Below are 56,795 nucleotides of genomic sequence, written 5' to 3'. Positions count from 1 at the left end.
GCCGTTCGGCCTGTCCCCCATCGTGATCGGCGCCCTGATCCTGGCGCTGACGCTGCTGATCGCGCTCAAGCTGGGCCTGCACTGAACGGGTGGGCCGCCCCGGCCCGCCGAGCGTTGGATCACCACGGACCGCTGAGCGGTGGGTCGCCCCGGCCCGCCGCCCGGCCGCCGGTCACCGACGGGCCGAGCGCGCGGTCGGTCAGTCCTGCTCGCCGGCCTCGCGGCGGCGCATCCAGCGGATCTCGGCCTCGATGAACTCGTCGATGTCGCCGTCGAGGACCGCCGTGGGGTTGCCCGCCTCGACGCCCGTGCGCAGGTCCTTGACGATCTGGTACGGGTGCAGCACGTAGTTACGGATCTGCGTACCCCAGGAGCTCGTCGTCTCGCCGCGCAGCTCGTTCATCCGCTCGGCCTCCTCCTGCCGCTTGCGCTCCAGGAGCTTGGCCTGCAGCACCGACATCGCGGTCGCGCGGTTCTGCAGCTGGCTGCGTTCGTTCTGGCAGGAGACGACGATGCCGGTCGGCAGGTGGGTGATCCGCACCGCCGAGTCGGTGGTGTTGACGCCCTGTCCGCCGGGGCCGCTCGACCGGTAGACGTCGATGCGCAGCTCGTCCTCGGGAATGTCGACGTGGTCGGTCTGCTCCACCACCGGCACCACGTCCACGCCGGCGAACGAGGTCTGCCGGCGGCCCTGGTTGTCGTACGGGGAGATCCGGACCATGCGGTGGGTGCCGTGCTCGCCGCGCAGCGTGCCGTAGGCGTACGGCGACTTGACCGTGAAGGTCGTCGACTTGATGCCGGCCTCTTCGGCGTAGGAGGTCTCGTAGACCTCGGTGGGGTAGCCGTGGCGCTCGGCCCACCGGATGTACATCCGCTGCACCATCTGCGCGAAGTCGGCGGCGTCCACGCCGCCGGCCTGCGAGTTGATCGTGATCAGCGCCTCACGGGCGTCGTACTCCCCGGACATGAGGGTGCGGACCTCAAGCTGCTCGATCTCCTTGCGGAGCGTGCCGAGCTCCCGCTCCGCCTCGCCGCGGGTGTCGTCGTCGCCCTCCTCCGAGGCCAGCTCGAACAGCACGGCGGCGTCGTCGAGCCGGCTGCGCAGCCCCTCGACCTTGCCGAGCTCACCCTCGAGGTAGGACAGCCGCCGGGTCACCTGCTGGGCGCGGTCCTGGTCGTTCCACAGGTCGGGGTCGGCAGCCTGGTCGCGTAGCTCAGCGATGTCACGACGCATCGTGTCGAGGTCGAGGACGGTCTCGATGCCGGTGAGCATCGAGCCGAGCTCCTTCATCTCTTCAGAGGGATCCATGGCTGCCACGTTCGAAAGCCTACCCGTGCCCGTACTCTCCGCGTACGCGCTCCGTCGGTCTTCCCGACCCCGGAACCGGACCGCGCCAAGAGGCGGTCAGAGATCCCTGGCATACTCTGCCCGATAGCTGTAGCGAAGGCACGGGGTACATGAACAAGGCGGTTACGTCCACGCTCGTGGCGGTGCTCACCATCACCGCCGCCGCGGGGTGCTCGGGCAAGCCACACCGCACCGTACGGACGACCCCGGTCGCCGCCGAGAGCAGTCCCGCTCCCGAGCCGCTGACGCCGGACGTCGCGGCCAAGGCGTTCCACTCGTTCGTGAACAACGACGACGTGGCCCGGGCCAGCGGAGACGAGCGGCTCGCCCTGTGGTGGACCAGTGAGGGGCAGTCGCAGCTCACGGCCGCGGCGTTCCGCCGGGCGGTGGCCGCGGGCGACCCGGTCCCCCGCTACCGCTACGAGTCACCGGTCTTCTACGTGCCGCGCCTGTTGCTGACGGGCCCGCAGTGGTTCGTGGTGAGCGCGCGCCGGACGACCGCGGACGGCAAGGACCCCCATGCCGTGTACATGGGCTTCCTGCGGTCCAAGGCGGTCAAGCGCTGGCGGCTGAGCCTGCTCGCCGTGCTGGACGACAAGCAGAAGCAGCCGAAGATCACGGTGGACTCCGAGGGCTACGCCAAGGCTTTGGCCACCTTCGACAACGCCCTGCTGATCCCGCCACGGCTGGTGCCGTCGATCCAGGCGACGCTCGCCGAGGAGGGCCCGCAGAACGTCGCCGCCCAGGTCATGCGCGCCGGGAAGTACACCACCGGCTACTACACCGCGGACCAGAAGGCGATGAAGAACAAGAAGCAGAAGAAGGCCGGGGTGCGCGGCAGCTCCGTGTACTCCGCGACCTCCTTCCCGATCTTCCCGCTGGCGACCGCGGACGGCGGCGGGCTGGTGCTGTACGCCCTCAGCCGCGACACGGTCATCACCAAGAGCAAGAGCAAGCCCGGTCGCCTGCCGGTCCCCGATGACGCCGTGCCGTTCCTGAACTCCGGCCCCGTCAAGAACGAGATCGACGTCAGCCAGACGATGCAGTACGTCGCGGTGGTCCCGGCCAAGCCCAAGAAGGATGACGGCACCGTCAAGGCACAGATCATCGGCGCCGACGGCGGCACCGTCAAGGCGGCCGTCCCGGCCAAGTAGTCCTAGGACGCCTGGGCCGAGGACAGGTCGAACGCCTCGATCAGCGTGGTCGCGCGGCCGCGTACCGGCAGATAGGCGACGGCCCGCCAGAACCAGGCGGCCGTCACCCGGTGCCCGGTCCTGCCGTGGAGGTAGGCGCGGACGTCCGCGGGCAGCACCGTGACGTCACCGCTGCCGGTCGCCGTGTAGGTCGTCGTCCGCCGCAGCGAGTAGCTCACGATGGCCCCGCCGTCGCTGGTCCGCAGCGCGTAGACCGGATATCCGGTGGGTGACGACCGGCCCGTGACGGCCACGTCGTGGTCGCGCAGTTGCTTCTCCTGGCGGGCCGCGGCGGCCCGCCACCCGCGGGCGGTGTCACCCGGTCTGATCGTGTCGTCGTCACCGCGGTCGAGGTACGCGCCGTGCGCCGCCGGCAGCGCGGCCGGCGTGGTCGCCAGCGTGCTGGTGTCCGGGTCGACCGCGACGGCGTAGCCCTGCTCGTCCGTGGCGATCCGGGGCGGCGGGCCGTGGAAGTAGAGCCGGCTCGACAGCCGCCACGCGGATTTCGCGCTCTGCTGCGAGAACACCGCGAAGATCGGCCGTTCGGCGCCGCCGCGCCGCTCCAGCGCCGACACCGCGAACCACCGGGGCAGGCCGCGCAGCCGCGGGACGTACATCACGGGATTGCGCAGGGAGATCGCTCCGGTGCGCGGCGGCCGTCCGCCGCCGAGGCGCAGGGTGGCCTCGGCGGTGGCACCGAGCGCGTCGGTGCCCACCGCGCGCCACTCCTTCGCGTCGCCCGCCGTGACCGCCCGGTTGTAGTGGCGGACGTAGGCGGCGAGGACCTGCGCGGCCGCGTCGGCCGAGACGGCGGGGGCGGCGGTGTCACCGGCGGCGTCGCCGGCGTCGCCGTGACCGTCCTGGCACCCGGCGAGCAGGAGGATCGCCAGCACGGCCGGCGCGACACGGCGGTGACGCATGCCCGAATTCTGACATCACGGACGTACCGCCGCACGGTGGGCGGCTCCGCTAGGAGGCGGTCGCCTGGATCGCCTTGCGGTAGCTTCCGACGACCTGGGCGGCGCCCTGCGGGGGCACCACGGCGAGGTACTGGGTCAGCGCGGTCGTGTCCAGGTGCCGGCGGACCTTGCCGTTGATCAGACCGGCCAGGTCGCCGCCGTTCCCGATCAGCCCCGGCTTGGCCAGGTCGTAGCTCTCGCTCTGCCGCACGACGTACCAGACGAGGGCGCCGCCGTCGGTGGTGCGCAGCGCGAACGCCTGCTGCCGGTCCGGCCGGAAGTCGGAGGTGAGCGTCACGCCGCGGCGCTTGAGCGCGGACTCCGCCTTGACCAGCGCGTCGTGCGCCTGGGTGGTGTACGGCCCGGGCGCCATGCCGGACGTGCCGCGGGTCAGCGTGGCGGCGTGCACCGCGGCGACCTTCCCGGGCGCGGGCGCCGTCTTGCCGTCGTCGGGCGCGACCGCGGTGGCGTAGCCGTCCTTGTCCAGCGCGACGCCGGTGATCGTCGCGGCGGGGAACGGGTCGGCGGTGAGGAGCCAGGGGCCACCGGGCCGCTCCTGGGTGAAGACCAGGGCGTGCCGGGTCCTGCCGGCCGTGGCGACGACCGCGAACCACTTGGGGAACCCCGTCTCCCGGGGGATGTAGTAGGCCGGGGCGCTGTAGACGAAGGGCGCGTACTTCTCCCCGGCCGCCGTGCGCCGCCGGTACTCGGCGCGGTCCATGTCGAGCTGGGCGCCGGTCTCGACGGTGGCCAGCAGCTTCTCGTCGGACGAGCCGTTGGCCCGGTTGTTGACGGACTGATAGTGGGCGAGCAGCTGCGCGGCCCGGTCCTTGGGCACGGCGGGCGCGGCGATCGCCGGCGAGCCGCCGCACGCGGCCAAGGGCAGCAGGACGACCGTCAGGGCGGTGAGGTGTCGAAGCATGCGGACCAGATTCGCACAGTGATCATTCGGTCACTGTACGAATCCGTAAAGAATCTCCGGCTGGGGAGGACGCCCCGGCGGTCGCCCGGGGCGTCCTCCCGGGCGTCCTCCGCCGCCGGGTCAGCCGGGCAGCGTGCTGGCCGTCACGAGCGTGCGGATCGCGCGCAGCGCCACCGACAGGGTCGCGATGCCGAAGCTGTCGCTCTCCCAGATCTCCCCGAGGGTCTGTGCCGCGCGTGAGACGGCGGCGCTGTTCTTCTCGGCCCAGATCGCCAGGCGTTCCTCCGGATCCGCGCCGGGCTCGCTGGTGACCAGCACGTCGCGGGCGAGGGCCGCGTGCGCGGCGTACAGGTCGTCGCGCAGCGCCGATCGGGCCATCGACTGCCAGCGGTCGTCGCGCGGCAGCGCGATGACGCGCTCGCGCAGCCGGGCGATCTGCAGGCGGTCGGCCAGGTCGAAGTAGACCTCGGCGGCCTCCTCGAGCGAACGTCCCGTGCTGGTCGCGATCTCCACCAGGTCGAAGGTGGAGTAGGCGGGCACCATGATCGCGACCTGCTCGGCCAGTTCGCCCGGCACCCCGTCCTCGGCGAAGCGGTCGCGCCGCTCCTCGAAGCCCTCCAGGTCCCGGCCGATGAGCAGCTTCGGCAACTGCGGCGCGAGGATGGCCGCGCCCCCGGCGAAGAAGTCGACCGTCTCCTTCAGGTCGAACGGCATCCGCCGGTTGTGCAGCAGCCAGCGGGCGCCGCGTTCGGTCAGCTTGCGCGCCTCGAGGCGCATCCGGATCTGCGTGGCGGTGTCGACCTGGGATTCCAGGGCGTCCACCGAGCCCCAGAACCGCGGCATGTCGAACACCGCGCGCGCCACCAGGTAGGCGCGGGCGATGTCGGAGGAGGAGGCGCCGGTCTCCTCGTTCATCCGGAACGCGAACGTCGTGCCGCTGTTGTTGACCAGGCTGTTCACGACGGACGTGGAGATGATCTCCCGGCGCAGCGGGTGCCGGTCCATGTAGTCCCGGAACCGCTCCCGCAGCGGCGTGGGGAAGTACTCCACGAGCCGGGTGGCCAGGTGCGGGTCGTCCGGCAGGTCGGAGGCCCGGATCTCCTCCTCCAGCGTCAGCTTGCTGTAGGCGAGGAGCGTGGCGAACTCCGGGCCGGTGAGGCCGAGGCCCGCCTGCCGCCGCTCGGCGAGGGCCTTGTCGTCGGGCAGGTCCTCCAGCCGCCGCTTCAGCTTGCCGTCCCGCTCGAGCTTGCGCATGTGGCGCGCGTGCACGTGCAGCATGGACGAGGCCTGCCTGCGGGCGGCGGCGAGCACGACGTTCTGCTGGTAGTTGTCGCGCAGCACCAGGTCGGCGACCTCGTCGGTCATCTGGAGGAACAGCGCGTCCCGCTGCTTGCGGGTCAGCTCGCCGTCGCGGACGACCTGGTCGAGCAGGATCTTGATGTTGACCTCGTGGTCGGAGGTGTCCACCCCGGCGGAGTTGTCGATGAAGTCGGTGTTCACCAGTCCGCCGCCGAGGGAGAACTCGATCCGGGCGCGCTGGGTGAGACCCAGGTTGCCGCCCTCGCCGATCACCTTGCAGCGCAGCTCGGTGGCGTCGGCGCGCAGCCCGTCGTTGGCCCGGTCGCCGACGTCGGCGTTGTTCTCGGCCGTGGCCTTGACGTACGTGCCGATGCCGCCGTTCCAGAGCAGGTCGACGGGGGCGCACAGGATCGCGTGGATCAGCTCGTGCGGGGTCATCGCCACGATGCCGTCGTCGATGCCGAGCGCCTCGCGCACTTGCGGGGTGATCGAGATCTTCTTGGCGGTGCGCGGGTGCACGCCGCCGCCCTTGGAGATCAGCGAGGTGTCGTAGTCGGCCCAGGAGCTGCGCGGCAGCGCGAACATCCGCGTGCGCTCCTGGAACGACGTCGCCGGGTCGGGGTCCGGGTCGAGGAAGATGTGCCGGTGGTCGAACGCGGCGACCAGCTTGATGTGCTCGGACAGCAGCATGCCGTTGCCGAACACGTCACCGGACATGTCGCCGATGCCGACGACGGTGAAGTCCTCGTTCTGGACGTCCACGCCGAGGCCGCGGAAGTGGTACTTCACCGACTCCCACGCGCCGCGCGCGGTGATGCCCATCGCCTTGTGGTCGTAGCCGACCGAGCCGCCGGAGGCGAACGCGTCGCCCAGCCAGAAGCCGTATGACGCGGCGACCTGGTTGGCGATGTCGGAGAACGTCGCGGTGCCCTTGTCGGCGGCCACGACGAGGTAGGTGTCGTCCCCGTCGTGCCGGACGACGTCCGGCGCCGGAACGACGTGCATCTGGCCGGCCCCCTTACGGGCGCCCGCCCCCGCCTCTCCCCCGACGAGGTTGTCGGTGATGTCCAGCAGGCCGCTGATGAACTGCTTGTACGACGCGACGCCCTCGGCGAGGAACGCCTCACGGTCGCTCGGGTCCGGCAGTTGCTTGCAGACGAACCCGCCCTTGGCGCCCGCCGGGACGATGACGGTGTTCTTCACCGCCTGCGCCTTGACCAGGCCGAGGATCTCGGTGCGGAAGTCCTCCTTGCGGTCGGACCAGCGCAGCCCGCCGCGGGCCACCGACCCGAACCGCAGGTGCACGCCCTCCAGGCGCGGCGAGTACACGAAGATCTCGAACTTCGGCCGCGGCTGCGGCAGATCCGGGATCGCCGCGGGGTCGAACTTCAGCGACAGGTACGGCTTCGGCCTGCCGTCGGCGGTCCGCTGGTAGTGGTTGGTGCGCAGCGTGGCGCGGATCATCGCCAGGTAGCTGCGGAGGATGCGGTCCTCATCCAGGCTGGAGACCGCGTCGAGCGCGCCCTCGATCTCCTCGGTGATGGCCGCGGCGAGCTCCTCGTGGGCGGCGCGGGACCGGTCGTCGCCGGCGTGGTTGAGCCGCGGGTCCAGCCGCGCCTCGAACAGCCGGACCAGGAGGCGGGCGACGCGCGGGTTGGCGACGAGCACCTCCTCGATGTACCGCTCGCTGAAGGTGGTCCGGGTCTGCCGCAGGTAGCGGGCGTACGCGCGCAGCACCATGGCGGACCGCCAGTCCAGCCCCGCGCGCAGCACCAGCGCGTTGAACCGGTCGCTCTCCACCTTGCCGTCCCAGAGCGCCTGGAAGGCCTCTTGGAAGAGTTCCTTGACCTCGGTCTCGTGCACGTCGGGCGACGGGTCGTACCGCAGGCCCAGGTCGTAGATCCACGACTCCCGCCCGTCGGCCCGGGCGATCTCGTACGGCCGCTCGTCGATGACCTCGACGCCCATCTCCTGCAGCAGCGGCAGGATCTGGGACAGCGAGATCGGCGGGCCGAGCCGGTAGATCTTCAGGCGGCGCTCGCCGGCCTGCGCGTCGTACGGCTCGTACAGGTTGATCGAGATCTCACCGGGCTCGGAGAGCGCCTCCAGCCGGGTGAGGTCGGCGCACGCCGTCCGGGCGGGGAAGTCGGCCTTGTAGCCCTCCGGGAACGCCTCGGTGTAGCGCCGGGTGAGCGCGCTCGCCTGCTCCTCGCCGCACTGCTGGACGATCGCCTCGGCGAGGTCGTCGGTCCACGACCGGGTCGCGGCGATCAGGCGCCGCTCCAGCTCGGCCGGGTCCACCTGGGGCAGCGGGCGGCCCCGCTCCCCGCGGACGACGACGTGCAGCCGGGCGAGGATCGAGTCGCCGACCATCGCGCTGTAGTCGACGGAGACGCCGTCGTACGCCCGCAGCAGGATCTCCTGGATGCGCAGCCGGATCTGCGTGGTGTACCGGTCGCGGGGCAGGAAGACCAGGCACGACATGTACCGGCCGTACTCGTCCTTGCGGACGAACAGCTTGAGCTGCTTGCGCTCCCGCAGCCGCAGCACGCCGAGCGCGATCGGCAGCAGCTCGTCGACGGAGATCTGGAAGAGGTCGTCGCGGGGGTAGGTCTCGAGGATCTCGATGAGGTCCTTGCCGTCGTAGCTGTCGGCGGCGAGCCCGGCGCGGTACAGGACCTCCTCCACCTTGTGCCGCAGCACCGGGATGTGCTCGATGCTCTCGCTGTAGGCGGTGTGGGTGAACAGCCCGAGGAAGCGCCGCTCGCCGACGACCTCCCCGCCGTCGCCGAACTTCTTGACCCCCACGTAGTCCAGGTACGCGGAGCGGTGCACGGTCGCGCGGGAGTTCGCCTTGGTGAGGATCAGCAGCTGCGGCTCCCGCGCCTTCGACCGCACCTGCTGCGGCAGGGACGCGAAGCTCGTCGACTCCGCCTGGTCGGACCGCAGGATGCCCAGGCCGGTGCCGGGGATCGCGCGCAACTGCTCGCCGTCCGGGCCGTCCTCCAGCTTGTACTCGCGGTAGCCGAGGAAGGTGAAGTGGTCGTCGGCCAGCCAGTCCAGCAGCTCGACGCCGTCGATGATCTCCCGGTCCGGCAGCGGCGGCCGCTTCTCGTTCACCTCGACCGCGATCGCGCCCGCCAGCGCGCGCATCTTCTGCTCGTCCTCGACGGCGGCGCGTACGTCGCCCAGCACCCGCCGCAGGTCGGCCTCGAGCTCGTCCAGCAGCACGCGATCACTCTGCCGGTCGATCTCGATGTGGATCCAGGACTCCTCCAGCACGAGGCCGTCGCCCTCGCCGACCGTCTGGAGGCTCCCGGTCACGTCACGGGTGACCTTCAACTGCGGGTGAACGATCAGGTGCGTCGCGAGCCGGTGCCGGTTGAGCTCCATGACCACCGAGTCGACGAGGTAGGGCATGTCGTCGGTGACCACCTGCACGACGCTGTGCCCGGGATCCCAGCCGTACTCCTCGATCGTCGGCGTGAACGCGCGCACCATGGCGCGTCCCTGCGGCCGCTCCTCGCCGAGGTGCCGGTGCACCATCGCCGGGCCGCACACGTCCACCGGGTCGCGGTCCAGCAGGTCCTCCGGCGCGACATGACGGTAGTACAGCCGGAGATAGCCGAGGGTGTCCCCGGCGTCCTGCCGCACCCCCGGCGTGTGCGTGCACGCCTGCGCCGCACGGACCAGCAGTTCGTCCTTGGCGTCGTCGAGTCCACCGGTGCCGTTGACGTTGGCACTCGCGCTCATGCGCCCTCGCCCCTCATCTCAAGTCTCCCTCAGTACCTTCAAGAATCCAGTGCTTCACGCGGTCTCGGACGGCGACCGTTGTTCCCGCCATGGCCTGTCGAGAACTTTTCGGCCACAGCGGCGGTGATCCCGTGGGTCGGTCCGCCGTGCGCGCCGCAGCGCCACCGATCTCGTCGGATTCGAGAAGATCTTCGGCGAGTCGCCAGAGGTCGTCACGACGATCACGATCGTGCGTCGTCACCGGAGAGCGCCTGCGTCCGGCGTCCCCGGTGGGCGGACTCTGCTTTCGCGGAAGGATTACGAAACTACGCCCGGGCATGCGGGATCGGTGTCCGGACACGCCGGAACCGAACGCGGCCGCACCACGCCGTTGTGGTGTTGTGCTCACGGCGGCCAGGTTAACGCGAAAACGAGGATTGTCCGACCCGAATGAGACCCGGTCACTCGCCTCCGGTGCTGGTGGCGGCCCCGGAGTGGGCACCGGGCGCGGTCTGGGCGTTCGTGCCCTGATCGGTCGATCCGGTCCCCGTGCCGCTGCCGCCCGTCCCGGTACCGGTGCCGGTGCCGGACCCCGTGCCCGTGCCCGTTCCGGTGCCGGTCCCGGTACCCGGGCTGCTCGAGCCGGTCGAGTGCGTCGGGCTGGCCGAATGCGTCGGGGTGCTGGAGGTGTGGGTCGGGGTGGGCGAGTACGTCGGCGTCGGCGAGTACGTCGGCGTGGGCGAGTAGGTCGGGGTCGGCGAGTACGTCGGCGTGGGCGACCGGTCCGACCGGGTCGAGGAGGGCGTGTCGACCGGCACGCCGGCGTTGCCCTGCCTGGTCGCGGAGGGGGACACGTGGCTCTGCGTGCCGTTCGGGTTGTACCCGGTGTTCTGCCCGGAGCGGTCGGCCGCGTTGGAGGTCAGGACCAGACCGATCACGACCGCCGCGGCCGCGACGACCGCGGCTCCGGCGGCGGCGAGCCGCCGGCGGCCCCGGGACATCGTCGACCATCCGCCGGGACCGGCCGGTTCGGCGCCGGCCACGGGCGGGAGGAGCGACGAGATCCCCTCGCTGTGGACGGGCGGGACCGGCGAGGTCGGCTGCCCCGATACGGGCGGCAGGGCCGGCGACGTGGCCTCGTCCGCGTGATGGGACCCGGACTGCGCCGCGCGGTAGGACGCGGGCTCCTCCGCGCGGTGGGCGGGCGGCCGGACCGCCGTGACGGGGTACTTGTGGGCGGCGGCGCCCAGGCGCGGCGTCCCGGCGAGGGCCGTGCCGCCGGGCGGGGTCCGCTGGGCGGCGACCGTGGCCGCGTGCTCCAGCAGGTCGGCGGGGACCGTCAGGGGGCCCGCGTCGACGGCGACCGGCGGCAGCACCTCGGTCGGGGAGGGCTGCTGCCGCTGGGCCTCGCCACCGCCGCCGAGCAGGCGCAGCAGGAGGGCGTTGGCGGTGAGCCGCCGGTCGGGGTCCTTCTCCAGGGCGCCGGTCACGAGCGCGCGCAGCCCGTCGGGCAGGTCGCCGATCCGGGGCTCCTCGGACAGGATCCGGCTGACCACCGCGGAGATCGAGTCGCTGCCGAACGGCGGAGTCCCGGTGGCCGCGAAGACCATCGTGGCGGCCCACGCGAAGATGTCGACGGCCGGCCCGACCGTCTCGCCGCGGATCTGCTCCGGAGCCATGTAGGCGGGGGTGCCGACGACCCGGCTGGAGACCGTCGAGGCCCCGTCCAGCGCCCGCGCGATACCGAAGTCGATCACCCGTGGGCCGTCGGGCCCGAGCAGCACGTTGTGCGGCTTCAGATCACGGTGCACGACGCCCGCCTGGTGGATCGCGACGAGCGCGGTGACCGTGCCGATCGCGAGCCGCTCCAGCGCGGCGCCGCCGATCGGCCCGCTCTCCTTGATCACGTCGTACAGCGAACGCCCGGGGACGTACTCGCTGACGATGTAGGGGCGGTCCCCCGCGACGTCGGCGTCGAGCACCTGCGCGGTGCAGAACCGCGCCACCCGCTTGGCGGCGGTCACCTCGCGCTCGAAGCGGACCCGCGCCTTGGCGTCCTCGGCCAGCTCGGCGTGCAGCAGCTTGATCGCGACCCGCGCGCCCTCCGGAGATCTGCCCAGGAAGACGGCGCCCTGGCCGCCTCTCCCCAGCCGACCGACGACCTCGTAGTCCCCCAGCCGCCTCGGATCACCTGGCTGCAGGGGATTCCCGTTCTGGTCCACCGCAGTCCGGTCCATTGCCGACCGCATCCCTTCCGTCGCTCCCCGCCGACCGTCCCCACGGTCGGGCATATCGGTTGAGACGCGGTCGAAGTCCCGCTGGTTCGGTCGGCCGGCCAGGGCGTCGATCAATCCCCTGCCGGCGCGCCGATCGGAGCATGGGCGACGAACCGCATCTGCCGAACATATCCCCACCGACTCCGCGTTCCCAGAGCGCGTCGCGCCAGGTGACGGACATGTCCCGTATGAGAGACGCGTCCGGCCCCGGATCAGGAATCCGGGGTGAAGTGGCGCAGTACCTCGGGGTTGGCCATCGCGTCCGGATTCGCCGCCTTGTCGATGGGCGTGCCAAGCAAGATCTTACGGACTGGAACCTCGAGCTTCTTACCGGACAGGGTGCGCGGCACGCCCGGCACCACCCGGATCTCGTCGGGGACGTGCCGGGGGGACAGCGTCGACCGCAGGGCGGCGCGGATCCGGCCGACCAGGTCGTCGGACAGGGCGACCCCCTCGGCGAGCTGGACGTACAGCAGCAGCCGGCCCTCCGCGCCGAGCTGCCCGGTGTCGACGACCAGGGAGTCGGCGATCTCGTCGAACCCCTCGACGACGCGGTAGAAGTCGGCGGTGCCCATGCGGACGCCCCCACGGTTGAGGGTCGAGTCGGACCGCCCGTAGATCACGCAGCCGCCGTCGGGCAGCACCTTGATCCAGTCGCCGTGCCGCCAGATGCCGGGGTACACCCCGAAGTAGGAGTCGCGGTAGCGCTCGCCGCCCTCGTCGTTCCAGAAGTAGATCGGCATGGACGGCATCGGCTCGGTGAGCACCAGCTCCCCGACCTCGCCGATGACCGGCTCGCCCTTCTCGTCGTACGCCTCGATCTTGGCGCCGAGCCCGCGGCACTGGATGACGCCCGCGCGCAGCGGCAGCAGCACGCACGGCCCGACGAACCCGGTGGCCACGTCGGTGCCGCCGGAGAACGAGCCGACCAGCAGGTCCCGGCCGACGTGGTCGTACAGCCAGCCGAAGCCCTCCGGGGGCAGCGGCGAACCGGTCGAGCCGATGCCGCGGATCCGGGACAGGTCGTACGCCCGGCCGGGGTCGAGACCCGCCTTCATCGACGCGAGGACGTACGGCGCGCCGACCCCGAAGTAGGTCACCCCGGCCTCGGCGGCCAGCCGCCACAGCGTGTCGCCGCCGGGCGCGCCGTCGTACAGCACGATCGTCGCGCCGACGAGCAGGCCGCCGATGAGGTAGTTCCACATCATCCAGCCGGTGGTCGTGTACCAGAAGAACACGTCACCGGGGCCGAGGTCCTGGTGGAAACTGAGGGCCTTGAGGTGCTCCAGCACGATTCCGCCGTGGCCGTGCACGATCGGCTTGGGCAGGCCCGTGGTGCCCGAGGAGTACAGGATCCACAGCGGATGGTCGAAGGGCACCTCCTCGAAGGCGAGCGGCTCTCCGGAGCGCCGCAGCTCGGCGTACCGGAGCGCGCGCCTCTCCCCGCTCGCGGAAGCGTCGCGCCCCTCCCCGATCGCGGAAGCGTCGCGGCCCTCCCCGATCGCGGGGGCGTCGAGGTCGAGGTACGGGATCGTGACCGTGGCCGTCAGCGTGGGCAGGGCCGCCTGGATGTCCCGGACCACCTCGGACCGGTCGAACCGCTTGCCGTTGTAGGCGTAGCCGTCCACCGCGATCAGCACCTTGGGCTCGATCTGGGTGAACCGGTCGATCACGCTCGGCGCGCCGAAGTCCGGCGAGCACGACGACCAGATCGCGCCCAGGGACGCGGTCGCCAGGAAGGCGACCAGGGCCTCGGGGATGTTCGGGACGTACGCCGCGACGCGATCTCCGCGGCCGACGCCGAGCGCCCGCAGCCCGGCGCGCACCTCGGCGACCTCGGCGGCGAGCTCCCGGTAGGTCAGCGTCCGCGAGCGGGACGGGCCGGAGCCGTCGTCGGCCTCCGTCCGGAAGATCACCGCGGTGGCGTCAGGGTCCTCCTCGGCCCGCCGCAGCATGTTCCGGGCGTGGTTGAGCGTCGCGCCGGGGAACCAGCGGGCGTCCGGCATCTCGGCGCGCTCCAGCGCGGGTCCGTCGCCCCGGTCGCCCAGCACGCCGAAGTAGGACCAGATCGCGTCCCAGAAGGCGCCGACCTCGGTTACGGACCAGTGCCACAGCTCGTCATGGGAGCCGAACCCCCGCTCTTCCATGAACCGGGCGACACGGGCGGTCCGGCGGACCTCCTCGGACGGCTCCCACAACAGGTCACCCTCGGCAACGGGCACGGCACGGCCTCCTCACGTTCTTGAGGAACCCAGCATTCACGGGGGCGGCCACCGATCGCAATGCCGGGTCCCCACCCGGCTCGTCCGTCACTCGTGTGGCGTCGCGGTGAGCTCCTCGATCGCGGCGACGACCGCGTCGGTCTCGGCGAGGCTCGGCAGCACGGCGTCCGCGCCCGCGCCGCGCAGCTCCGCCTGGGTGGCCGTGCCCGTCGCGACCGCGATCGACTTCGCGCGGGCGATCTTCGCCGCCTGCACGTCGCGCGGGGAGTCGGCCACGAGCACGGTCGCGGCCTCGGCGATCACGCCGCGGTACCGCTCCCCCGCACGGGTGCGGGCCAGCTCGACCAGTGCCGCCTTGGGATAGGTCTCCGAGCCGTACCCGCCGACCTCGAAGTCGAGGTACTTGGCCAGGCCGAGCGCCTTGAGCTTGGTGACGGCGTTCGGCCGGATGGAGCCGGTCAGCACCGACTGGACGACGTCGCGTCGCCGGGCCACCGCCGCGAGGACCTCACGGGCGCCGGGCAGCACCCGCCCCTCCTTGCGGACCGCCCCTTTGCGCGCGGAGAAGGCGTCGGCCAGGGCGGCCGTGAACTCCGGCAGGTGCTCCTCGGTCGGGGCGACGTCGTTGAACGCCAGGGTCTCGAAGATGATCTCCGACTCGGTGCGCCCGGCGGTCGGCGCGAGCCGGACGAGCGGCCGCCCGGTGACGCGTTCGAACGCCTCGGCGTACGCCTCCCGGGTCACCTTGCCGACGTCGACCAGCGTGTGATCGACGTTCCACAGCACCAGACGAGGCATCACGGTCTCCTGCACGGAGTGAACACGGGGGCCGGTCAATCGTGGAGGGTCCCGGCCCGTCCGCGCAAACCCGGCCGCTCGGGGTGCCGGAAGACGTCAGGGCGTCAGGGCGTCAGGGCGTCAGGGCGTCAGGAGAAGCGGCCCGTGGTGGCCCGGATCTCGCCGATCACCTCGAGCGGGATCGTCCCGCCGATCGGCTCGGTGAACCGGCCCAGGAACGTGTGGATGGTCATCCGGCCGCGCGGCGGCCGGTCCGCCGGGGTCTCCACGACGACGCGCACGGTCCGGGTCTCGCCGGGGTCCAGCCGCTGGAAGATGCACTCGACCCGCCCGACTCCCGAGCACGCCGGGTCGCTGACGGACACGACGGAGAGCCGGTCGTCCATGCCGGGCGCGGCGACCTTGACGCTGCGCGCGACGACGTGCCGGATGGTCTCCGGGCCGGCGTTGGTCACGCTGAAGCCGTAGACGGCGCGGTGGCCCGGGACGAGCCGGTGGCCGGCCTCGGGCGCCAGCGACGGGTCGGCGCGGACGGAGAGGTGCGAAAGGTCGGCGTCGCCCTCCGCGTCGACGACGCGGGCGGGCCGCGGTTCGGGCACGGTGAGCGCCTTGACCGCGAATCCGGCCGCCGCCGCGCAGCCGACGACGGCGGCCAATGACGTCAGACGCCGCACACAGCCCCCCGGTCCGTCCTCGGCGCGTCAGGCATCCTGCCTGGTCACAGGCAAGATTACTCGCCAGGGGACGCGAAGGCGATCACCCCATGTGCGGGTACCGGTGGTCGGTCGGCGGCGCGAAGGTCTCCTTGACCGCGCGGGTGCTCACCCACCGGGTCAGGTTGAAGATCGAGCCGGCCTTGTCGTTGGTGCCGCTGGCCCGCGAGCCGCCGAAGGGCTGCTGCCCGACGACCGCGCCCGTCGGCTTGTCGTTGACGTAGAAGTTGCCCGCGGCGAACCGCAGCTTCTCCGACGCCTCCGCGATGGCCCGGCGGTCCTGGGCGATGATCGATCCGGTGAGGGCGTACGGCGCGGCGCTCTCCATCTGGGTGAGCACCCGGTCGTAGTCGGCGTCGTCGTAGACGTGCACGCCGAGGATCGGGCCGAAGTACTCCGTGGTGAAGATCTCGTCCTCCGGGTCGGCGCTCCGCAGCACCGTGGGCTGGACGAAGTAGCCCTCGGAGTCGGCGAGGCCGCCGCCGACGAGGACGTCGATGGCGTCGTGGGAGCGGGCGCGCTCGATCGCGGCCCGGTGCTTGGCGAACGCCCGGTCGTCGATCACGGCGCCCATGAAGACCGACAGGTCCTCGGCGACGTCGCCCATGGTCAGGGACTCGACCGTGCCGAGGAAGTCGTCCCGCATGGTGTTCCACACCGAGCGCGGGACGTACGCCCGGGAGGCGGCGGAGCACTTCTGGCCCTGGTACTCGAACGCGCCGCGGATCAGCGCGGTGGCGAGCACCCGCGGGTCTGCCGACGCGTGGGCGACGACGAAGTCCTTGCCGCCGGTCTCGCCGACGAGCCGGGGGTAGGTGCGGTAGCCGGCGATGTTCTCGCCGACGGTGCGCCACAGGTGCTGGAAGGTCGCGGTCGAGCCGGTGAAGTGGATGCCGGCCAGGTCCGGGTGCCGCAGCGCGACGTTCGAGACCGCCTCGCCGTTGCCGGTGACCAGGTTGATCACGCCGGGCGGCAGGCCGGCCGCCTCGAGCAGGCGCATCGTGAAGTGCGCGGCGAACGCCTGCGTCGGCGAGGGCTTCCAGACGACGACGTTGCCCATGAGGGCGGCGGAGGTGGGGAGGTTCCCGGCGATCGCCGTGAAGTTGAACGGCGTGATCGCGAGGACGAAGCCCTCCAGCGGCCGGTACTCCGAGCGGTTCCACACACCGGGCGAGCTGATCGGCTGCTGGGCGAGGAGCTCCCGGGCGAAGGAGACGTTGAAGCGGAGGAAGTCGATGAACTCGCAGGCCGCGTCGATCTCCGCCTGCTGCACGGACTTGGACTGGCCGAGGATGGTGGCGGCGTTGAGGGTGTTACGCCACGGGCCGGACAGCAGGTCGGCGGCCTTGAGGAAGATCGCAGCACGGTCGTCGAACGACAGCGCCCGCCAGCCCGGCGCGGCCTGCCGCGCGGCGTCGATGGCCGCGCGCACGTCGTCGTCGGTCGCCTCCCGGGCCTGGCCGAGGACGTGCCGGTGCTTGTGCGGCTGCACCGTGTCGATCGGCCGCCCGCCGCCGAGCCGCTGCTCGCCTCCGATGGTCATCGTGAGGTCGATCCGCTCGCCGGCGAGCTCCTTGATCTTCGCCTCGAGGCCGGTCCGGTCCTGGCCGCCGGGGGCGTACGCCTTGACCGGCTCGTTCACGGGGGCCGGTACGTTCGTGACAGCGTCCATGAGAGATCTCCCCGCAGTTCGTGACAGCGTCGTCATGATGATCCGGGTGAGGATCGTGGTCGCGTCCCCTCGTGAGGACCGCGCAGGTCAAATGTATGCGGAGATCTCGGCGAGCCGATCCACCACCGGGACCCCGAAACGGGCCAGATCCGCCCGCGCCTGCGTTCCCCCGGCGTACAGGATCGCGCGCGCCCCCGCGTGCCGCGCCGCCGCCGCGTCGTCGACGTTGTCCCCGACCGCCACGACCTCGGCCGGGTCGACCCCCAGCCGGGACAGGTGCCGGACCATGAACTCCGCCTTCGACCCGCCGGACTGCCCCGGCCGCAGGCCGTCGACCAGGCGGAAGATCTCGCCGATGCCGTGCTCGCGGACCGCGACGGTCAGCCGGTCGTGGTGCCACATCGACAGCAGGGACTGGGTGTGCCCGGCGTCGGCCAGCGCGTCCATCGCGTGCCGGGCGTCCGCCGCGAGCCGGCAGCGCTCCATCAGCCGGTGGTAGGAGTCGTGGAACGCCGCGTCGAGCCGCTCCCACTCGCCCTCTTCCAGCGCGCGGCCCAGGAGACGCTCGTAGCAGGCCCAGATCGGACGCGCGTAGATCGCCTGGAACCCCGCCACATCCATCACCGGCAGGCCGTACGACGCGAAGACCTCGTTGGTCGCCTCCACGGTCGCGTCGATATCGTCGAAGAGCGTGCCGTTCCAGTCCCACACGATGTGCGTCATAGCCAATCGAGCATAGGTCAGAACGCTCGTCGGCTGAAAGCGTCACGGGGACAGGTCGCGCAACTCCTGGGTGGCGTACCACATGAGGTCGTGCCCGGCGGCGCCGTCGACGGTGAACTTCGCGTCGTCGTCACCGGCGTCCGCGGCCTCGATCGCGCCGCGCGCCGCGCGGACGTCGGGCTCGGCCTCGGCGTCGTCGACGTGCCCGGACACGATCCGGTTGAACGGGATCGGCTCCGACACGCGGACGAGGGCCCGCTCGTCGGCGTCGACGAGGTCGCCGACGGCGAAGGTCACGGCCTTGTCGGGCACCTCGGCGGCGATGACGACCCGGCGGGACGGCGCCTCCGGATCGGCGGCGAGCAGCCGGAGGGACGCCTTCGCGGCGTCCGACATCGCGGCGTACTCGAGCTCCTCCAGGTCCGCGGAGGCGTACCACTCGCGCAGCGCCGGCGTCACGGCGTAGGCGGTCAGCGGCACCGGCCCGGCCTCGCGGTCACGCAGGATCCGGGCCAGGCCGCCGAGTGTGGACGGTAGATAAACGCGCATGGTCCTGGAGAGTGTGCCAGTCCCGGAGCGCCGACGCGCGCCCTATCCGCACCGACACCCCGATCGGCCCGCCGTCAGGCGAGCTGGACGCCCAGCAGTGCCTCCAGGCGGGCGACCGTGCTCGTGCTGTCGACGTAGTGCACACCGGTGATGCCGAGCTCCTCGGCGGCGCGCACGTTGTGCTCGATGTCGTCGACGAACGCGCACTCCTCCGGCGACAGCCCGATCAGCTCCAGGGCGTGGTGGAAGATCGCCGGGTCCGGCTTGCGCAGCCTGACCTCGGAGGAGATCACGACCGCGTCGAACAGCTCGGCGAACAGCTCCCGCGGATAGGTGTTGCCCCAGGAGTTGGACAGCAGGCACGTACGGACGCCGGCGCCCTTCGCCCGGCGCAGCGCGTCGTACATCGGCTCGACCGGCTCGAACGCGTGGAACATCCTGGTCAGCAGCCCGTCGGCGGCCACCGGAGTGCCGGTCCGGGTGCGCAGCCGCTCGGCCAGCAGGCGTTCGAACTCCGCCGGGCTCAGCGACCCGTCCTCCAGCCCGTGGATCGGGTTGACGCCGTCACCGGCGTACGCCTGGCTCACCCACTCCTTCATCACCAGCTTGTAGACCTCGGCGTCGATGTCGTCCACCTCGATCCACGCCGTGATCGCTTCCTTCAGCGGCGTGGTGAGCACGCCGCCCCAGTCGGTGATGAGCCCGCGAACCGTCACGAAGCCGATCGTAAGCCACCACCCCCCCGAGAACCGAACGCCGTTCTACGCGACGGCACCACCGGCCACGCACCTGTCAGCGGGGTGGCACCCCACTCGATGACCGCCGCAGGCACGGCGACGACCGCCACGCTTCGGCCACCGATGAGCCCCTGCACCTGCCGACCACGGGATCAGGTCCTGCCGGCGACCGCAGCGTACGGAATGCTCGGCAATGGCCTGCCCAAAAGGGATCGGAGCGCACATACCGGCACCGCAGAGAGCGCTTTTCCGAGCAGGTGACGATGCTCACGGCCACCCACGGCCCGGTGGTCGAGACGGCGTTCCGGCGCTGGCGGAGGCAGTCGCCGCCGGGCATCGAGGCCGAGACCCTCGCCCACGTGCTCCCCCGGTACGGCTGGGACTTCGAGGCCGATGGACGGGCCCGCGAGAAGATCCGCGGGGCGGCGGCGTACGCGCTGGTTCCCGAGGAGAGTCCCGCGTCGACCGAGGAGGACTGCCCGTGGTGCGGCGGCCCGCTGTGGGTGCTCCTCGACGTCCACACCGCCGGCCCACGCGTCGCCGCCGCGCTCGCGCACACCGGTTGGCAAGGTCGGCTGCGGATCGTCGCCTGCTTCCTCTGCTGCATCTACCCGAGGGCCTCCTTCGCGGAGGTGACCCCGGACGGCGGCACCGCCTGGTCCGCGCACACCGTCCGGCCCGGTTACCTGGACGGCCAGAAGCTGGAGAAGGCGAACCCGCCCCCGGTACGCCTGACGGTCGGGGAACGGCGACCCGACCGGTACCTGGGCGACCCGACCCTCGGCGGGGAACCCGACTGGGTCCAGGACCCGGACTACCCGGCCTGCCCCGCCTGCGGAAAGGTCATGAACTACGTCGGCGGCGTCGTCGGAACGGTCATCCGCGAATACGTCGACTGCAGCTTCTGCCTCTTCCTGCACGCCCCCTGCGGCCTGTCCGCCGTAGTCACCCAGACCACCTGAAGTCCCGCTCTAGCCCTCGCGAGCAGCGGCGGCCTGAGGTACGGCGGCGACCTCAACGCACTGGCCGCCTGTGGTGCCACTGTGGCTGCTCTTGCGCCACACCGCAGCGATTTCGACACACTGTCCACCCGTGGGGCCGCTGTGGCTGCTCTTGCGCCATGAACCGGTGGGCAGATCCAGGATTTTCATAGGTCCTCCCAGATAGTGCGAAGTAAAGTCAGTGAGTCTTCTACCGATATGGCTCCACCTCTGATCATATTGAAGCTTAGTTCGTGATCCCGAACTTTGTCGGGCGTATCGATCACTTGGCCTTCAGCGTGGCCCTCGACGTACACGAGATCCGGGCCGTCGTCGAAGCTCAACATGGTGAACGACCCCATGAATCCGAGGTATGCACCCGTCTTGCTAGGTACGACCTGGACAGTGATGTTCGGCTCCTGGGCATATTCGATCAAGCGGCTGATCTGCTCTTTGCGAGTCTCCTCGTCCCCCCCGGTCGACGCAGAGCCCACTCGTCGAGAATGAAGATGATCTGGGGCGGGTTCTCGCGGGCGAGGATCTGCTGCCGCTCCATGCGTGTGCCGACCAGCCGTTCGACGACCTCGGATTTCCGGCCCGCCTTAAGCACCTCATAGGCGTACCGGGGCGTCTGGAGGAGGCCCGTGATGGCCATGTTCTCGAAGATGTACATGATGGTTGCCTTGGCTTCCAGCTCGATGAACCCGGAGAAGCCCGGGGGGAGCGCGGCGTGCTTGCCAGCGCGCCGGACCTCGACCCACATGCGGTGGAAGGTCTCGGGGGTCTTGAAGTAGGTGTCGAGGTCTTCGGAGGTCGCCTCCGATGGTGCGCGGAGGCCGGTCTCGAGCTTCTCGATCCACTGCGGTGTGCAGCCCAGTGCATTGGCCAGAGCCTGACGGGAGAGTTTCGCCGCTTCGCGGTGGCCGCGTAGCACCGCGCCGAACGCTCGAACGAGGGGGTCTCGGGTCAGCGCGCCGTTCGCCATGGCGAGTCCTTTCGGGGGGCCACGTGTGACGTGGGGTGATGCCGGCCTGTAGCTCAAAGTAACTCAGCGTGTGAGCCTGGTCACTGGAAAACGGCAGGCGATTAAAAGGGAATAAGTCGTGAAACCGTACACAGCGGAAGACATTTACGCGTACGCGAAGTGGCTGACCCAGGAATGCCAGGCGGCGGGGCTCAACGCCGAACAGTACGGGGCGGAAATCCTCATCCACGGGGCGAACAATCACCTCAGCGAGAGGATCATCTGTAGACCCGATGACCAGAACCACATCCGCTGGCACTGGTCCTGGGGCGTCCCCATCGGCCACGTCAACGACTCGGCCCGGCTCCTCGCCGTCGACGACATCGAGGAACTGATCCGGGTGATCAGCAAGGTCGTCTGCGTCCCACTGCGGCGAGGCGAGTGACGATGACGCCCGAAGAACGGCTCCTGCGCTCGCTCCCGGCGCTGCGCGCCCTCGTCGACTCGCTCGCGGCACAACCGCCGTCCGAGGCCAGGGCGTTACTGCATCTGGACTTCCTCGTCCGCAAGTACCCGGCCGCCGCGCGCGTGAGCCTGCAACGCCGGCAACGGGCCGACACCGACCCGCCGACTCCGCCACCGCCGGAATGGTCGCCGGTACTGGACACCGGCGGACTGCCGCTGTGGCGATGGTCCGGCGGCCCGGTCTGCGTGGCCACCACCGACACCGACCAACTCCGCTACCTCGCCGTGGCCCTGCGGCGGTTCGACGAGATGACCACCGAGGAACTCCACGCCTACCTATGCGGCTGACCGGATCAGGTGCGGCGGCGACCGCGCCGTACCGAATGCTCGACAACGGCTCGCGCGAAAGGGACCAGGGCCCACATCTCGGCACTCTAAGGAGTGCTTTCCCGAGCGTTGGGTACGCCTGCGCGCCGCCGCCCCGCGAACAACACGGACGACCGGGACGAATCGCATGCCCGGCCAAGCCCCTCGCACCCGAAGCCGTCTACACAGAGAAGAATTTTCTCCTCTGTGTAGACGCCCCAGAACGCGACCGGACCGCCCGACAGACGGATTTCCGGTAATGCGGCTGTTACGCCGATCGCGGCCCCAAGGGGAGCCGCGGCGGTGGCCGCTTCGTGCCGGTCGCCGTCGTCACGCCCCACCCCACAGCGACGAGCGAGCGAACCCGCCCGAGCCGGGCCACCGAAGCGGCCACGGTCAGTCGTGGGCCGCTCTCAGCTCGGCCGCGCGGGCCCGGCGTTCCCGCTGTTCCACCGGGTCGGGCACGGGCGCGGAGCTGATCAGGCGGCGGGTGTAGTTCTCGCGCGGGTCGAACAGGACCTGGTCGCGCGGGCCCTCCTCGACCAACCTGCCCTGGTTCAGCACCGCGACCCGGTCGGAGACCAGGCCGACGACGGCCAGGTCGTGCGTGATGAACAGGCAGGCGAAGCCGAGGCGGGCCTGCAGCTCCAGGAACACGTCCAGGACGGCGGCCTGCACCGAGACGTCCAGCGCGCTGGTCGGCTCGTCGGCGATCACGAGGTCGGGGTCGAGGGCGAGCGCCCGCGCGATGCCGATCCGCTGTCGCTGCCCGCCGGACAGCTCGTGCGGGTAGCGGAACCGTACGGCGGGGTCGAGGCGGACGCTCTCCAGCAGGGCGACGACCCGCTCGTCCCGGCCGCCGACCTTGTTGATCACCAGCGGCTCGGCGATGCAGTCGCCGACGGTCATCCGGGGGTCCAGGGAGGACGCGGGGTCCTGGAAGACGATGCCGCACCGTCGCCGCAGCCGTCGCAGCGCGCTCCCCCGCGCGCCGGTCAGCGAGTCGCCGAGCAGCCGTACGCTGCCCGAGGCCGGGCTGATCAGCCCGATCGCCGCGCGGCCGAGGGTCGACTTGCCAGAGCCGGACTCCCCCACCAGGCCGAGGACCTCGCCCTTGGCGACCGTGAGGGACACGTCGTCGACCGCGCGGACCTTGGCACCGCCCTTGCCGCGGAACTGCACGACGAGGTTCTCGATGGCGAGCGCCGGTTCGCCCGCGCTCGTGTCCGGTCCGTTCCGGTGCTCGGAGACCCCGCCGTCCCGGGATGTGATCTGGGCGGCCCGCCCCCGCGAGGCGCCCTCGCCGTCCGGCTCCGTCTTCGGCGCGTCGCCGCGGGGCTTGAGGCGGGGGACGGCGCTGAGCAGACGCTTGGTGTAGTCCGCGCGCGGGTCGGCGAACAGCTCCTCGACCGGAGCCTCCTCGACGACCTTGCCCTGGTACATGACGACGACCCGGTCGGCGATGTCGGCGACGACGCCCATGTTGTGGGTGATGACCAGCATCGCGGTGCCGAACCGGGCCCGGAGGTCGCGCAGGAGGTCGAGGATCTCCGCCTGCACGGTGACGTCAAGGGCGGTGGTGGCCTCGTCGGCGATCAGCACCTTCGGCTCGCACGCGATCGCGATCGCGATCATGACGCGCTGGCGGAGGCCGCCGGACAGTTCGTGCGGGTACTGCCCGAGCCGGCGGCGCGCGTCCCGGATGCCCACCGTCTCCAGGAGTTCGGCGGCGCGGTCCAGGGCCTGCTTCCGGGACAGGCCGTCGATGTGGAGGCGGAGCGCCTCGGCGACCTGCCAGCCGACGGTGAACGCGGGGTTCAGCGCGGTCATCGGCTCCTGGAAGACCATGGCGATCTCCGAGCCGCGTACGGCGCGGAGCGCGGGGCCGTCCAGCGTCGTGACGTCGACCCCGCCGACCCGGACGCTGCCGCGCACGGTGGCCGTGGGCGGCAGCAGGCCCAGGGTGGACATGGACGTGACGCTCTTGCCGGACCCGGACTCGCCGACGACCGCGACGATCTCCCCCGGGTTCACGCGGATGCTGACGCCGTCGACCGCGCGGACCTTCTCGGAGCTTCCCGCGAAGGAGACGCTCAGGTCCTCGATGGCCAGGGCCGGGGAGTCGCTCACCGTCTCACCTTTCGTCTGGTTCCGCATCAGCGCCCCTGGAGCCGTACTTCGAAGGCGTCGCGCAGGCCGTCACCGATGCAGTTGAACGCGCACACGACCAGCACGATCGCCAGGCCCGCCGGGAAGATCAGCCACCAGTAGCCCTCCGAGGTGTAGGAGATGCCCTTGCTGAGCATGCCGCCCCAGTCGGTCTTCGGCGGGGCCACGCCCAGGCCCAGGAAGCTGACGTAGGCGATGAGCAGGATCGCGTCGGCCACCTGGAAGGTCGCGTTCACCACCACCGTGCCGATGGCGTTCGGGATGACGTGCCGGAACACCGCGCGGCGGTGGCCGCCGCCCATCGCCTTCATCGCCTGCACGTAGTCGCGGCTGCGCAGGGACAGCGCCTCGGCGCGTACGAGCCGGGCCGGCACGAGCCACGAGACGCAGCCGATGATCAGGATCTGCACCGGCACCGTGGGGCGGAGGATCGTCGCGGTCACGAGGAGCAGGAACAGGGCGGGGATCGCGATGCCCGCGTCGACCACGCGCATCATGATCGAGTCGATCCAGCCGCCGGCGTACCCGGAGATGGCGCCCCAGACCGTGCCGATCAGCGTCGCCAGCAGCCCGGCCGCGATGCCGATCTCCAGGGACGTCTGGCCGCCGACCATCAGGCGGCCGAGCACGTCCCGGCCGACGTCGTCGGTGCCCAGGAGGTGTCCGCGGGTGCCGGGCGAGAGGGTGGCGTCGGCCAGCCGCGTGTGCGTCTGGTCGGTGTGGTGGATCAGCGGGCCGATGAAGCAGAAGACGAGCAGCAGGCCGAGGATGACCAGGCCCGTGAGGGCCAGCCGGTTGGCGAGGAACGACTTCAGCATCCGGCGGTACGGCCCGGCCGCCGTGGCCGCGGGCGCCTGCTCGGTCATGAGCGGGGCGGAGACAGTCATGATCCCTCCTTGATGACCGTACGGGACGCGCGCGTCATCGGATCGCTCCGCGGACGCGGGGGTCGACGAGCGCCTGGATGATGTCGGCGAGCAGCGAGCCGATGACGGTGGCGAGCGCGATCACCATGACGGTGCCGAGCAGGATCGGGTAGTCGGACGTCTGCGCGGCGTTCCAGAACAGCAGCCCCATGCCGGGGTAGTTGAACACCGACTCGATGACCAGCGCGCCGGAGAACAGCACCGGCAGGTAGTAGCCGAGCATCGCGATGATCGGGGTCAGCGAGTTGCGCATGATGTGCAGCCACACGACCCGGCGTTCGGAGGCGCCCTTGGCCCGCGCGGTCCGTACGTAGTCCTCGGCGAGGTTGTCGAGCACCGCCGACCGCATGTACCGGCTGAACGCCGCGACCGTGGCGATCGCCCCGGCGAGGACGGGCAGGATCAGCGCGCGGGAGTCGGCGAACAGCGCGCCGAGCGACTGGCCCTGGGGCGCCTGCGGGGGCAGGATCGGGATCTTCTCGGTGAAGACGATGACGAGGATGAGCGCCAGGAAGAAGACCGGCGTCGCGTACCCGATGAACACCACGGTCGTGACCGCGTAGTCGGTCAGGCCGCGGCGCCGCCGTCCCTGCCACACGCCCAGCGGGATCGCGACGAGCAGCGCCACCAGCGTCGACAGCCCGGTCAGGACGAGCGTCTTGGGCAGCCGTTGGGAGATGAGCGAGCCCACGGACTGGTTCAGCGTGTACGAGTCGCCGAGGTCGCCGTGCAGCAGGCGGCTGAGGAACGCCCAGTACTGCTGGACCAGCGACTTGTCGAAGCCGTGCTCGTGGTTGAACGCCGCGATGGCCTGCGGGCTGGCCTGGGGGCCGAGGATGCCCCGGGCGGGCCCGCCGGGGACCGAGTGCAGCAGCAGGAAGACGATCACGGTCACCAGCAGGATGACGACGATCGACTGCCCGAGGCGCTTTGCCAGGAAGCGAATCAACGGGGTTCCTCCGGCCAGAGTGAGGCCCGGGACGGCCGGCGGCCGTCCCGGGCGCGTCGGTTACTTCGCGAGGTACCAGCGCTGCGGCTGCATGGCGGCCAGGGGGTCCTGGACGACGCCGCGCAGGTTGTTGCGGATCGCCGACACCTGGTACGCGGGGTTCGGCATCCAGATCACCGGGAGCTGCTTGGCGAGGTAGGAGCTGTACTGCTGCATCGCCTGGGGGTCCGAGGAGCTCGTCGACTCCTTGACCAGCTTGTCGGCCGTGGGGTCGCTGTAGCTGCCGAGGTTGGTGCCCGCGTCGGTGGAGAAGATCTGTTCACCGCTCGGGTACGCCGGGAAGTACCAGCTGCCCTGGGTGCCGAAGAAGGAGAGCTGCCAGGAGCAGGTCGACTGGTTCGGCTTGCACTCCGGGCTGTGGTCCAGGACGGAGTTGAGCGGCTCCGACTTGATCGACAGCGCGATGCCGATCTTCGACAGGGAGGACTGCAGCTCCTGCATCGTGTTGTCGGTCTCGGTGCTGCCGCTCTCGGTCAGCAGCGAGAACTTCAGCTGCGTGCCCGCCTTGATCCCGGCCCCGCACTGGTCGGCCCCGGTGCCCGGCTTCGTGCAGGAGGCGACGTTGCCGGTGATCGTCCAGCCGTGCGACGTGATCAGCGCCTTGGCCTTGTTCACGTCGTAGGGGTACGGGTTGTTCTTCTGGTCCTGGGACAGGTACTTCGACACCGGCTGCTGGGGCACCGGCCCGTACCCGGGGGCGGCCTGGTCGTGCCAGATCACCCGCGAGATGGTCGCCTGGTCGATCGACATCTGCACGGCCTGCCGGATGTAGAGCTGCTTGAAGACCGCGCCCATCTCCGGGTTGTTGAAGTTGTACGGGATGTAGGTGATCGCCCAGCCGTTCCAGGGCTTCACCTGGTAGCCGCTGTTCTCGATGGTCTTCTGCTGCGAGGTCGCGAGCGCCGGCAGGTAGCCGTAGTCGACGCCGCCGGCGCGCAGGACGTTCAGCTCCGCCTGGGCGGAGGTGAACGGCTTGAACGTGACGGTGTCCAGGTGGGCGGCGTCGTCACCGGTGTACTTCGCGTTCTTGGCGAGCGTCACCTGGCCGGTGGTGGTGAACTCCTTCACCGTGAACGGCCCGTCCGCGACCTTCCACAGCGGGTTGCTCGCGTACGCCGACAGCTTGCCGGCCTCGCCGATGAGGTACTTGAACACCTTCTTGGCGCCGTCGGTCGTGCGGTCGTAGTCGCCGACCTTGCCGCCGGCGGTCTCGACGTCCCACGCCGACTGCGGCATCGGCGTGACGTAGGTGAGCTGGTTCGCGGTGAACCAGTCCGGGTTGTACGCCTTGTTCAGGTCGAGCTTGAACGTCTTGTCGTCCACCGTCGTGAACTTCGCGACGTTGTCCGGCAGGTCGCCCTTGCTGTAGTTGCCCCACTGGTCCTTGTTGGCCTTGGCCAGGTTGAACCAGAACTCCACATCACGGGTGGTGACCTTCTGGCCGTTCGCCCAGGTCAGGTCCTTCAGCGTGATCGTGACCGTCTTGCCGCCGCCTGAGTAGACCGGGGTCTTGGCCGCGCCGGCCTTCTCGTCGAGTGCCACGGTGCCGCTGGACCCGTTGTAGGAGTACAGCGGCAGGAAGACGTTCTGCCGGATCGCGCTGTTGTACCCGGCCAGGTGGCCGGGGGTGCCCAGCGGGAAGATCCAGTTCGGCGTGGCGTTGGGCGGCAGCGCGAACGTCACCGACCCGCCCTGCTGCGGCGTGCCGCCGGTCGCCGACGACCCCTGCCCACTGCCGGAGGAACATCCGGCCACCAGCAGTGCGGCGCCCACGCCGAGCACCGCCAGCGGGGTGCGCGCGGCCGTCGGGAACGAAGGCCATGGTCTCTTCATCGGTGCTCCTGATGGGAGGAACGGACGTCGTCCGCAGGTTTCAGCGAGTCGTTCGGCCGACCGACCGGGGGCTTCGTTCGAGTGGCCGGTCCGGCGGGGGTCGGTGGCGATGTGGCGGTGACGATACAGCGCCCTGTCGAACCAAGACAAGACCAAATCGAAACAAGTGACGCACCTAGCTCCCCGAAACCGCCTGGTCACGGTCGCATAACGAGGTCACCCGGTGGACTGCCGTCACATCGGTTGCTATTGTCCGACCGAATCAACCGAAGTAACGTTCGGATCCGAAGCAAGTCTCCTGAACATTCGATTAAGGGAGCCGCCGTGTCGGCCGCGCACATCATCGGGCTCGTCGCGTCGGGCCAGGCCACGTCGCGGGCCGAGCTGGCCCGGTTGCTCGGCTGGGCTCCGTCGACGGTCTCCGCCCATGTGCAGGAGCTGCTCGACGCCGGCCTGCTCCTGGAGTCCGGTGAGGGCCGCTCGCGCGGCGGCCGGCGACCGCGGTTGCTCAGCGTCCCCGCCGGTGAGGGCGTGATGCTCGCCGCCGACCTGGGCGGCCATCACGCGCGCCTGGCAGCGTTGGACGGGACGGGCCGGCCCCAGAAGATCCGTGATCAGGAGATGGACGTCAGCGCCGGGCCGGAAGCCGTCCTGGACCAGATCATGGACGCGCTCGAGGAGCTCGGCGACGGCCGCCCGGTGCTCGGCGTCGGGATCGGGCTGCCCGGACCGGTCGACCTCGACGGCGTCATGGTCGGGCCCTCGCGGATGCCCGGCTGGCACGGCTACTCCGTGCGCGAGCGGATGAGCAGGCGGTTCCAGGCCCCCCTCGTCGTGGAGAACGACGCCAACCTCATGGCGATGGGCGAGACCGTCGCGCGCGGGCCGGACCTCCGCGACTTCGTCTTCGTCAAGGCTGGCACGGGCGTCGGCGCGGCCGTCGTGAGCGACGGCCGGCTGCACCGGGGCGCCCGCGGCTTCGCCGGCGACATCACCCACAACCGCGTCCCGGCGGGCGGCGACCGGCCGTGCAGCTGCGGCAACTTCGGCTGCCTGGAGACGATCGCCAGCGGTGCCGCGCTGGTCGCCGCCGTGAACGGCGACGGCGTCGACGTCAAGAGCACCGCCGACCTCGTACGCCTGGCCCGCGACCGGCACCCGACCGTCACGACCAACGTCAGGTTCGCCGGCCGGCAGCTCGGCGAGGTCCTCACCACGATCGTGAACTTCCTGAACCCCCAGGCGGTCGTCCTCAGCGGCGCGCTGGCCGGCTGCGACCTGTTCGTGGCGGCGGCGCGTGGCGTCCTGTACGAGCGATGCCTGCCCCCGACCACCCAGGACCTGGAGATCGCGGAGAGCGTCGCCGGGCCCGACGCCGGCCTGCTGGGCATCGGCCGCCTCATCCTCGACCAGGGCGTGGCCCTGGCCTCCTCCTGACCCCGCCGCCCTGAACGAAGGGACACCCCGTGACAGCACTCCGCGTCGGCATCGCCGGCATCGCGATCGAGTCGAGCACTTTCTCCCCGCACCTGACCCGCCTGGACGACTTCACCGTCACCCGGGACGACGCCCTGCTCGCGCGCTACGCCTGGATCCGGGAGCCGCGACCGTGGTGCGCGGAAGTGGAGTGGGTGCCGCTGCTGCACGCGGTCTCACTGCCGGGCGGCGCCGTCGACCCCGACGTGTACGACGCCCTCGAGGCCGAGATCGTGGAACGTGCCAAAGCCGCAGGTCCGCTGGACGGCCTGTTCTTCGACATCCACGGCGCCATGAGCGTCACCGGGCGCACCGACGCGGAGGCCGGCCTGGCCGCCGCCGTACGGGCGGCCGTCGGCCCGGACACGCTGATCTCGGCGTCCATGGACCTGCACGGGAACGTCTCCCGCGAGCTCGCCTCGACGGTCGACCTGATCACCTGTTACCGGATGGCGCCGCACGAGGACGCCTGGGAGTCCCGCGAGCGGGCGGCACGCAACCTCGTGACCCGGCTGCGCGACGGCGGCCGGCCGCGCAAGGCCTGGGTGCAGGTGCCGGTCCTGCTGCCCGGAGAGAAGACGAGCACCCGCATCGAGCCCGCCAAGAGCCTGTACGCCCGCGTGCCGGAGGTCGAGGCGATGCCCGGCGTGCTGGACGCCGCGATCTGGGTCGGGTACGCCTGGGCCGACGAGCCCCGCTGCCGCGCCGCCATCGTCGTCACCGGCGACGACGAGACGACGATCACCGAGCAGGCGCGCGGGCTGGCCGAGGCGTACTGGAAGGCCCGCGCGGACTTCGCCTTCGTCGCCCCCACCGGCACCCTGCGGGACTGCCTCCGGTCCGCCATCGACAGCGACGCCCGCCCGTTCCTGATCAGCGACTCCGGCGACAACCCGACCGCGGGCGGCGCCGGTGACGTCTCCGCCACGCTGGAGTACCTGCTCGGGGTCGAGGAGCTCCGCCTCGGGAAGGTCAGCGCGATCTACGCGAGCATCCAGGACCCCGAGGCGGTGGCCGCCGCGTTCGCCGCCGGCGAGGGCGCCGAGGTCGTGCTCCGGGTCGGCGGGAAGATCGACCCGAACCCGGCCGGGCCGGTCGCCCTTGCGGGCACCGTTCAGGCCCTGCGCCGCGACGACCCGGTCGGCGGCGACGTCGCCGTGATCCAGACCGGCGGGCTGCAGGTCATCGTGACCGCCCGCCGCAAGCCGTACCACGAGATCCGCGACTTCACCTTCCTCGGCCTCGACCCCGCGGCGACCGACCTGGTGATCGTCAAGATCGGTTACCTGGAGCCGGAACTGTACGACCTCGCCGCCGACTGGCTGCTCGCGCTCACCCCCGGCGGCGTCGACCAGGACCTGCTCCGCCTCGGCCACCACGGCGTACGGCGGCCGCTGTTCCCATTCGACACCGACATGCCCGACCCGGATCTGACGCCCGAACTGCTCTGATCCACCCTCCTCGCGAAAGGAACCGAAAAGTGCGTTACGAGATCTGCCTGGAGTCGGCCGACGGCGTCGCCGCCGCGGCGGAGGCCGGCGCGGACCGGGTCGAGCTCTGCGCCGCCCTGCTCGAGGGCGGGATCACGCCGAGCATCGGGATGGTCGAACAGGCCGTCGCCCTCGCCGCCGGCCGCATCAAGGTCCATGTGATCATCCGCCCGCGCGGCGGCGACTTCGTGTACGGCCCCGCCGAGGTCGCGGCGATGCTCCGCGACATCGAGGCGGTCAAGGCCGCGGGCGCGGACGGCGTCGTCATCGGCGCGCTGACCCCGGACGCGCAGATCGACACGGAGCTGTGCGCGCGGCTCGTCGAGGCCGCCCGACCGCTCAGCGTCACCTTCCACCGGGCGTTCGACGTCACCCGCGACCCCGAGGCGGCGTTCGAGGACGTCGTCGGGCTCGGCGTGGACCGGCTGCTCACCTCCGGCGCGGCCCCCTCGGCCCTGGAGGGCACGGATCTGATCGCCCGCCTCGTCGAGAAGGCCGCCGGGCGGATCACCATCCTCCCGGCCGCCGGCATCAACGAGCGCACCGCCGCCCGCGTCGTCGAGGCGACCGGTGCCCAGGAGCTGCACTTCACCGCCTCGGAGGAGCTGCCGTCGTCGTCCCGCTTCACCCGGCCGGGCATCTACATGGGCGGCGCGCTTTACCCGCCGGAGACCGTCCGCCCCGTCACCACGACGGCCCGGGTCCAGAGCATCATCGCCTCGGCCCCCTGATTCCGCCGAAATCATGCAAACTTCGGAGGGTGAAGATCTCCGACGGCGAACTACGGCGTATCCGATCCGGCCCAACCGAGGATGACGAGGAAGGCCTGTTCCTCGTACGGGTGTTCTTCACGGCGGCCGACCCGGCCGCCGTGATCGCCCGTGCGCGCGAGGTGCTCGAATGCGTCATCGAGCGGGTGGACTCATGGCCGGCGGAGAAAGAGTGGCCGGAGATCCTCCCCTCGTGGTTCGTCGAACGGTTCGCACCGGAGGTCGAGCGGCCGGTGCCGGGGCCGGTCTTCGATCCCGCTGCCAGGGCCGCCGCCTGGCTGGAACGCTGGCAGGCCATGACCCCCGCGGATCCGCCGGATGAGGCCGCCACGGACGAGGCGTGGCGCCTTTCGAACTGGCTCTACTCCTTCGACCCGAACGAAGAGGAGGGCGGCGGCGACCGGAGCTGGTGGTGGTGGGATGCCGGAACAGACGTGCCGGGCACGGGCTGGATCGACGTCGCCACGACCAGGCTGCCCTTCGGCACCGGAACGCTGTACTGGCTGATCGAGGCGAGCGGCGGAGCGAATCCCGGCTACTGATCGCGCCCGCCGCCTTATCGACGCACGAATGTCCACCTGAGGCGGCTCGCGTAGCATGTGACGATGCAGTCCACCGGGCGCAAACGTGGCGTTACGGCTTTATGGGACGTCGCACACCCCGCACGGCCCAGCCGGCTGGCCGGTGTCACCATGGCCGGCTTCGGTGTCCGTAACCTGGCAGCGGTTCGGATGGTCCCGCACCCGGCCGCGACGCTGGTCGTGGAGTTCGGCGCCGGCTCGCCCATCATGGACCATTCCGCCGGGCGGCAGCAGCGGGGAAGCCTCGTCGCCGGGATCGGGTTCGGCGTCGGAGGCGCGACGTGGGCGCGAGGAGAGAACGTCGAGTGCGTGCAGGTGCGACTGTCCCCGGTGATCGTGCACGCGGTTCTGGGCGTCTCCCCGGCCGACCTGGAGGGCGCCGTGGTGCCCCTCAACGACCTGTGGGGCCGGGAGGCGTCACGGATCCGCGAGCGACTGAGCGAAGTGTCCTCCTGGGAGGACCGGTTCGCCCTGACGGACACGTTGCTCGCCCGCCGGTACGAGGCGCGGTCGTCCCTGGATCCGGAGGTGGCCTGGGCCTGGAGGCGGATCGTCGCCGGCCACGGCCGGATCCGGATCGACCGGCTGGCGGCCGAGGTCGGCTGGAGCCGCAAGCGCCTGTGGTCCCGGTTCCACGCGCAGATCGGCCTGCCGCCCAAGCGCGCCGCGCGGCTGGTCCGCTTCGACCACGCCGCCGACCGTCTGTCCGCGGGTGAAGGCGCGGCCCGAGTCGCGGCCGACGGCGGCTACGCCGACCAGTCCCACCTGCACCGAGACGTCGTGGCCTTCAGCGGCGCGACCCCGTCGACCCTGACCAACGAGCCGTTCCTGGCCGTCGACGACGTCGCCTGGCCCGACCTCCGAACACCCGCCCGAGCCCCCATCCGCCGCGATAACGGATTCGGATACCTATGGGAGTAAGACGCAGGGCGGTCACAGGAATTCTGTGCGCGCTCACGCTGATGGCGTCATCCGGCGCGTGCGGCGATCGGAGCCGCCCGTCGCTCCCGGACAACACGACCGTGACCGGAGACGCGGATCGCGGTGTGCGATCGACGGTGGCGGAGTTCCTGACGCGGATCAGGGCGCACGACATCGACGGCGTGGCACGCCTTGAGGTGAAGCCGCAGGACGAGGACTGGAGAACCGCATACGCCGGATCCGGCTGGCTCGCCGGTAACTACGCCGACGCGCTACGTGGCGCCGTACATGTGGAGGTCAGGGACGACACTGAGCTAGAGCAGCAGTGGCACGTGTGCCTGCGGTTCGGATCCCCGGAGCGGAGTCTCCGGCTGACCGTGCTGGAGAGCGGGCAGAACGGCCATTTCTCCGCTGACGGTGGCCATCGTAAGTTGCTGCTCTCCGGCTTCGCCGAGGTCATAGGGGCACCGAAACCGAATCCAAGCGTCAAGCCCGGCACCTTTTGCGCCGCCGGCATCGTCGGCCCGCAGTGGGGTTAAGGGTTGTCAGGAGTCGGTGTGTGACCACACGCCGACTCCTGACACTCTTCTCGTCCAGCCGCTCACTTGGACATTCCGGCGGTCAGGCCGGCGACGATCTGTTTGGTGGCCACGAGGAAGAGGACGACTAGTGGGATCGTCGTGATGACCAGGCCGGCGGACAGTTGCGCGTGGGCGGCCTCGAACTCGCCGAAGAAGCGCGTCAGGCCGGTCGGCAGGGTCCACTGGTCGTCCTTCAACAGCACCAGCGGGAAGAAGAAGTCGTTCCAGAGTGGGATGAACTGGAACAGCGCCACGGTGGTCAGCGCCGGACGGACCATGGGGACCATGATCCGGGCGAAGATCCGCAGCTCGCCGGCGCCGTCGATGCGGGCCGCCTCCTCCAGCTCCATCGGCAACTGCCGGAAGAACGCCGTCAGCACGAAGACCGAGAACGGCACGCCGCTCCCCGCGTACACGCAGATCAACCAGAACCGGGCATCGACCCCGGGCAGCGACTGCGTGAGCGAGTTCACCAGGTAGAACACGGGGACGGCGCCGAGCCGGATCGGCAGCATGAGGCCGGCCAGGAAGTAGGACGACAGCACGCCGCGGCCGCGGAAGCGGTAGCGCCCCAGCGGGTAGGCGGCGAGCACCGAGACCCCCGTGCCGAGCACCACCGCGCTCACCGTGATCACGACGGAGTTGACGAAGTAGGTGCTGAAGTTGCCCGCCGACCAGGCGTGGGAGTAGTTCTCGAACACCGGGTGCAGGGGCAGGCCGAGCGGCTGGTTCGCCAGGTCCTTCTCGGTGCGCAGCGAGTTGAACGCCATGATGATGAGCGGGGCCAGCGCCGCCAGGGCGTACACCCAGAGCAGGATGGCCGAGGCCGCTCCGCCGACCCGGATCCGCCGCCGGGGCGGACGCGGGCGCGCGGCGACGGTGGACCGCTCGTTGACCGTGAGAGTGGTACTGGTCATGTGAGGCGTTCCTCCATCCGGCGGAAGACCTTGTTGGCCGCCAGCGACACCCCGAAGATCAGGACGAACATGCACACCGCGAGCGCGCACGACTGGCCGATGGCGTTCGGGTCCGGGTTCTCGAAGGCCGTCCGGTAGAACAGCAACCCGAGCGTGTCGGTGGCGAACCCGGGATTGCCCTGGGAACCCTGCAACGCGTAGATCAGGTCGAGCACGTTGAACGTGCCGATGAAGGTCAGCACGGTGACGATGCCCAGCACCGGCGTGAGCAGCGGCAGCGTGATCCGCCGGAACACCTGCCACGACGACGCGCCGTCGACGCGGGCGGCCTGCTCGTACTCGTCGGGGATGCCCGCCAGGGCGGCGCCGAACAGCAGCATCGGGAAGCCGACCCACTGCCAGGCGTTCACGACGATCGCCACGGGCAGCGCCAGGTGCGGGTCACCGCGCCAGGGCTGCGCCAGCGAGCCGAGACCGACGCCGCGCAGCGCGGCGTTCACCGCGCCGAACTGCGGGTTGAGCATGATCGACCAGAGGTAGCCGACCACGACGGGGCTGACCAGGTGCGGCAGCGTGTAGGCGGTCTGCAGGAACCGCTTGCCGCGCCGGGACTTGTGCAGCAGCACGGCGAACGCCAGGCCGAGGGTGGTCTGGATCAGCATCGTGCCGATGAAGAACAGGCAGTTGTGGCCGAGGGCGCGCCACACCTGCTCGCTCAGCGGGTACTTGGTGAACAGCTGGTGGAAGTTGGACAGGCCGGTGAAGCCGTCCTGCTTGTTCCCCGACCAGGAGTACAGGCTGTACTGCGCGGCGGAGACCAGCGGATAGATGATGAACACCGTGTACAGCGCCAGAGCGGGCAGCAGGAAGGTCAGCAGGACCCGGCGGCGGGGTCGCCCGCCGCCGGTGCCGACCGGACGCTTCAGCCTCCGCTGGGCTTGAACCACGCCGAGATGCCCTTCTGGACGAGCTTGCCCGCGTCCGCGGCCGAGGTGCCGCCCAGCATCTTCTGCAGGGCCTGCCCCTCCTGGTCACGGCCGAGCGGGTTCCCGTAGCCGAAGTCGACGACCATGATGTACGTCGCCCCGTGCTGCTGGTAGCCCTGGTAGGCCTGGGTGAGCAGCGGGTCGCCGGGGGTCGTGCCGGGCACGGCCGAGATCTGCTTCAGCGAATTGGCGTACAGCTGCCCGAACTCCGGCGTCGCCATCCACTTGACCAGCTCGAGCGCCTCGGTCTTGTGCTCCGAGTGCGCGTTCACGCCGAACGACCCGTCGACGTAACCGGAGGTCAGCGGCTGGTTCACCTTGGCGCCCGGCGCCGGCGGGGCGTCGAAGAAGCCGATCTGCAGGTCCGGCGTCGTCTTGGTGAACGGCCCGATCTCGTACGAGCCGCCCGGGTACATCGCGGCCTTGCCGCTGGTGAACAGCGTCTGCGCGTCGGGGTAGTCGACGGCGGTGACCTGGTTCGGGAAGTACGGCTTCAGGTCCACGACGGTCTGCAGCGAGGCCGTGTAGTCCGGGTCGGTGAAGTCCTTCTTGCCGGTGAGAACGGCCTGCTCGAAGTCGTTGCCGCCCTCGCGCGTCGCGCCGAAGATCTGGTGGTCGATGGCCAGCACCCACGGCTGCAGGCCGCTCGTGGCCATCGGGGTGATGCCGGCCTTCTTGAGCTTGTCGCAGGCGGCGGTGAAGTCGGCCCACGTCGTCGGCGGCTGGATGCCCTGGTCGGCGAAGATCTTCTTGTTGTAGAGGATCCCGAGCGTCTGCAGGGCGTACGGGACGCCGTACAGCTTGCCGTCCTCCTTGCCCTTGGCCGCCTGCAGCACCTTGTCCTGCCAGCCGCTGACATTCACCTGGCCGTCGAGCGGCACCAGGTTGCCCGCCTTGATGTAGGACTGCAGCGGCCCGTACGGCTTGAGCTGGACGACGTCCGGCCCGCCCGTCGCCTTCTTCAAGTCGTTCGGCAGCACCGTCAGGTAGTCGGTGCTCTTGATCGGCTTGTAGTCGAGGATGACCTTCGGGTGCTTCTTCTCGTACGCGTCGAAGATCTTCTGGTATCCCGCGGTGTCCTCGGGACGCCAGGTCTCGACCGTGAGATGGATCTTGCCGCCGCCACTATTCGTGCTCGGTGCGCACGCCGGGAGGGCGAGGGCTGCGCCCAACGCCGCGACGAGCGCGCAGAATTTCCGCATGAGGAGGTGGACCCCTTTCTGAGCTGCCCCCGACGTCTTACTACTGGCCCTCGGGCCGGATCCTGCGCATCGCTTCCCGCACCGAGCCTCCGGTCGCCTCCAGCGCTCCGGCGGCGCGGTCGGAAGGCACGTCGCACAACAGGGCGAGCAACGCGATGCGCGTGTCACCGCCGGCCTCCGCCAGCGCCGCCGCGCACGTCTCGGCGTCCAGACCGGTCGCCTCGACCAGGATCTTGATCACGCGACCGCGCAGCTTCGAGTTGAGCGCGTTGACGCTGACCATGAGGTTGGAGTAGGTGCGGCCGAGCCGCACCATGACAGCGGTGGACATGGCGTTCAGCACCAGCTTGGTGGCGGTGCCCGCCTTCATCCGGGTCGAGCCGGTGACGGCCTCCGGCCCGGTCTCCACGGCGATGTTGACGTCGACCTCCGCGCCGAAAACCGCCTGCGGATTCGAGCTGATCAACGCGGTGTGCGCACCCTGCTTGGCCGCGGCGCGCAGCGCGCCGACGACGTACGGCGTGCGGCCGCTCGCGGTGATGCCGACGGCCAGCTCGCCGAGGCGCACGTCCGCGGCGTCGCGGGCCCCGAGGTCCTCGTCGTCCTCGACGCCCTCCGTCGCCTGGTAGAGCGCGTCGGTCCCGCCCGCGTGGTGGGCGACGAAGAGGTCCGGACTGACACCGAACGTCGGCGGGAGCTCGGCGGCGTCCAGCACCGCGAGCCGCCCGGAGGTGCCGGCGCCGAAGTAGTGCACCCGCCCGCCGCCGCGCAGCGCGTCGACGGCGAGGTCGGCGGCCCTGGCGAGCTGCGGCAGCACCTTCGCCACCGCGCCGGGGACCTGCTCGTCCTCGGCGTTGATCAAACGAAGCACGTCCAGGGTGGGCAGCAGGTCGATGTCGACGGTGCGCGGATTGCGACCCTCGGTGGGGACCCCCTGCAGAACCCCGACGGAGAGGCGATCGGTCACCTGCGTCTCCGATCTGATCCGACGCGGCGGACCCGGACCGCTTCGCGGGTCGCCTCCAGGGCCTGACGGGTCGGTTCGTACGTGCGCTGCGCGACGCCGACGAAGACGCAGTCGACGACGGTCAGCTGGGCCAGTCGGCTCGCCGTGGCGCCCGACCGGAAGGTGGTCTCGCGGGCCGCCGTGGTCAGGACGTAGTCGGCGACCTCGGCGATCGGCGAGCGCGGGAAGTTGGTCAGCGCGACCGTGGTCGCACCGCGCCGCTTGGCGACGTTGAGCGCGTCGATGGTGTCGACCGTGGTGCCGGTGTGGGAGATGCCGACCGCGACGTCCCCGGGCTCCAGTACGGCCGCGCTGGTGAGCATGATGTGCGCGTCGGACCAGCCGTAGGAGGTGCGCCCGATGCGGTGCAGCTTCTGCTGGAAGTCCAGGGCGACGAACGCGCTGGCCCCCACGCCGTAGATGTCGACCCGGCGCGCGTCGACGATGGCCGCGACCACCCGTTCGAGCGCTTCGATGTCGAGCTGGTTGGCGGTCTCCTCGACCGCCCGCGCGTCGGCGAAGGAGATCTTCTCCACGACCTGCTGGAGCGTGTCATCGGTGCTGATGTCGCTGCCGACGACCCGCCCGCCGGTCACCCCCTGGGCGCGCCCGGCCTCGGTGGCCAGGGTCAGCCGCAGCTCCGGGTAGCCGGCGAAGCCGATCGCCCGGCAGAACCGGATGACCGTCGTCTCGGAGGTCCCGCACGCCTGGGCGAGCTCGGTGATGGTGGAGTTGGCCACCGCCTCGGGGTCGTCGATGACGCGCTGGGCGACGCGCGCCTCCGCGGGGGGCAGCGAGGGCAACAGGGAACGGACGCGAACGACCGTGCTGAGCGACGCGCTCGCACTGTCGGCCGCGGACCCGGGGTCGGGCCCGACCTTGCTCATGCAGGAAATTTTCCGACGAAAACCGTTCCCTGTCAATATGCCATGTTCTACGGTCACAGTGTGTGTTCCAATTTGAGAGGCCCGTATGTCGTGGGAGTGGATGCCGGCGGCACCAACACTCGTGCCACGATCGTCACTCTCGACGGTGTTGTCGCTGGTCGTGGCCGTGGTCCTGGCGCCAATCCTAACTCCAGCGCCGATCCGGCCGACGCCCTGACCAGGGCCGTCGGATCCGCTCTGGGGGACCTGGACCCGCTACGGGTGGTAGGCGGCGTTTTCGGGATCGCCGGGGCCGGCGCGGCCGGACGACCGAAAGCGGTCGCCGCCGCGAACGCCGCGTGGCGGGCGCTGGGCCTTCCCGGCACGCCGGAAGTGGTCACCGACATCGCAGTGGCGTTCGCCGCCGGGAGTCCCGCGCCCGCCGGGCTCGTGGTCTTCGCCGGCACCGGAGCGGGCGCCGCCGTGGTCGACGACGGCGAGGTGGTACGCCGCGCCGACGGCTACGGGTGGCTGGTCGGCGACGAGGGCTCCGGCGTGTGGATCGGCGCCGAGGCGGTCCGCGCGGCGCTGCGCGCCTACGACGGGCGCGGTGCGCCCACCACCCTGGCCGAGAGCGTGCCGAGGCTGCTGCTCGGCGAGGCCGCCGGCCCGCTCCTCGCCGACGTCGACCTGAAGGCCCTGACCCTCGGCTCCGGCGACACCGGCGCGGCCGCGATGTCCTCCGGCGCCGCGCTGCCCCAGGCGGTGCTGAAGGAGGTGTACGGCGGGCCGCCCGCCGGGCTCGGCCGCGCTGCTCCCCTGGTGACCGCCGCGGCCGCCGCGGGCGACGAGGTGGCGCTGCGAATCGTCACGGAGGCCGCGCGGTGGCTGCTCGCCGACGTCGACGCCGTACGCCCGACGCTGGAGGAGATCATCGGCGCCGCCCGCGCGTCCGGGGACGAGGAGTCCGGGCCGGGCGTCGTGGTCGCCGGTTCGCTGCTCGAGAAGGGACCGGTCGCCGAGGCCGTACGCGCCGGGCTGTGCGAGCGGTTCGGCGTCGAGGCGTCCGTGGCCGCTGACGGCACCCTCGGCGCCACCCGGCTGGCCCTGCGCCGGGCCCGGTCCCGGGCGTCGGAGGAGTGATCGCCGAGGGCCCGGGGCCGGTGCCCCCCGACCCTCGGCGATCAGTCGATGAGGCCTCTGGTCAGCGGATGGCGTAGGCGCGGATCACCGTCTGGTCCACCGCGCCGTCGATCTTCGTCCGCAATGAGACGAATCCCTTGGCCGGGTTACGGAAGGACGCCACCCACCGTTCACCGTCGGCGCGCACGGGGACCGCAGTCCACGACTTGCCGTCGTCGAAGGACGTCCACAGCGACGGCTTCGCGCCCGCCTTCGCCTGCTGCGGGGTCAGCGTCAGCGTCTGCGTGGCGTTCGCCGGCGCCCGGTTCTCATCGTCGAGGGCCGTCCGGTACTGCACGGTCGGCAGCTTGATGACGTTGTCCTGGCCCACCGTGACGTCCCAGACCACGTGCTGGCTCGTCGCCAGGTCCGACCACGGCGCCGACCGGGTGGCGTTCGTGGTCAGGGTGTACCGGCCCGGCTCCGGACGCGCCCAGATCCGGCCGTAGCCCGCGACGAGGCTCTGGCCGATGGACTCGCCGGTCGAACTCACGAATGACGAATCACCCTTCATGAAGGAGTAGCCCCCGACGTTGCTCAGCCCGTCGGGCCCGGACAGCATCGCCGCCGAGTACCCGGCACCGTCACCCGTGTCGAGGACCAGTTCACCGCCGGCCGGGCCGAGCGGGCCCTTGTTCCAGCTCCGCGTGTACGTCCCCGCCTTTGGGAACCGCTCGTTGCGGAACAGAACGTCGTATTGCTCGAACGCGCAGTCCTCGGTGCCGATCTCCCCGGTGAAATCCCAGTCGAACCCCGGGGTGTAGTACTCGGTCCGCCTCGCCGGCAGATCTCTCGTGATCGTGCGGAAGACGGCGATGGCGCTGCTTCCGAAGTCGACACCCGTGTACTGCTGGGCGCAGGCGGGTCTGCCCTCGCCGGCGTACTCGACCTTCACGGCCGCCAGGTCCTTCGTGCGGACGCTCAGATTCGGGTCCGTGGGGATGCCCGCCGCCTTCCGCGCGACGTTGTACGCGTACGGGCTGCCCTCTTCCTTGCCTCCCTGGGTCAGCAGCGACTGCAACTCGTACTCGACACCGCCCTCCGCGGCGGCCGGGGTGACGTAGAGGTGGTCGCCGTCGATCTCGCCGACGTCCCGGAACGCGCCGCCGATCCGCTGGGAGATCCAGATGACGGTCCCCGCCGGTATCGCCCCTTCCTTGTCCACCTCCACGTGGACGGGATTGGCCTTCCGTGCGTCCAGCGTGAGCGACAGATCGCCGGTCACGCTCACCTTCGGCAGGTAGATGAGCGACTTGGAGGTCGTCCGGCCCGCCTCCGGCGTCTTCACGACCACATAGATGGCGTAGTCACCGGGGGGCAGCGACCCCCCGGCGTGCCCATTGACCACTTCGGTGAGGAACGGGTCGCTACCGTCAAGCGGCCAGATGCTGAGCCGGCTCACCTCATCCGACGTGGCGACCGCACCGTTGCGGTCGAGCACCGTGACCTCCACCCGGTGCTCACCCGCCGCCATGGTCCGCGACAACCGCCGGAAAGACGGCGTCTTCTTCTTGTGTTTGATCTCCATCTCGCGGTGGAACGTCCCGTGCCCGCCTTGCGCCGGTTCCGCCTTGACCGGCGAGGCTGGTGCCGTCGCCAGCGCGTGCGGGACGGGACCCGCCGCGACCAGGGCCAGGGCTCCCAGCCCGACCAGCGTCCTCTTGACCATTCCGTCTCCTTGCCACTCGAGCGCATTCGCGGCGCCGGGGAACGGACGTTGTTGATCAACGTCTCCCCCCACCTGTCCGGAGAGAGGCAGGGAGTTCCCGAAGATCGGCGTCCTTCCATGCTTCGCCGATGGCGGGAGAAGTCTTCCGAGGACCGAGGGATGATCGCCTTTACGCGGCGGCGGGTTCGGGTGAGGATTCTCTAAGAGCGTGGGACGGCGACCGGCGGGGTCTCGCCGTCCCACGCTCCGTATCGGGGAGTCGGCCGGTTCAGGTGCCGCCTCATCGATCCGGACATCGATGAGGCGCGCACACCGGCGAGCGGGCCTACTTGTGGTTACGGAAGGTCAGCCCGGTTCCGAAGGGGTAGAGGGGCGTGTTCGGGTCGCCCGCGACGGGGATCATGACGGGCAGCTTCCCCTTGGGGCTGATCTCGCCGAACAGTACCTTGGTCAGCGACTCCAGCGTCGCCGGCGTGTAGCCGTAGGTGACCAGGTAGTTCTTCGCCTCGGGGAAGTAGCCGATGTCGTACGCGTCGCGCACCGCCGCCACGATGACCGGCTTGCCGGTGGCCACGAGCGCCTTGACGAGGTTGGCCTGACCCGGACCGTTATGTCCCGACTCGGTCGAGACGTCCCAGGCGCGGTTGGTGGTGACGATGACGAGATCGTTGTCCTTCGCCTTGGCCACGGCCTGGTCGATCGTCGCCTGCGACGGGCTCGTGCCGGTCTGGTAGACGGTCGTGGCCGGGCCCCGCTTGGTGATGTCGGCGGCGAGCGTCTGGGTCGTCGCGACGCCGTAGCCGGTCACGAGGACCTTGCGGCCGTCCTTGTTCAGCGGCAGTGCGTCGTTCTTGACCAGTGTGATGGTGCGGTCGGTGACCCGCTGCTCGGTGGCGAGGTGCGCCGGCGTGCCGACCTTCTGGGCGACCTTGCTCTCGTCGACGTACGGGTTGCTGAACAGGCCGTGCGTCTTCTTCACCTCGAGGAGCCGGTACACCGACTCGTCGATCCGGGACTCGGTCAGCTCGCCGCTCTTCACCGCGTTGATCACGGAGCCCAGCTGCAGGTCGAACAGGCCGTTGCCCTTCGCGTCCGTCGGCGGCTTCTCCAGCTCGTCCGCGCCCGCCTTGATGGCGAGCACCGGCACGCGGTCGTCGCCGTACTTGTCGCGGACGCCCTGCATGCCGAGGGCGTCGGTGGCGATGACGCCCTTGAAGTGCAGCTCGCCCCGCAGGATGCCGGTGAGAATCGGCTTGGACAGCGTCGCCGGGTCACCGGACGGGTCCAGCGCCGGGACGACGATGTGCGCCGTCATGATCGAGTCGACGCCGTGCGCGATGGCCGCCTTGAAGGGCGGCATGTCGAGCTTCTCCCACTGCTCGCGCGTGTGGTTGATGACCGGCACGCCGGTGTGGCTGTCGGTGGCGGCGTCGCCGTGGCCCGGGAAGTGCTTGGCCGTCGGGATGACGCCCGCGGCCTGGTAGCCGTCGACCTCGGCCGCCACGAACTTCGAGACGAGCTGCGGGTCGGAGCCGAAGGACCGGACGCCGATCACGGGGTTGGCCGGGTTGGTGTTGACGTCGGCGTCGGGGGCGTAGTCGGTGTTGATGCCGATCGCCCGCAGCTCCTGCCCGGTGATCTTCGAGGTCTCGTACGCGTCCTTGGGCCGGCGTCCGGCCCCGAGGGCCTGGCTGCCGGGGAACTGGGTGAACGGCGCCGGGACGCGGGTCACCACGCTGCCCTGCTCCTGGTCCGTGACGATCGTCATCGGAATGGGCACCCGCTGGCGCATCGCGGCCTGCTGGATCCCGTTGGACAGGTGCGCGACCTGCTGCGGGCTCGCGAGGTTGGGCGGATCCACGGAGTAGTAGATGATCCCGCCCGGGTGGTACTTGTCGATGAGCTGCGCGGCGTTGTCCACCCCGTACAGCTTCCGGTTGGCCGCGACGGCGGCCGGGTCCGTGGTGTCGGCACTGGTGCCGTACACCTGCAGGACGAACATCTGGGCGACCTTCTCCGCAAGGGTCATCTTGTGGAGGATCCGCAGGACGCTCTGGTCCTTGCCGGGCGATGACGCGGCCTGGGCGGTTCCCGCACCCAGACCCGCGATCGCCACCAATGACGCCGTGCTGATCGCGGCGAGCCGTCGGCGACGGGACATCCAGACTCCTTCCGTCCGCCCCCGAATACGAATTCGTAAGAAAATGACCAGTCGAAACCGGCAGAGCGAAACTTAGTCACGGAAATGGACGCGCGTCAACGGTCGGCTGCCGAGCCGCTGGTCAGCGGCCCGCGCGGACGTGCGCGGCGACCTTCCGCGCGGCCGACCGGTGCTCCGCCGAGCCGACGACGTCGGCGGCGCGGGACGCGTCGACGTACGGCGAGCGGAGGATCCCCCGGTCCTGTTTCATCCGCAGGATGCGGGTGACCGCCTGGTCGAGGCGGCTCTGCGGGATCCGGCCCGACCGCACCGCCGTGAGCACGGCGCGGTAGGCGCTGTCCAGCCGCGGCGGCATCAGGAGCATGTCCGCGCCGGCCCGGACGGCCCGCACCGCCGCCTCCGGCGCGCCGTACTTCATCGTCGCGCCCGCCATGCTCAGCGAGTCGGTCACCACGACCCCGTCGTAACCGAGCTTGTCGCGGAGCAGGCCCGTCAGCACCGTCTTGGACATGGTCGCCGGGTCGCCGGACCCGTCCAGTCCGGGGACGACGATGTGCGCGGTCATGATCATGTCGATGTGGTGGGCGATGGCGGTCTGGAACGGCGGCGCGTCGAGGCGCTCCCACGTCGCCATGGAGTGCTTGATCACCGGCAGCCCGGTGTGGCTGTCGGTCGCGGTGTCACCGTGCCCGGGGAAGTGCTTGGCCGTCGCCACGATCCCGGCCGCCCGGTAGGCGTCGACCGCGACGCCGACGAGATGGGCGACCTCCTTGGGGTCGGCGCCGAACGACCGTACGCCGATCACCGGGTTGCGCGGGTTGACGTTGACGTCGGCGACCGGCGCGAAGTCCTGGTTGATGCCGACCGCGCGCAGCTCCTCGCCGGTGACCCGCGCCGCCGTGCGCACGTCGTCGTCGGGGTTCTTGGTCGACGCGAGCGCCTTGTTGGTGGGGAACCGGGTGATGTACGGCAGGCGGGACACGACGCCCTGCTCCTCGTCGGTGCCGACGAGCAGCGGGACGCCGCCGTCCTTCGCCGCCGCGCGCTGCAGGCCGTTGGACAGCGTCGCCGTCTGCCGCGCCGTGCGCAGGTTGTTCGGGAAGTAGATGACGCCGCCGGGGTGGTACTTCGCGATCATCGCGGCGCCGGTGGCCGCGGTGGTGCCCTGGACGGTCGGGATGAACAGCTGGCCGACCTTGTCCGCCGTGCTCATCCGCGCGACGAGCGACGCGACCGGGTCGGGGGTCGGGGTGGCGCTCGGGGTGCTCCGGCCGCTCGCCGCGGTGCGCCGCGCGTGCCCGTCGTCGGAGCGGGCCGCCGATCCGCCGCACGCCGCCGCGGAGGCCACCGCCGTGATCGCGGCCACTGCGGACAGGAGCCGCAGGCCACCGGTCCGCCTCATCGCCGCCCTCCCCGAGCCGTCATCGCACCCGCACGACGCTAACGGCCGGATCGGCCCGCGGCAAACGGCCCGGTCGACGGCCGGTCACGACGAGCGGTAGCCGGGGTGCGCTCCCGGGCGGGGGTTCTTGCGCCGCTCGATTGACCCCGCGCCGCGGGCGGCCGGGTCACCGGCTGACGACGCCCGGAGTGGGCGCGTCGGCCGGTGGCCGGTCGGGCGAGCGGGTCGTCAGGCGGACGGGCTCTGGAAGTAGTGGCCCTTGTCGAGGTCGTCGAGGAGTCCCGGCTGGGTCGGCTGCCATCCCAGCAGCTCGCGGGTCAGCGCGCTGGAGGCCGGAGCGTCGGCCCCGATGAAGCCCGCCAGCCAGCCGAAGTGCTCCCCCGCGTCCTCGGGAGAGACGGAGACCACCGGGAGATCGAGGTGGCGGCCGATCACCTCGGCGACCTCGCGGATCGGCACTCCTTCGTCGGTCACCGCGTGCAGCGCCGATCCCGCCGGGGCGTTCTCCAGCGCCAGGCGGAACAGGTGGGCGGCGTCGAGCCGGTGGGTCGCGGGCCAGCGGTTGGAACCGTCGCCGATGTAGCCGGAGACACCCTTGTCGCGGGCGACGCCGATCAGGGCCGCCATGAACCCGTGATCTCCGTCGCCGTACACCGTCGGGGGCAGGCGCAGCACCGAGGAGCGGACGCCGCGGGAGGCGAGGGAGAGCGTCAGGAGCCCGGTCCCGTACCGGGTCCGCGGACCGGCCGGCACGGACTCCGGAGCCGGCTCACGCCCGTCCTCCTCGGTCGCCACCCGCCCCTGCACGAGCCCGACCAGCCCGGAGGCGAGGACGAACGGCCGGTCGGAGCCCGCGAGCACCTCGCCGAACGTCTCGACGGCGCGGCGATCCGCGTCGGCGGCGTCCTCGAAGCCCCCCGAGAAGGCGATGTCGTGCTTGAAAGCGAGGTGGATCACGCCGTCCGACGCGGCGGCCGCGTCCCGCAGGACGGCCAGATCGTCGAGAGTGCCGCGAAGCGCCTCCGCTCCGGCCGCGGTGAGGGCGGCGGCCGACGTGTCCGAGCGCGCGAGCCCGATGACCTGATGGCCGGCGCCGATGAGCTCCGGAACGACGGCGGAGCCGATCCAGCCGGACGCGCCGGTGACGAATACGCGCATGAGAAGACCTCCGAATGGTCGGCCGGCCTCGGCACGGACGTGTCCCGGGAACCGACCGATGTCAGTGACTGTCGTCAGCATAGCAAGCGATGTCAGCGGCTGTCATCGCGCTACGATCAGGGCATGGGTCGATGGGAGCCGAACGCTCGCGGCCGGCTCGCGCAGGCGGCCTTCGAGCTCTATGGCGAACGCGGGTACGAACAGACGACGGTGGCGGAGATCGCCAAGCGGGCGGGGCTGACGGAGCGCACCTTCTTCCGGCACTTCGCCGACAAGCGGGAGGTCCTGTTCGCGGGCTCGGAGATCCTGCAGGACTCCCTCGTGCGCGCCGTCGCCGACGCGCACGAGTCCGCGGCGCCGATCGACGCGGTGACCGCCGCCCTGGAGTCCGTCGGCTCCGTCCTCATGGACCGCGAGTTCTCCCGGCGGCGCCAGAAGGTCATCGACTCGACCGCGGAGCTGCGCGAGCGCGAGCTGATCAAGCTCGCGTCACTCGCCTCCGCCGTCGCCGACGCACTGCGCCGGCGCGGTGTTCCGGACCTGGCCGCCAGCCTGGCCGCGGAGGCGGGAGTCGCCGTCTTCAAGGTCGCGTTCGAGCGGTGGATCGTCGGAACCGACGAGAAGGACCTGTCGGAGCTCATCCGAGAGGCGATCGACGAGCTGAAGGCCGTGACCACCGGCCAGGACCTGCCTCAAATGGGTTGAGACAGGCCCTAAAGGCCGAGAGGCTCCAGGCCCGGGAGTTCCGCCCGGGCGGCCGTGCGGGCGCCGTCGGCGTCGGTGGCGCGGCGGGCGGCCTCGGCGGCCCGGCGGCACTGGTCCAGGGTGTGCGCGGCCACCGCGGCGCGTACCAGGGGCAGCGACCGGGCGCTCATGGAGAGCGAGGTCACGCCGAGACCGGTGAGCACGCAGGCGAGCGCCGGGTCGCCGGCCGCCTCGCCGCAGACGCCGCAGTCCTTGCCCGCGGCGGTGGCGGCTCCGGCGGCCAGCGCGACGAGGTCGAGCAGTGCCGGCTGCCAGGGATCCTGGAAGCGGGCGAGCCCGCCGAGCTGCCGGTCGGCGGCGAAGGCGTACTGGGCGAGGTCGTTGGTGCCGAGGCTGAAGAAGTCCGCCTCGGCGGCCAGGTCGGCGGCCCGCAGCGCCGCCGCCGGAATCTCGATCATGATGCCGGCGCGGGTCAGCCCGGCCGCGCGGCAGGCCGCGACGAACGACCGGGTCTCCGCGGCGTCGGCGACCATCGGCGCCATCACCCGCAGCTCGGCGTCCAGTCCGTCGGCGGCGCGGGCGAGGGCGCGCAGCTGCCCCGTCAGCACGCCGGGATGGCTGTCGAACAGGCGCAGGCCGCGTTCGCCGAGCGCCGGGTTCGGCTCGTCGTCCGGGGGCGGCAGGAAGGCCAGGGGCTTGTCGGCGCCCGCGTCCAGTGTCCGGACGACGACGCTCGGGAACGCCTCCAGCACGGCACGGTAGGCCGACTCCTGCTCCTCCTCCGAAGGGGCGGTCGTACGGTCGAGGAAGAGGAACTCGGTGCGGAACAGGCCGACGCCCTCCGCGCCGCAGGCCAGGGCCGCCTCGACGTCCTTCGGGCCGCCGATGTTGGCCAGCAGCGGCATCCGGTGCCCGTCGGCGGTGGCGCCCGGCCCGGTCGTGAGGTCGAGCGCGGCCGCCCATGCCCCGGCCGCCGCGTGGGCGGCCGCCATCTCCTGCTCGGTGGGGTCGGGGCGCACCTCGCCGGAGGCGCCGTCCACCAGCACGAGCGTGCCGTCGGTGAGGTCCGTGCAGTCGCCGCAGGCGACGACGGCGGGCACGCCCAGCGCGCGGGCGAGGATGGCGGTGTGGCTGGTCGGACCGCCGTCCCGGGTGACGAAGGCGAGGACCTTCGCCGGGTCCAGCAGGGCGGTGTCGGCCGGGGCCAGATCCCGCGCGACCAGCACGAACGGCTCGTCGGAGTCGGGGACGCCCGGCGCCCCCACGCCCAGGAGGACGGCGACGGCACGGTCCCGCACGTCGTCCAGGTCCGCGACCCGCGCGGCCATGTACTCCCCCGCGCGGGACAGCGCCGCGCGGAAGACGCCGAATGCCTCGTACACCGCGCGCGGCGCCGACAGACCGCCGTCGATCCGGTCGGTCACGAGGCCGGCCAGCCCGGGGTCCCGGGCCATCATCGCCTGGGCGCCCAGGACGTCCTGTGCCTCGCCGCCCGCCTGCGCGCCGCGCTCCTCCAGGTCCGCGCCGACGGCGTCCAGCGCGGCCAGCGCACGCGCGCGTTCGGCGTGGGCGTCACCCTCGTGACGCTGGCCGGCGGGTGGTTCGGGCACCGCCCCGGACATGGACCGCACCGGCCCGGCCGCGACTCCGGGGCTGACCCCGGTACCGCGCAGGACCTCAGGCACTCGGCTCGGTGACCAGTCCCGCCAGCTCCTCCAGCACGGCGTCGGCACCGTCGCCCTCCGCCCTGATCACGATCTCCTCGCCCTGCTGGGCGTCGAGGGCGAGAACGGACAGAATGCTCTTGGCGTTGACCGGGTCCTTGCCCGGCTTGGCCACGGTGACGTCCAGAGACGTCCTCGTGGCCGCCTGAACGAAGAGCGCGGCCGGGCGGGCGTGCAGCCCTACCTTCGTTTCCACCCTGACACGGCGCTCGGCCATGTAGTCCTCCTGCGTCATTGATCTGTCTGGGTCACCTTGTCGAGGCCGCGTGGGACGTCGGGGTCGATGCCGAGCCCACGGGCCAGCGCCTCGGTCAGCAGCTGGCCTGGCACGATCAAGGCGAGCGGCGATACCCACTCTGGCAGATCCGGACCAGGCAGTGCACACGAGGTCGCTTCGGACAGTGCCCGGCCACCGCCGATACCGTACGCCGGGGCACCCGCCGCCACCACCCGCTCGGCCAGTGCCACCGTGCCGGACAGCGTGGGCCCCGAGTCGGCGGCGACGAGGACCGCTGGCGTCTCCTCGTCGACGACGGCGATCGGGCCGTGCAGCAGATCAGCGTAGGACAGGCCCATGGCGTGCAGGTAACACGCTTCTTTCAGCTTGAGGGCCAGTTCGAGGGCGGTGCCGTACGCGATGCCGCGCCCGGACACCACCACGCCCTTCACGCCCGCGAGGCCGTCGACGATCGGTCCCAGCGCGCCGGACTCCTCGGTCGCCGTGATCAGGCGCTCCACCTCGTCGGGTGCGCGGCGCAGGTCCGCGACGTCCACGTCGGCGCCCAGGGCGATGCCGAGCACGGCCAGCGCCGCGAGCTGCGTGGTGTAGGTCTTGGTCGCCGGGACGGCCACCTCCGCGCCCGCCTTCGTTACGAGGGCGATCTGGGCGGCCTCAGCGAGCGGCGACCCCTCGCCGTTGGTGACGGCGATCGTACGGGCGCCGCAGTCCGCGGCCCAGTCCAGCGACTCGACGATCTCCTCGGTCTTACCCGACTGGCTGATGGCGACCGCGAGAACGCCGGACAGGTCGATCCGCTTCTTGTAGGTCGTGGCCACCGACGGCGAAGCGAGGGTCGCGAGCCGTCCGGCGTGTGTCTGGACCAGGTAGCTGCCGTAGACGGCGGCGTTGTCGGACGACCCGCGCGCGATGAACAGCACTTGGCGGGTCTCCTGCGCCAGCAGCCCGATCTCCGGCATCCGGGGGAGCAGAGCGTCGAGGGTGGCCCGCAGGGCGGCGGGCTGCTCGCCGATCTCCGCCCGCATGTGCGATGTGCTCACCAGAACCATCCCATCCTTCGCCTGTGATCTTCTCGTTACGTCTTCGTGTTGCTGACCTGCATTGACAGTCAGTTCTGACGTGTGGTCTAGTCCGGACTAGACCAGTCTGAACCATACTTCACCTCCCGACTTCGCCACCAGAGGTACCAAATGGGGAAGATCGACCCCACGAGTCCCGTGCCCAAGTACTTCCAGCTGCGCGGCATCCTCCTCGACCTGATCGACGACGCGGAGCTGCCCGTGGACGCGCCGATCCCGTCGGAGCGCGAGCTGTGCCAGCGGTTCGGGCTGTCCCGGATGACCGTCCGCCAGGCGGTCGACCACCTGGTCACCGAGGGCCGGCTGTACCGGGTCCCCGGCAAGGGCACGTTCGTCGCGCGGCCGAAGATCGAGATGCCGCTGCGCCTGGTGTCGTTCACCGAGGACATGCGGGCGCGCGGCCTCGAACCCGGCGCCCGGGACCTCGACCACCGCACGACGCAGGCGAACGCGAACCTCGCGCGGGTGTTCGGCATCCCGCTGGGCACCGGGGTGCACGTCATCGAGCGGCTGCGCACCGCCGACGGCGAGCCCATGGCGGTCGAACGCTCCCAGATCCCGGCGACCGTCGCCCCGGGCCTGCTCGACATCCCGCTCGGCGACGTCTCGCTGTACGACGTGCTGGAGAAGCGCTTCGGCGTCATGTTCGACGCCGGCGAGCAGACCATCGAGGCGGGGCTGGCCGACACGGCGGACGCCCGGCTCCTCGACCTGCCCCGTGGCAGCGCCGTCCTGCTGCTCCAGCGCCGGTCGTTCATGAACGGCAAGTGCGTCGAGCTCGCCGTCTCGACCTACCGCGCCGACCGCTACCAGCTGCGCGGCGCCCTGGAGATCCCCCGCCGCGGCCGTCCCAGCTGAACCACCGCCGCACCCGTCCCGGGTGAGCCGTCGCCGCGCCGTCCCGGGTGAGCCGTCGCTTCAGCCTCCGTCGACCGCGAAGCCGTCCTGACAGAAGGTGTCGCGGTCGTCGTGCGGCGACGGCGATGGCCGGCCCGGTCGGAGGGACGGCGGTGCGCCCTGCGCCTTGGCGAGAACGAGGTCCCATCGGGACCCGTCCTTGTCGGCTTTCCGCACGAACTGGACGAGCTGGTAGGGATAGCTCGGGAAGTTCAGGCAGGCCGCCCGTTCTTCGGGCTTGCCGATCACCGCGAAAGTGATCACGACCCGCCCGTCGAGCAGCCGGGCGTAGTTCCGGACCAGTGACCGGGCCTGCGCGAGCGCGTCCTCGCCGATGCCGATGCGCGCGATGGCCGCGGGATCACGCGCACGCATGGCGTCGACGAACCGGACCAGCACCGCCTCGCTGCCCGTGATCTCCGAGGCGCTCTCGGAGAACTTCCTGTCCTCGGTGAGGCGCTTTCCGAACGTCACGCCGGGCGGCGGTTTCGGAGGCTCCGGCGGCGAGGAGCATCCCGACAGGACCACCGCGGCGAGCAGACCCGCCGCGATGCCCCGTCCGTCCCGTCTCAGAAGCGTCATGCGGTCACCAGTCCAGACTCGCGTAGCCGATGTTGCGCACGGTCCTGTCGCGTCTCATCGCGAACGCGAGCGGCCGGTAGGCGTCGTAACCAACGGTCGGGCTCGAGCCGAGGCCGTGGTCGGCGATGTAGATGCCGCCCGGGTTGTCGGCGCTCTTGTAGGTGACCATGGACATGTGGTCGATGCCATCGAGCCGGTCATCCCACCACATGACGTCGCCGACCCTGACCTGGGCGTAACTCCGTCTCCAGGTGACACGGTGGTGTTTGCGGCTGAAATGGTCGTGATTCGCGCTGGCCAGGGTCCAGGAACGGGTGGCACCGGGCGCGAGCGGCGGCGGATCGGTGTTGCGCCACCACGCGGAATGGTTGGTGTACCAGCCGCTGATGTAATGCGCGCCGCCGCCATAGTGCATGACCTTCGACATGAAGTTGGTGCAGTCCTGGCGATACTGCCAGCGATCCCTGATGTGCCGAACGGCCCAGCCGACCATGCCGGAATGGCTGATCGCCGAGTGGGCGGCGCCGGCCGGCGCGCCGGGAGCCGCGTCGGGAGCCGCGTCCTTCCCGGCCGCGAAGACCTCGTCCGGTCCCAGGTGCGCCTCGGGCGCACCGGCCTGGTCCTTGGTGACCGCGTTGATCTCCCCGCCCATCGCCCACGCGTCGACGGCCGGGCCGGCCAGCTCACGCAGCATCGTGACCCGGTCGTCACCGGCGTCGACGCCGAAGACGAAGTCGGCGCACTCGCGATACTCGCTGCGGACCTTGTGCTCGTGCCCGGTGCCGACGCCATCGGCGTACACCTTGGTGCCGGACAGGTCGGCCCGAACGGTCACCGTCCTGTCCGCCGGGGAGTAGGTGACCAGCGACGAGTCCATCCGCACGGTGCTGGACAGCTGCGCCGATCCCATGCCTCGCGCGAATCCGCGCATGTCCAGCAGGTCGTTCTGGTGCGCGGCGAGCAGGGCGCGGATGGCGTCACCGACCGCCCCGGACTCGACGGCGGCGTGGGACGTACCGCCTTCGATGAGGCCCTCGCGGGCCCTGACGTAGGCGGTGGTGAGGTCGAGGAATCGTCGTGTCCCACCGGGGACGGCCACCGGGGTGATCGCGCCGGTCGTGGTCCAGGCGCCCGCGCCGAAGCCGTTGCGTGCCCGGACCCGGATCGTGTACGCGGCGCCGTCGGTCAGACCGGCGACGGTCAGGCCGGGCGTCTGGCTCCGCAGCGTCCTGACCACGTGGCCGGCGTGGTCCAGGACCTGAACGTCGTAGCCGGTGACGGCCGTGTCGGTGGCGCCGTCGCCGGTGAGCGGGGGTGCCGCCGCCCCGGAGTCGGCGGGTGGAGCCCAGGTGACCAGGGCTCCGCCGTCGCCTTGCCGGGCGGTCGCCGCCGAGACCGCGCCGGGCGCCGTGCCGGGGATGTAGGTCACCTCGACCGAGGCCTTCGCCAGGTCGTAGCCGACCGCGGTGGCCGAATCGGAGGTCACGGCGATGCCGGTGTTCGTCGCCGGCTCATGCCGCCACGAGCGGATCAGATCGGTGAGGTCCAGCGCGGCGTCCTGGAGAGTCGAGGACGTGCCGGCGTCCGGGATCGACGCGGCGACGACGTCGGCGCCGGTCGCGCCCTCGCCCGGGGCGCTCCGCAGTTGGGCCGCGATCAGACGCGCCGATGCCGGGCAGCCGCCGTGGGCGGCGCAGGTCGGGCGGCCGAGCCTGAGAGTCGCCGAGGTGATCCGCGCGCCCCGGGGAACGGCGGACGGGTCCACTTTCAGCAGGGTGACCTGTCGCCCTGAGCCGGTGCCGCCGATCCGGACCCTGGTGTCGGCGGTCAGCGCGCAGGAGGTGCCCGCGCAGTCGCCGGGCGCCGCTCTGCCGGTCCAGGCGGACATCGCCTTGTCGGTCAAGGTCGTCGACGCGGTGCCCTTCAGCGCCGGCGGGGTCTGCGGGACCTGGAACGGAACCGGTCGCGTGGCGGCGCCGCAGGCGTCCTGGACGCAGGCCTTCATCGTCCAGGTGTAGGCCGTTCCCGGACGCGTCAGGCCGTCGGGCACCCGGAGCGAGATGCGCTCACCGCCGTCCGCGGCACCGACGCCCAGCGGGCTTCCGCCGACCGGCCTACCGGCGTCGTCGTACAGGAAGAACCAGCCCGTCACCGGCATCCCGGACGGACGGGCCACCAGTCCGGTCAGGACCGGGCTCGCCGGGTCCTGGAGGTTGGTCCCCAGCTCGGTGGGAACGCCGGGAGCGTCCACGACCGCCCAGGTGACGGGCGACCAGTCGCCGACCCTCCTGCCGTTCGTGGTCCGGACCCGATAGCCGTAGACGCCCGGATTCCGCAGCGCGCCCAGAGTCAGGGTGGCCGGCCGTCCGGACGGGACACCCGTGACGGTCGCCTGCCGGACGGGCGCCCTGTCGTCGAAGTCGGTCAGCAGTTGGAAGGTGTAGTCCAGCGGCGCGCCGCCGGGGTCGGTCGCGACCGCGGACAGCGTCGGCGCGGTGCTGGTGACGACCTGCAGGCCGCCCGGAGCCTGCCGATCGGTCGGCTCCATCGTCGCCCGGACGGAGCCGCCCGGCGGGCCCGTCCGAGTCGGCGGCGCCGTGGTGCTGGGCGCTCCTCTCGCCGCCGTCCGTCCGCCCTCAGCGCGGGCCTTCCGCTGGGCCACCGGCCCGTCCGGCGACCGCTCCGTCGCCCGGGGCACGGCCGCCGCGACGGCTGCGGGTGCCGACGGCGTGAGCGGCAGGAACAGCGTCATCGCGAGCGCCATCGACCGCCTCCGGCGAACGCTCGATTCGCGGGCGGACCTGACATACGAGCTCAGCGGACCCGGCAACGGCGCCTCCAATGTCGCCGAAAGTGTCTACGCGAACACCGATGGTAATCGCCGAAGCGCCGAGCGGAACACCGTCGGCTGGCCGGATGCGGCCAGGACGTATCAACGCGCCGTCTCGGGCCTCTTTGTGGCTGCCGCCCTCCCCGCGGCAGCCATCAAGGGAGGCCCGTCATGCGCCGAAACCCATCCGCCCGCCGACCCGCCCCGATCCGGCTGATCCCGTACGGCTCGGGCCGGTCCGCCGAGATCGCCGTCCACGGTTCACTGGCCGTCGCCCTGGACTCCGGCCCGCCCCCGCGCACCCGCCCGCCGCTCGGCGTCGTACGCCCCGGCGCGCCGGACGTCACCGCGGAGGCGCGGCTCATCGCCCGGCTCGTCCTGGAGGTGCTGGCCGGCGTGCGGCCGTACCACCACCTCGCCGGCCGTACGACGCCGGAGCTGTTCGAGCACCTGGACGGGTTCGCCGCCCGGATGCCGACGCGGGCGTTGCCCCGGCTCGGCACGGTCCGGGTCTGCGCGCCCGCGCCCGGCGTCGCGGAGGTCACGGCCATCGCGGCCTTCGGGCCGCGGGCCCACGCCCTGGCGCTGCGCCTGGAGCACGGCCGGGGCCGGTGGCGCTGCGCCGCCATCGAGACCGCGCTCCCGGTCTGAGACACCGGGGGCCCGGCCGTCCGCGATCGCCTGTCGCGGACGGCCGGGACCTCAGGCGACCTCGGTCGTCAGCCGCGCTGCCCGGCGTGGTCGACCACTGCGGAGCCGAGGACCGCCTGGGTCGAGTCGCCCATGTAGCGGTAGGTCCGAGGATCGAGGATGATCTCCATGCCTCCCGTCGCACCCGGCTTCCCCCAGAGGACCGCGATGCCGTGGCGCCCGGCGTAGTCGGTGCCGTCCTTGGCGACGCGCACCCCGGGCATCAGCGCGAGAGCCCGGTAGAACGCCGCGGTCGTCCTCGGCGGCATGAGCCTGTCATCCCGCAGAATCCCGGAGATCCTGCCGAACATTCGGCCGTAATCGTCCTGGCGGTAGTGGCCGTCCTTCCGGATCCGCGCGAGCAGGGCGGCCGGATCGGTCGGCAGCACGGCGACGTAGTCGTACACCACCTTCGGCGCGGAATTCCAGATGCCGGGCCCCCCGATCCACCCCGCGTTAACGGCGGGATCAGGGCGACGCGGCGGCCGATCTCCCATCTTCGGCAGAACGCCCTTGACGTAGAGCCTGCCGCCCTGGAGCGACCGTGCCAGGCGCCTGCCGTCGAACCGCCACCACTCTTCTTCCTTCACCTTGCCGTGCAGCATCGCCTCCGGTCCGACGACGTCACCGTCCTGGAGGGCGTACTTGTCCATCCGCAGCGTGTAGACCCACTGTCCCGGCCGGGGCCGGCCGACGGACGCCTGGGTCTCGACGGTCGCCGCGGCCAGCTCCAGCGTCCGCGTCGTGAGGGCCTCCGGGGAGACCAGCGCGTGCCCTCCCGGGAGCACGGCCACGATCCCGGCTGCCGTGCAGGCCGCCGCCGCCACGCCGACCGCCAGGACCCATCCGCGCCGACGCACCGCCCGGCGCCGGGTCTGCGGAGCTCCGCTGATCTCGGCGTGCAGCCGCGCCCAGGCGCGTGCCCTGGCCCCCGTGTCCCGCGCCGGATCCGCCGGACGGACCTTGCCGACCAGGTCGATCTCGTTGTCGATCATGCGAACTCCTCCTGCAGACGAGAGGGGTCGATTCCGCCGAACGCCCGGCGGAGCTTCCCGCGAACCCGGTGGAGCCGGGACCTGACCGTGCCGAGCGGCAGCTCCAGCGCCTGCGCCGCCTCGTCGTACGTCAGGTCGGCCCAGGCGATGAGCAGCAGCAGGTCGCGTTCCGCCGCCGACAGGCGTGTCAGCGCGGAGGCGATCCGGGGACCGAGCCGCTGGGCCGTCACGCGCGCGTCGCTGCCCTCGTCGAACGGCAGCGTCATCCACTCGGCGTTCGCCCGCGCCAACGCGCGCTGCCGGCGGCGCTCGACCCGACGGTGCTCGCCGATCAGGTTCGTCGCGATGCCGAACAGCCACGGCCGGGCGTCCGGCCGGGTCAGGTCGTAGCGGGCGCGGGCGCGGAAGGCGACGACGAAGGTCTCCGCGCTGACGTCCTCGGCCACCTCGGGGCCGAGTCTGCGGACCACGTACCGATGGATGGCGTCCCAGTGCCGGTCGAAGATCTGGGAGAACCTCTCCGGCTCGGTGACGGACTCCGCGATCGCCTCGCTGTCGGTCGCCTCCCTCGTGTCAGGGGGCGGCGTGTTCTCCACCGAAGTCTCCTTTCGATGCCGTGCATCGTGCATCGGTCATCCGGTACTTGGTGGTGGGGCGCCGCGTTGTTCCGACTTTTTTCGGGAAGCACCGCTTTCGGGAGGCACCGCCCGGAAAGACCGAACGGCCCCGGGCGGAGACTTGCCTTCTAGCGATCGTTGCAACACCTCGACCCGGCAGGGGACGTGGTGGGTTTCGAGATCAGGGATCGGTCGGTCGTTCGAGGGCGTAGGCC

At 71.2% G+C, this 56,795-nt stretch carries 48 protein-coding genes and 1 pseudogene (1 of these 49 running past the window's edge); 15 read left to right on the top strand and 34 right to left on the bottom strand.

The features are described from left to right. On the top strand, nt 1-85 hold the final stretch of the coding sequence (locus AB0K82_RS10610) for a hypothetical protein (protein ID WP_345353540.1). Its footprint begins 101 nt before the window's first position; 85 of the gene's 186 nt are visible here — the last part of the coding sequence; its start codon lies beyond the left edge, outside the window; it ends in the stop codon at nt 83-85. A 114-nt stretch (nt 86-199) separates the two neighbouring features. On the opposite strand, the gene prfB is transcribed toward AB0K82_RS10610, so the two are convergent. Next, the gene (gene prfB, locus AB0K82_RS10605; protein WP_364395148.1) at nt 200-1,318 is read right to left on the bottom strand and encodes a peptide chain release factor 2; all 1,119 of its coding nucleotides are present in this window, start codon (nt 1,316-1,318) and stop codon (nt 200-202) included. A gap of 140 nt (nt 1,319-1,458) precedes the next feature. On the opposite strand from prfB, the gene AB0K82_RS10600 reads away from it, so the two are divergent. Next, a complete protein-coding gene (locus AB0K82_RS10600; protein ID WP_364395146.1) occupies nt 1,459-2,502 on the top strand; it encodes a hypothetical protein in 1,044 nt (347 codons plus the stop codon). A gap of 2 nt (nt 2,503-2,504) precedes the next feature. Here the strand turns inward: AB0K82_RS10600 and AB0K82_RS10595 are convergent, their stop codons facing one another. From AB0K82_RS10595 to AB0K82_RS10545, 11 genes are all read right to left on the bottom strand, one after another. After that, a complete protein-coding gene (locus AB0K82_RS10595) occupies nt 2,505-3,461 on the bottom strand; it encodes a hypothetical protein (RefSeq protein ID WP_364395144.1) in 957 nt (318 codons plus the stop codon). A gap of 49 nt (nt 3,462-3,510) precedes the next feature. Beyond that, the gene (locus AB0K82_RS10590; protein ID WP_364395142.1) at nt 3,511-4,422 is read right to left on the bottom strand and encodes a hypothetical protein; all 912 of its coding nucleotides are present in this window, start codon (nt 4,420-4,422) and stop codon (nt 3,511-3,513) included. Between the two features lie 120 nt (nt 4,423-4,542). Continuing rightward, nucleotides 4,543-9,474 carry an NAD-glutamate dehydrogenase gene (locus AB0K82_RS10585; protein ID WP_364395140.1) on the bottom strand — a complete coding sequence of 1,644 codons (4,932 nt, stop codon included), beginning with the start codon at nt 9,472-9,474 and terminating at the stop codon, nt 4,543-4,545. Between the two features lie 440 nt (nt 9,475-9,914). Beyond that, nucleotides 9,915-11,690 carry a protein kinase gene (locus AB0K82_RS10580; RefSeq protein WP_364395138.1) on the bottom strand — a complete coding sequence of 592 codons (1,776 nt, stop codon included), beginning with the start codon at nt 11,688-11,690 and terminating at the stop codon, nt 9,915-9,917. Between the two features lie 251 nt (nt 11,691-11,941). Then, entirely contained in the window at nt 11,942-13,951 is a 2,010-nt protein-coding gene (locus AB0K82_RS10575) for an acetoacetate--CoA ligase (protein WP_364395136.1), read from the bottom strand. A gap of 87 nt (nt 13,952-14,038) precedes the next feature. After that, entirely contained in the window at nt 14,039-14,749 is a 711-nt protein-coding gene (locus AB0K82_RS10570) for a haloacid dehalogenase-like hydrolase (RefSeq protein ID WP_364395134.1), read from the bottom strand. 128 nt (nt 14,750-14,877) lie between these two features. Next, nucleotides 14,878-15,423 carry a hypothetical protein gene (locus tag AB0K82_RS10565; RefSeq protein ID WP_364395132.1) on the bottom strand — a complete coding sequence of 182 codons (546 nt, stop codon included), beginning with the start codon at nt 15,421-15,423 and terminating at the stop codon, nt 14,878-14,880. A gap of 82 nt (nt 15,424-15,505) precedes the next feature. Continuing rightward, on the bottom strand, nt 15,506-17,134 hold the full coding sequence (pruA, locus tag AB0K82_RS10560; RefSeq protein WP_364395130.1) for an L-glutamate gamma-semialdehyde dehydrogenase: 1,629 nt from the start codon (nt 17,132-17,134) through the stop codon (nt 15,506-15,508). Between the two features lie 87 nt (nt 17,135-17,221). Then, on the bottom strand, nt 17,222-17,857 hold the full coding sequence (locus tag AB0K82_RS10555) for an HAD hydrolase-like protein (RefSeq protein WP_364395128.1): 636 nt from the start codon (nt 17,855-17,857) through the stop codon (nt 17,222-17,224). A 42-nt stretch (nt 17,858-17,899) separates the two neighbouring features. Beyond that, a complete protein-coding gene (locus tag AB0K82_RS10550; protein ID WP_364395126.1) occupies nt 17,900-18,406 on the bottom strand; it encodes a hypothetical protein in 507 nt (168 codons plus the stop codon). A gap of 74 nt (nt 18,407-18,480) precedes the next feature. Next, entirely contained in the window at nt 18,481-19,122 is a 642-nt protein-coding gene (locus AB0K82_RS10545; RefSeq protein ID WP_364395124.1) for an HAD family phosphatase, read from the bottom strand. A 284-nt stretch (nt 19,123-19,406) separates the two neighbouring features. Between AB0K82_RS10545 and AB0K82_RS10540 the strand changes: the two genes are divergently transcribed. Continuing rightward, nucleotides 19,407-20,105, top strand: coding sequence for a hypothetical protein (locus AB0K82_RS10540; protein ID WP_364395122.1), 699 nt, complete (start codon nt 19,407-19,409; stop codon nt 20,103-20,105). Nucleotides 20,106-20,114: 9 nt separating this feature from the next. Here the strand turns inward: AB0K82_RS10540 and AB0K82_RS10535 are convergent, their stop codons facing one another. Beyond that, on the bottom strand, nt 20,115-20,294 hold the full coding sequence (locus tag AB0K82_RS10535; RefSeq protein WP_364395120.1) for a DUF397 domain-containing protein: 180 nt from the start codon (nt 20,292-20,294) through the stop codon (nt 20,115-20,117). Further along, a pseudogene (locus AB0K82_RS10530) lies at nt 20,291-21,108 on the bottom strand (helix-turn-helix transcriptional regulator). The gene AB0K82_RS10535 and the pseudogene AB0K82_RS10530 overlap by 4 nt, the downstream one beginning before the upstream one ends. Nucleotides 21,109-21,226: 118 nt before the next feature. Between AB0K82_RS10530 and AB0K82_RS10525 the strand changes: the two are divergent. Both AB0K82_RS10525 and AB0K82_RS10520 read left to right on the top strand, forming a co-directional pair. Beyond that, nucleotides 21,227-21,532, top strand: coding sequence for a hypothetical protein (locus tag AB0K82_RS10525; RefSeq protein ID WP_364395118.1), 306 nt, complete (start codon nt 21,227-21,229; stop codon nt 21,530-21,532). A gap of 2 nt (nt 21,533-21,534) precedes the next feature. After that, on the top strand, nt 21,535-21,900 hold the full coding sequence (locus AB0K82_RS10520) for a hypothetical protein (protein WP_364395117.1): 366 nt from the start codon (nt 21,535-21,537) through the stop codon (nt 21,898-21,900). A gap of 414 nt (nt 21,901-22,314) precedes the next feature. Here the strand turns inward: AB0K82_RS10520 and AB0K82_RS10515 are convergent, their stop codons facing one another. Genes AB0K82_RS10515 through AB0K82_RS10500 form a run of 4 tightly spaced genes read right to left on the bottom strand, consistent with a single transcriptional unit; the run spans nt 22,315 to nt 27,855 of the window. After that, nucleotides 22,315-24,048 carry an ABC transporter ATP-binding protein gene (locus tag AB0K82_RS10515; RefSeq protein ID WP_364395115.1) on the bottom strand — a complete coding sequence of 578 codons (1,734 nt, stop codon included), beginning with the start codon at nt 24,046-24,048 and terminating at the stop codon, nt 22,315-22,317. A gap of 26 nt (nt 24,049-24,074) precedes the next feature. Then, nucleotides 24,075-24,974, bottom strand: a complete 900-nt coding sequence (locus AB0K82_RS10510; protein WP_364395113.1) for an ABC transporter permease — start codon at nt 24,972-24,974, stop codon at nt 24,075-24,077. A 34-nt stretch (nt 24,975-25,008) separates the two neighbouring features. After that, a complete protein-coding gene (locus tag AB0K82_RS10505; protein WP_345353502.1) occupies nt 25,009-25,962 on the bottom strand; it encodes an ABC transporter permease in 954 nt (317 codons plus the stop codon). A gap of 60 nt (nt 25,963-26,022) precedes the next feature. Next, nucleotides 26,023-27,855 carry a peptide ABC transporter substrate-binding protein gene (locus AB0K82_RS10500; protein WP_364395111.1) on the bottom strand — a complete coding sequence of 611 codons (1,833 nt, stop codon included), beginning with the start codon at nt 27,853-27,855 and terminating at the stop codon, nt 26,023-26,025. A 324-nt stretch (nt 27,856-28,179) separates the two neighbouring features. Here AB0K82_RS10500 and AB0K82_RS10495 point away from each other — a divergent pair, with 324 nt between their 5' ends. From AB0K82_RS10495 to AB0K82_RS10470, 6 genes are all read left to right on the top strand, one after another. After that, complete coding sequence (locus tag AB0K82_RS10495) at nt 28,180-29,292, top strand: ROK family transcriptional regulator (protein WP_364395109.1); 1,113 nt, start codon at nt 28,180-28,182, stop codon at nt 29,290-29,292. A gap of 29 nt (nt 29,293-29,321) precedes the next feature. Then, nucleotides 29,322-30,782, top strand: a complete 1,461-nt coding sequence (locus tag AB0K82_RS10490; RefSeq protein WP_364395107.1) for a M81 family metallopeptidase — start codon at nt 29,322-29,324, stop codon at nt 30,780-30,782. Between the two features lie 29 nt (nt 30,783-30,811). Next, on the top strand, nt 30,812-31,552 hold the full coding sequence (locus AB0K82_RS10485) for a copper homeostasis protein CutC (RefSeq protein WP_364395105.1): 741 nt from the start codon (nt 30,812-30,814) through the stop codon (nt 31,550-31,552). Between the two features lie 29 nt (nt 31,553-31,581). Next, nucleotides 31,582-32,133 (top strand): hypothetical protein, encoded by a 552-nt coding sequence (locus AB0K82_RS10480; protein WP_364395103.1) that lies wholly within the window; start codon nt 31,582-31,584, stop codon nt 32,131-32,133. 189 nt (nt 32,134-32,322) lie between these two features. Next, complete coding sequence (locus AB0K82_RS10475; RefSeq protein WP_364395101.1) at nt 32,323-33,093, top strand: helix-turn-helix domain-containing protein; 771 nt, start codon at nt 32,323-32,325, stop codon at nt 33,091-33,093. Between the two features lie 101 nt (nt 33,094-33,194). Continuing rightward, nucleotides 33,195-33,632 (top strand): hypothetical protein, encoded by a 438-nt coding sequence (locus AB0K82_RS10470; protein WP_364395099.1) that lies wholly within the window; start codon nt 33,195-33,197, stop codon nt 33,630-33,632. Nucleotides 33,633-33,694: 62 nt separating this feature from the next. Here AB0K82_RS10470 and AB0K82_RS10465 read toward each other — a convergent pair whose 3' ends face one another. Genes AB0K82_RS10465 through AB0K82_RS10445 form a run of 5 tightly spaced genes read right to left on the bottom strand, consistent with a single transcriptional unit; the run spans nt 33,695 to nt 38,672 of the window. Continuing rightward, nucleotides 33,695-34,591, bottom strand: a complete 897-nt coding sequence (locus AB0K82_RS10465) for a carbohydrate ABC transporter permease (RefSeq protein ID WP_364395097.1) — start codon at nt 34,589-34,591, stop codon at nt 33,695-33,697. After that, the gene (locus tag AB0K82_RS10460) at nt 34,588-35,538 is read right to left on the bottom strand and encodes a sugar ABC transporter permease (protein ID WP_364395095.1); all 951 of its coding nucleotides are present in this window, start codon (nt 35,536-35,538) and stop codon (nt 34,588-34,590) included. The genes AB0K82_RS10465 and AB0K82_RS10460 overlap by 4 nt, the downstream gene beginning before the upstream one ends. Further along, on the bottom strand, nt 35,514-36,779 hold the full coding sequence (locus AB0K82_RS10455; protein WP_364395093.1) for an extracellular solute-binding protein: 1,266 nt from the start codon (nt 36,777-36,779) through the stop codon (nt 35,514-35,516). The genes AB0K82_RS10460 and AB0K82_RS10455 overlap by 25 nt, the downstream gene beginning before the upstream one ends. A gap of 40 nt (nt 36,780-36,819) precedes the next feature. Next, nucleotides 36,820-37,746 carry an N-acetylmuramic acid 6-phosphate etherase gene (murQ, locus tag AB0K82_RS10450; RefSeq protein WP_364395091.1) on the bottom strand — a complete coding sequence of 309 codons (927 nt, stop codon included), beginning with the start codon at nt 37,744-37,746 and terminating at the stop codon, nt 36,820-36,822. Beyond that, on the bottom strand, nt 37,743-38,672 hold the full coding sequence (locus AB0K82_RS10445; RefSeq protein WP_364395089.1) for a MurR/RpiR family transcriptional regulator: 930 nt from the start codon (nt 38,670-38,672) through the stop codon (nt 37,743-37,745). The genes murQ and AB0K82_RS10445 overlap by 4 nt, the downstream gene beginning before the upstream one ends. A gap of 90 nt (nt 38,673-38,762) precedes the next feature. Between AB0K82_RS10445 and AB0K82_RS10440 the strand changes: the two genes are divergently transcribed. Beyond that, a complete protein-coding gene (locus AB0K82_RS10440; RefSeq protein ID WP_364395087.1) occupies nt 38,763-39,794 on the top strand; it encodes a BadF/BadG/BcrA/BcrD ATPase family protein in 1,032 nt (343 codons plus the stop codon). A gap of 61 nt (nt 39,795-39,855) precedes the next feature. Here the strand turns inward: AB0K82_RS10440 and AB0K82_RS10435 are convergent, their stop codons facing one another. From AB0K82_RS10435 to AB0K82_RS10420, 4 genes are all read right to left on the bottom strand, one after another. After that, nucleotides 39,856-41,502 carry a hypothetical protein gene (locus AB0K82_RS10435; RefSeq protein ID WP_364395085.1) on the bottom strand — a complete coding sequence of 549 codons (1,647 nt, stop codon included), beginning with the start codon at nt 41,500-41,502 and terminating at the stop codon, nt 39,856-39,858. 325 nt (nt 41,503-41,827) lie between these two features. Beyond that, nucleotides 41,828-43,663, bottom strand: coding sequence for a glycoside hydrolase family 3 protein (locus tag AB0K82_RS10430; RefSeq protein ID WP_364395083.1), 1,836 nt, complete (start codon nt 43,661-43,663; stop codon nt 41,828-41,830). Between the two features lie 121 nt (nt 43,664-43,784). Then, nucleotides 43,785-45,065: a glycoside hydrolase family 3 protein gene (locus tag AB0K82_RS10425; RefSeq protein WP_364395081.1), complete on the bottom strand. Its 1,281-nt coding sequence runs from the start codon at nt 45,063-45,065 to the stop codon at nt 43,785-43,787. Between the two features lie 228 nt (nt 45,066-45,293). After that, a complete protein-coding gene (locus AB0K82_RS10420; RefSeq protein ID WP_364395079.1) occupies nt 45,294-46,223 on the bottom strand; it encodes an SDR family oxidoreductase in 930 nt (309 codons plus the stop codon). A gap of 123 nt (nt 46,224-46,346) precedes the next feature. On the opposite strand from AB0K82_RS10420, the gene AB0K82_RS10415 reads away from it, so the two are divergent. Further along, nucleotides 46,347-46,928, top strand: a complete 582-nt coding sequence (locus AB0K82_RS10415) for a TetR family transcriptional regulator (RefSeq protein WP_364395077.1) — start codon at nt 46,347-46,349, stop codon at nt 46,926-46,928. Between the two features lie 8 nt (nt 46,929-46,936). Here AB0K82_RS10415 and ptsP read toward each other — a convergent pair whose 3' ends face one another. Genes ptsP through AB0K82_RS10400 form a run of 3 tightly spaced genes read right to left on the bottom strand, consistent with a single transcriptional unit; the run spans nt 46,937 to nt 49,915 of the window. After that, nucleotides 46,937-48,613, bottom strand: a complete 1,677-nt coding sequence (ptsP, locus tag AB0K82_RS10410; RefSeq protein ID WP_364395075.1) for a phosphoenolpyruvate--protein phosphotransferase — start codon at nt 48,611-48,613, stop codon at nt 46,937-46,939. Then, nucleotides 48,606-48,869 carry an HPr family phosphocarrier protein gene (locus tag AB0K82_RS10405; RefSeq protein ID WP_364395382.1) on the bottom strand — a complete coding sequence of 88 codons (264 nt, stop codon included), beginning with the start codon at nt 48,867-48,869 and terminating at the stop codon, nt 48,606-48,608. The genes ptsP and AB0K82_RS10405 overlap by 8 nt, the downstream gene beginning before the upstream one ends. A 14-nt stretch (nt 48,870-48,883) precedes the next feature. Further along, on the bottom strand, nt 48,884-49,915 hold the full coding sequence (locus AB0K82_RS10400) for an SIS domain-containing protein (RefSeq protein WP_364395380.1): 1,032 nt from the start codon (nt 49,913-49,915) through the stop codon (nt 48,884-48,886). 165 nt (nt 49,916-50,080) lie between these two features. Between AB0K82_RS10400 and AB0K82_RS10395 the strand changes: the two genes are divergently transcribed. Beyond that, the gene (locus AB0K82_RS10395; RefSeq protein ID WP_364395073.1) at nt 50,081-50,827 is read left to right on the top strand and encodes a GntR family transcriptional regulator; all 747 of its coding nucleotides are present in this window, start codon (nt 50,081-50,083) and stop codon (nt 50,825-50,827) included. 60 nt (nt 50,828-50,887) lie between these two features. Here AB0K82_RS10395 and AB0K82_RS10390 read toward each other — a convergent pair whose 3' ends face one another. Then, complete coding sequence (locus AB0K82_RS10390; protein ID WP_364395071.1) at nt 50,888-51,448, bottom strand: hypothetical protein; 561 nt, start codon at nt 51,446-51,448, stop codon at nt 50,888-50,890. Between the two features lie 4 nt (nt 51,449-51,452). Further along, nucleotides 51,453-54,212 (bottom strand): amidase domain-containing protein, encoded by a 2,760-nt coding sequence (locus AB0K82_RS10385; RefSeq protein WP_364395069.1) that lies wholly within the window; start codon nt 54,210-54,212, stop codon nt 51,453-51,455. Nucleotides 54,213-54,449: 237 nt separating this feature from the next. On the opposite strand from AB0K82_RS10385, the gene AB0K82_RS10380 reads away from it, so the two are divergent. Further along, the gene (locus tag AB0K82_RS10380; RefSeq protein WP_364395067.1) at nt 54,450-54,929 is read left to right on the top strand and encodes an Rv3235 family protein; all 480 of its coding nucleotides are present in this window, start codon (nt 54,450-54,452) and stop codon (nt 54,927-54,929) included. Nucleotides 54,930-54,997: 68 nt separating this feature from the next. Here the strand turns inward: AB0K82_RS10380 and AB0K82_RS10375 are convergent, their stop codons facing one another. Both AB0K82_RS10375 and AB0K82_RS10370 read right to left on the bottom strand, forming a co-directional pair. Continuing rightward, nucleotides 54,998-55,963, bottom strand: coding sequence for a CU044_5270 family protein (locus tag AB0K82_RS10375; protein ID WP_364395066.1), 966 nt, complete (start codon nt 55,961-55,963; stop codon nt 54,998-55,000). Next, a complete protein-coding gene (locus tag AB0K82_RS10370) occupies nt 55,960-56,559 on the bottom strand; it encodes an RNA polymerase sigma factor (RefSeq protein ID WP_364395065.1) in 600 nt (199 codons plus the stop codon). The genes AB0K82_RS10375 and AB0K82_RS10370 overlap by 4 nt, the downstream gene beginning before the upstream one ends. Nucleotides 56,560-56,795 lie beyond the last annotated feature (236 nt).

Source organism: Actinoallomurus sp. NPDC052274 (genome assembly GCF_040679475.1).
In the GTDB taxonomy this organism is placed as follows: domain Bacteria; phylum Actinomycetota; class Actinomycetes; order Streptosporangiales; family Streptosporangiaceae; genus Actinoallomurus; species Actinoallomurus liliacearum.
Note: the sequence above shows the minus strand (reverse complement) of the source record. Positions and strands in the feature narration are given on the sequence as shown.

Excerpts from the sequence above, each read along its gene's own strand:
- AB0K82_RS10600 (WP_364395146.1), top strand. The coding sequence starts at position 1,459 with ATGAACAAGGCGGTTACGTCCACGCTCGTGGCGGTGCTCACCATCACC.
- AB0K82_RS10595 (WP_364395144.1), bottom strand. The coding sequence starts at position 3,461 with ATGCGTCACCGCCGTGTCGCGCCGGCCGTGCTGGCGATCCTCCTGCTC.
- AB0K82_RS10590 (WP_364395142.1), bottom strand. The coding sequence starts at position 4,422 with ATGCTTCGACACCTCACCGCCCTGACGGTCGTCCTGCTGCCCTTGGCC.
- AB0K82_RS10585 (WP_364395140.1), bottom strand. The coding sequence starts at position 9,474 with ATGAGCGCGAGTGCCAACGTCAACGGCACCGGTGGACTCGACGACGCC.
- AB0K82_RS10580 (WP_364395138.1), bottom strand. The coding sequence starts at position 11,690 with ATGGACCGGACTGCGGTGGACCAGAACGGGAATCCCCTGCAGCCAGGT.
- AB0K82_RS10570 (WP_364395134.1), bottom strand. The coding sequence starts at position 14,749 with ATGCCTCGTCTGGTGCTGTGGAACGTCGATCACACGCTGGTCGACGTC.
- pruA (WP_364395130.1), bottom strand. The coding sequence starts at position 17,134 with ATGGACGCTGTCACGAACGTACCGGCCCCCGTGAACGAGCCGGTCAAG.
- AB0K82_RS10555 (WP_364395128.1), bottom strand. The coding sequence starts at position 17,857 with ATGACGCACATCGTGTGGGACTGGAACGGCACGCTCTTCGACGATATC.
- AB0K82_RS10550 (WP_364395126.1), bottom strand. The coding sequence starts at position 18,406 with ATGCGCGTTTATCTACCGTCCACACTCGGCGGCCTGGCCCGGATCCTG.
- AB0K82_RS10540 (WP_364395122.1), top strand. The coding sequence starts at position 19,407 with ATGCTCACGGCCACCCACGGCCCGGTGGTCGAGACGGCGTTCCGGCGC.
- AB0K82_RS10535 (WP_364395120.1), bottom strand. The coding sequence starts at position 20,294 with ATGAAAATCCTGGATCTGCCCACCGGTTCATGGCGCAAGAGCAGCCAC.
- AB0K82_RS10520 (WP_364395117.1), top strand. The coding sequence starts at position 21,535 with ATGACGCCCGAAGAACGGCTCCTGCGCTCGCTCCCGGCGCTGCGCGCC.
- AB0K82_RS10510 (WP_364395113.1), bottom strand. The coding sequence starts at position 24,974 with ATGACTGTCTCCGCCCCGCTCATGACCGAGCAGGCGCCCGCGGCCACG.
- AB0K82_RS10500 (WP_364395111.1), bottom strand. The coding sequence starts at position 27,855 with ATGAAGAGACCATGGCCTTCGTTCCCGACGGCCGCGCGCACCCCGCTG.
- AB0K82_RS10475 (WP_364395101.1), top strand. The coding sequence starts at position 32,323 with ATGGTCCCGCACCCGGCCGCGACGCTGGTCGTGGAGTTCGGCGCCGGC.
- AB0K82_RS10465 (WP_364395097.1), bottom strand. The coding sequence starts at position 34,591 with ATGACCAGTACCACTCTCACGGTCAACGAGCGGTCCACCGTCGCCGCG.
- AB0K82_RS10455 (WP_364395093.1), bottom strand. The coding sequence starts at position 36,779 with ATGCGGAAATTCTGCGCGCTCGTCGCGGCGTTGGGCGCAGCCCTCGCC.
- AB0K82_RS10445 (WP_364395089.1), bottom strand. The coding sequence starts at position 38,672 with ATGAGCAAGGTCGGGCCCGACCCCGGGTCCGCGGCCGACAGTGCGAGC.
- AB0K82_RS10435 (WP_364395085.1), bottom strand. The coding sequence starts at position 41,502 with ATGGTCAAGAGGACGCTGGTCGGGCTGGGAGCCCTGGCCCTGGTCGCG.
- AB0K82_RS10430 (WP_364395083.1), bottom strand. The coding sequence starts at position 43,663 with ATGTCCCGTCGCCGACGGCTCGCCGCGATCAGCACGGCGTCATTGGTG.
- AB0K82_RS10425 (WP_364395081.1), bottom strand. The coding sequence starts at position 45,065 with ATGAGGCGGACCGGTGGCCTGCGGCTCCTGTCCGCAGTGGCCGCGATC.
- AB0K82_RS10420 (WP_364395079.1), bottom strand. The coding sequence starts at position 46,223 with ATGCGCGTATTCGTCACCGGCGCGTCCGGCTGGATCGGCTCCGCCGTC.
- AB0K82_RS10415 (WP_364395077.1), top strand. The coding sequence starts at position 46,347 with ATGGGTCGATGGGAGCCGAACGCTCGCGGCCGGCTCGCGCAGGCGGCC.
- AB0K82_RS10405 (WP_364395382.1), bottom strand. The coding sequence starts at position 48,869 with ATGGCCGAGCGCCGTGTCAGGGTGGAAACGAAGGTAGGGCTGCACGCC.
- AB0K82_RS10400 (WP_364395380.1), bottom strand. The coding sequence starts at position 49,915 with ATGCGGGCGGAGATCGGCGAGCAGCCCGCCGCCCTGCGGGCCACCCTC.
- AB0K82_RS10395 (WP_364395073.1), top strand. The coding sequence starts at position 50,081 with ATGGGGAAGATCGACCCCACGAGTCCCGTGCCCAAGTACTTCCAGCTG.
- AB0K82_RS10390 (WP_364395071.1), bottom strand. The coding sequence starts at position 51,448 with ATGACGCTTCTGAGACGGGACGGACGGGGCATCGCGGCGGGTCTGCTC.
- AB0K82_RS10385 (WP_364395069.1), bottom strand. The coding sequence starts at position 54,212 with ATGGCGCTCGCGATGACGCTGTTCCTGCCGCTCACGCCGTCGGCACCC.
- AB0K82_RS10380 (WP_364395067.1), top strand. The coding sequence starts at position 54,450 with ATGCGCCGAAACCCATCCGCCCGCCGACCCGCCCCGATCCGGCTGATC.
- AB0K82_RS10375 (WP_364395066.1), bottom strand. The coding sequence starts at position 55,963 with ATGATCGACAACGAGATCGACCTGGTCGGCAAGGTCCGTCCGGCGGAT.